51 protein-coding genes, 2 tRNA genes, 1 pseudogene and 1 riboswitch (1 of these 55 only partly in view) are annotated in these 55,812 nt (G+C 71.0%); of the genes and pseudogenes, 28 read left to right on the top strand and 26 right to left on the bottom strand.

All coding sequences use genetic code 11. The features are described from left to right. From M8I34_RS31720 to M8I34_RS31710, 3 genes are all read right to left on the bottom strand, one after another. Positions 1-36, bottom strand: partial view of a hypothetical protein gene (locus tag M8I34_RS31720; RefSeq protein WP_244418767.1) — the start only. It extends 198 nt beyond the left edge of the window; only the first 36 of its 234 coding nucleotides appear in the window; its start codon is at positions 34-36; the stop codon falls past the left edge of the window. A 97-nt stretch (positions 37-133) separates the two neighbouring features. Further along, complete coding sequence (locus M8I34_RS31715; protein WP_250055333.1) at positions 134-1,054, bottom strand: glutaminase; 921 nt, start codon at positions 1,052-1,054, stop codon at positions 134-136. 10 nt (positions 1,055-1,064) lie between these two features. Beyond that, positions 1,065-1,883, bottom strand: a complete 819-nt coding sequence (locus tag M8I34_RS31710) for a helix-turn-helix domain-containing protein (protein WP_374211017.1) — start codon at positions 1,881-1,883, stop codon at positions 1,065-1,067. Between the two features lie 71 nt (positions 1,884-1,954). Between M8I34_RS31710 and M8I34_RS31705 the strand changes: the two genes are divergently transcribed. The 3 genes and pseudogenes from M8I34_RS31705 (at position 1,955) to M8I34_RS31695 (ending at position 3,469) form a co-directional block, all read left to right on the top strand. Then, a complete protein-coding gene (locus M8I34_RS31705; protein WP_030981729.1) occupies positions 1,955-2,194 on the top strand; it encodes a hypothetical protein in 240 nt (79 codons plus the stop codon). 10 nt (positions 2,195-2,204) lie between these two features. Further along, positions 2,205-2,462: pseudogene (locus M8I34_RS31700) on the top strand (N-acetylmuramoyl-L-alanine amidase); the annotation flags it as partial. Between the two features lie 74 nt (positions 2,463-2,536). Next, positions 2,537-3,469, top strand: coding sequence for a 1-aminocyclopropane-1-carboxylate deaminase/D-cysteine desulfhydrase (locus M8I34_RS31695; protein WP_250055328.1), 933 nt, complete (start codon positions 2,537-2,539; stop codon positions 3,467-3,469). A gap of 96 nt (positions 3,470-3,565) precedes the next feature. Here the strand turns inward: M8I34_RS31695 and M8I34_RS31690 are convergent, their stop codons facing one another. Then, positions 3,566-5,167, bottom strand: a complete 1,602-nt coding sequence (locus M8I34_RS31690) for a Na+/H+ antiporter (RefSeq protein WP_250055326.1) — start codon at positions 5,165-5,167, stop codon at positions 3,566-3,568. A 59-nt stretch (positions 5,168-5,226) separates the two neighbouring features. Between M8I34_RS31690 and M8I34_RS31685 the strand changes: the two genes are divergently transcribed. From M8I34_RS31685 to M8I34_RS31670, 4 genes are all read left to right on the top strand, one after another. After that, positions 5,227-5,487: a UBP-type zinc finger domain-containing protein gene (locus M8I34_RS31685; protein ID WP_250055324.1), complete on the top strand. Its 261-nt coding sequence runs from the start codon at positions 5,227-5,229 to the stop codon at positions 5,485-5,487. A 32-nt stretch (positions 5,488-5,519) separates the two neighbouring features. Next, complete coding sequence (locus M8I34_RS31680; RefSeq protein WP_250055322.1) at positions 5,520-6,008, top strand: GNAT family N-acetyltransferase; 489 nt, start codon at positions 5,520-5,522, stop codon at positions 6,006-6,008. A 292-nt stretch (positions 6,009-6,300) separates the two neighbouring features. Then, positions 6,301-6,714, top strand: a complete 414-nt coding sequence (locus M8I34_RS31675; protein ID WP_003985353.1) for an anti-sigma factor — start codon at positions 6,301-6,303, stop codon at positions 6,712-6,714. 43 nt (positions 6,715-6,757) lie between these two features. Next, positions 6,758-7,720, top strand: coding sequence for an RNA polymerase sigma factor SigF (locus M8I34_RS31670; protein WP_244420218.1), 963 nt, complete (start codon positions 6,758-6,760; stop codon positions 7,718-7,720). A gap of 113 nt (positions 7,721-7,833) precedes the next feature. Here the strand turns inward: M8I34_RS31670 and M8I34_RS31665 are convergent, their stop codons facing one another. Continuing rightward, positions 7,834-8,295, bottom strand: a complete 462-nt coding sequence (locus tag M8I34_RS31665) for a hypothetical protein (protein ID WP_053209418.1) — start codon at positions 8,293-8,295, stop codon at positions 7,834-7,836. Between the two features lie 95 nt (positions 8,296-8,390). On the opposite strand from M8I34_RS31665, the gene M8I34_RS31660 reads away from it, so the two are divergent. Together M8I34_RS31660 and M8I34_RS31655 are read left to right on the top strand one after the other, a co-directional pair. Beyond that, on the top strand, positions 8,391-9,374 hold the full coding sequence (locus M8I34_RS31660; protein ID WP_250055320.1) for a diacylglycerol kinase family protein: 984 nt from the start codon (positions 8,391-8,393) through the stop codon (positions 9,372-9,374). Between the two features lie 320 nt (positions 9,375-9,694). Then, entirely contained in the window at positions 9,695-9,952 is a 258-nt protein-coding gene (locus M8I34_RS31655; protein ID WP_003983230.1) for a WhiB family transcriptional regulator, read from the top strand. A 175-nt stretch (positions 9,953-10,127) separates the two neighbouring features. Here M8I34_RS31655 and M8I34_RS31650 read toward each other — a convergent pair whose 3' ends face one another. Together M8I34_RS31650 and M8I34_RS31645 are read right to left on the bottom strand one after the other, a co-directional pair. Further along, complete coding sequence (locus M8I34_RS31650) at positions 10,128-11,600, bottom strand: sensor histidine kinase (RefSeq protein ID WP_250055381.1); 1,473 nt, start codon at positions 11,598-11,600, stop codon at positions 10,128-10,130. Positions 11,601-12,041: 441 nt separating this feature from the next. Then, entirely contained in the window at positions 12,042-12,671 is a 630-nt protein-coding gene (locus M8I34_RS31645) for a TetR/AcrR family transcriptional regulator (protein WP_250055318.1), read from the bottom strand. A 136-nt stretch (positions 12,672-12,807) separates the two neighbouring features. Between M8I34_RS31645 and M8I34_RS31640 the strand changes: the two genes are divergently transcribed. Further along, positions 12,808-13,581 (top strand): SDR family oxidoreductase, encoded by a 774-nt coding sequence (locus M8I34_RS31640; RefSeq protein ID WP_250055316.1) that lies wholly within the window; start codon positions 12,808-12,810, stop codon positions 13,579-13,581. Between the two features lie 159 nt (positions 13,582-13,740). Then, positions 13,741-14,523, top strand: coding sequence for a glucosamine-6-phosphate deaminase (nagB, locus tag M8I34_RS31635; RefSeq protein WP_244418775.1), 783 nt, complete (start codon positions 13,741-13,743; stop codon positions 14,521-14,523). 641 nt (positions 14,524-15,164) lie between these two features. On the opposite strand, the gene M8I34_RS31625 is transcribed toward nagB, so the two are convergent. The 4 genes from M8I34_RS31625 to M8I34_RS31610 form a co-directional block, all read right to left on the bottom strand. Next, positions 15,165-16,733 carry a glycoside hydrolase family 3 protein gene (locus tag M8I34_RS31625; protein ID WP_250055314.1) on the bottom strand — a complete coding sequence of 523 codons (1,569 nt, stop codon included), beginning with the start codon at positions 16,731-16,733 and terminating at the stop codon, positions 15,165-15,167. An 8-nt stretch (positions 16,734-16,741) separates the two neighbouring features. After that, positions 16,742-17,572, bottom strand: coding sequence for a carbohydrate ABC transporter permease (locus M8I34_RS31620; RefSeq protein ID WP_250055311.1), 831 nt, complete (start codon positions 17,570-17,572; stop codon positions 16,742-16,744). Next, complete coding sequence (locus tag M8I34_RS31615; protein WP_250055309.1) at positions 17,569-18,594, bottom strand: carbohydrate ABC transporter permease; 1,026 nt, start codon at positions 18,592-18,594, stop codon at positions 17,569-17,571. The genes M8I34_RS31620 and M8I34_RS31615 overlap by 4 nt, the downstream gene beginning before the upstream one ends. 101 nt (positions 18,595-18,695) lie before the next feature. Further along, a complete protein-coding gene (locus tag M8I34_RS31610; RefSeq protein ID WP_250055307.1) occupies positions 18,696-19,964 on the bottom strand; it encodes an extracellular solute-binding protein in 1,269 nt (422 codons plus the stop codon). A 241-nt stretch (positions 19,965-20,205) separates the two neighbouring features. Between M8I34_RS31610 and M8I34_RS31605 the strand changes: the two genes are divergently transcribed. The 3 genes from M8I34_RS31605 to mctP all read left to right on the top strand — a co-directional run bounded on the left by M8I34_RS31605 (position 20,206) and on the right by mctP (position 23,152). Continuing rightward, positions 20,206-20,973, top strand: a complete 768-nt coding sequence (locus M8I34_RS31605) for a GntR family transcriptional regulator (RefSeq protein WP_030981700.1) — start codon at positions 20,206-20,208, stop codon at positions 20,971-20,973. Between the two features lie 230 nt (positions 20,974-21,203). Then, positions 21,204-21,464 carry a DUF3311 domain-containing protein gene (locus tag M8I34_RS31600; RefSeq protein ID WP_030981698.1) on the top strand — a complete coding sequence of 87 codons (261 nt, stop codon included), beginning with the start codon at positions 21,204-21,206 and terminating at the stop codon, positions 21,462-21,464. Continuing rightward, positions 21,461-23,152 (top strand): monocarboxylate uptake permease MctP, encoded by a 1,692-nt coding sequence (gene mctP / locus M8I34_RS31595; RefSeq protein ID WP_374211015.1) that lies wholly within the window; start codon positions 21,461-21,463, stop codon positions 23,150-23,152. Before M8I34_RS31600 ends, mctP begins: the two co-directional genes overlap by 4 nt. A gap of 72 nt (positions 23,153-23,224) precedes the next feature. On the opposite strand, the gene M8I34_RS31590 is transcribed toward mctP, so the two are convergent. After that, a complete protein-coding gene (locus M8I34_RS31590; protein ID WP_250055305.1) occupies positions 23,225-23,812 on the bottom strand; it encodes a Uma2 family endonuclease in 588 nt (195 codons plus the stop codon). 158 nt (positions 23,813-23,970) lie between these two features. After that, positions 23,971-24,074, top strand: a riboswitch (cobalamin riboswitch). Between the two features lie 182 nt (positions 24,075-24,256). Here M8I34_RS31590 and M8I34_RS31585 point away from each other — a divergent pair. The 3 genes from M8I34_RS31585 to M8I34_RS31575 all read left to right on the top strand — a co-directional run bounded on the left by M8I34_RS31585 (position 24,257) and on the right by M8I34_RS31575 (position 29,792). Continuing rightward, positions 24,257-26,692 carry a ribonucleoside-diphosphate reductase subunit alpha gene (locus M8I34_RS31585; protein ID WP_250055296.1) on the top strand — a complete coding sequence of 812 codons (2,436 nt, stop codon included), beginning with the start codon at positions 24,257-24,259 and terminating at the stop codon, positions 26,690-26,692. After that, positions 26,692-27,747, top strand: coding sequence for a ribonucleotide-diphosphate reductase subunit beta (locus tag M8I34_RS31580; RefSeq protein WP_250055294.1), 1,056 nt, complete (start codon positions 26,692-26,694; stop codon positions 27,745-27,747). The genes M8I34_RS31585 and M8I34_RS31580 overlap by 1 nt, the downstream gene beginning before the upstream one ends. A gap of 98 nt (positions 27,748-27,845) precedes the next feature. Next, positions 27,846-29,792 carry a transglycosylase domain-containing protein gene (locus M8I34_RS31575; protein WP_250055292.1) on the top strand — a complete coding sequence of 649 codons (1,947 nt, stop codon included), beginning with the start codon at positions 27,846-27,848 and terminating at the stop codon, positions 29,790-29,792. A 48-nt stretch (positions 29,793-29,840) separates the two neighbouring features. Here the strand turns inward: M8I34_RS31575 and def are convergent, their stop codons facing one another. The 8 genes from def to M8I34_RS31535 all read right to left on the bottom strand — a co-directional run bounded on the left by def (position 29,841) and on the right by M8I34_RS31535 (position 38,033). Beyond that, positions 29,841-30,485 carry a peptide deformylase gene (gene def, locus M8I34_RS31570; protein ID WP_250055290.1) on the bottom strand — a complete coding sequence of 215 codons (645 nt, stop codon included), beginning with the start codon at positions 30,483-30,485 and terminating at the stop codon, positions 29,841-29,843. 68 nt (positions 30,486-30,553) lie between these two features. Continuing rightward, complete coding sequence (locus M8I34_RS31565) at positions 30,554-31,555, bottom strand: tetratricopeptide repeat protein (protein ID WP_250055288.1); 1,002 nt, start codon at positions 31,553-31,555, stop codon at positions 30,554-30,556. 448 nt (positions 31,556-32,003) lie between these two features. After that, positions 32,004-33,275 (bottom strand): HD-GYP domain-containing protein, encoded by a 1,272-nt coding sequence (locus M8I34_RS31560; protein WP_250055286.1) that lies wholly within the window; start codon positions 33,273-33,275, stop codon positions 32,004-32,006. An 86-nt stretch (positions 33,276-33,361) separates the two neighbouring features. Beyond that, positions 33,362-34,828, bottom strand: a complete 1,467-nt coding sequence (locus tag M8I34_RS31555; RefSeq protein ID WP_250055284.1) for an HD-GYP domain-containing protein — start codon at positions 34,826-34,828, stop codon at positions 33,362-33,364. Positions 34,829-35,016: 188 nt separating this feature from the next. Further along, positions 35,017-35,418, bottom strand: coding sequence for a mycothiol system anti-sigma-R factor (gene rsrA, locus M8I34_RS31550; protein ID WP_030981681.1), 402 nt, complete (start codon positions 35,416-35,418; stop codon positions 35,017-35,019). Continuing rightward, positions 35,415-36,110, bottom strand: coding sequence for a sigma-70 family RNA polymerase sigma factor (locus M8I34_RS31545; protein WP_244418787.1), 696 nt, complete (start codon positions 36,108-36,110; stop codon positions 35,415-35,417). The genes rsrA and M8I34_RS31545 overlap by 4 nt, the downstream gene beginning before the upstream one ends. A gap of 327 nt (positions 36,111-36,437) precedes the next feature. Beyond that, positions 36,438-37,085, bottom strand: coding sequence for an alpha/beta family hydrolase (locus M8I34_RS31540; RefSeq protein ID WP_250055282.1), 648 nt, complete (start codon positions 37,083-37,085; stop codon positions 36,438-36,440). Positions 37,086-37,199: 114 nt separating this feature from the next. Then, positions 37,200-38,033: an SOS response-associated peptidase gene (locus tag M8I34_RS31535; RefSeq protein ID WP_250055280.1), complete on the bottom strand. Its 834-nt coding sequence runs from the start codon at positions 38,031-38,033 to the stop codon at positions 37,200-37,202. 35 nt (positions 38,034-38,068) lie between these two features. Here M8I34_RS31535 and M8I34_RS31530 point away from each other — a divergent pair, with 35 nt between their 5' ends. From M8I34_RS31530 to M8I34_RS31515, 4 genes are all read left to right on the top strand, one after another. Beyond that, positions 38,069-38,782 (top strand): M50 family metallopeptidase, encoded by a 714-nt coding sequence (locus M8I34_RS31530; protein ID WP_250055278.1) that lies wholly within the window; start codon positions 38,069-38,071, stop codon positions 38,780-38,782. A 166-nt stretch (positions 38,783-38,948) separates the two neighbouring features. Next, positions 38,949-40,322 (top strand): 3-phosphoshikimate 1-carboxyvinyltransferase, encoded by a 1,374-nt coding sequence (gene aroA, locus M8I34_RS31525; protein ID WP_250055276.1) that lies wholly within the window; start codon positions 38,949-38,951, stop codon positions 40,320-40,322. Positions 40,323-40,336: 14 nt separating this feature from the next. Beyond that, entirely contained in the window at positions 40,337-41,344 is a 1,008-nt protein-coding gene (gene rsgA / locus M8I34_RS31520) for a ribosome small subunit-dependent GTPase A (protein WP_244418790.1), read from the top strand. Between the two features lie 165 nt (positions 41,345-41,509). Next, positions 41,510-41,833, top strand: coding sequence for a multidrug efflux SMR transporter (locus tag M8I34_RS31515; protein WP_030081785.1), 324 nt, complete (start codon positions 41,510-41,512; stop codon positions 41,831-41,833). Positions 41,834-41,943: 110 nt separating this feature from the next. Here the strand turns inward: M8I34_RS31515 and M8I34_RS31510 are convergent, their stop codons facing one another. Beyond that, on the bottom strand, positions 41,944-42,678 hold the full coding sequence (locus tag M8I34_RS31510; protein WP_250055274.1) for a TetR/AcrR family transcriptional regulator: 735 nt from the start codon (positions 42,676-42,678) through the stop codon (positions 41,944-41,946). Positions 42,679-42,855: 177 nt separating this feature from the next. On the opposite strand from M8I34_RS31510, the gene hisN reads away from it, so the two are divergent. After that, entirely contained in the window at positions 42,856-43,659 is an 804-nt protein-coding gene (gene hisN / locus M8I34_RS31505) for a histidinol-phosphatase (protein ID WP_250055273.1), read from the top strand. A 151-nt stretch (positions 43,660-43,810) separates the two neighbouring features. Beyond that, complete coding sequence (locus M8I34_RS31500; RefSeq protein WP_030981669.1) at positions 43,811-44,212, top strand: cyclic nucleotide-binding/CBS domain-containing protein; 402 nt, start codon at positions 43,811-43,813, stop codon at positions 44,210-44,212. Positions 44,213-44,394: 182 nt separating this feature from the next. On the opposite strand, the gene M8I34_RS31495 is transcribed toward M8I34_RS31500, so the two are convergent. Further along, on the bottom strand, positions 44,395-45,858 hold the full coding sequence (locus M8I34_RS31495) for a catalase (protein WP_250055271.1): 1,464 nt from the start codon (positions 45,856-45,858) through the stop codon (positions 44,395-44,397). Positions 45,859-46,018: 160 nt separating this feature from the next. Here M8I34_RS31495 and M8I34_RS31490 point away from each other — a divergent pair, with 160 nt between their 5' ends. The 4 genes from M8I34_RS31490 (at position 46,019) to M8I34_RS31475 (ending at position 49,665) form a co-directional block, all read left to right on the top strand. Further along, on the top strand, positions 46,019-46,438 hold the full coding sequence (locus tag M8I34_RS31490) for a Fur family transcriptional regulator (protein ID WP_250055269.1): 420 nt from the start codon (positions 46,019-46,021) through the stop codon (positions 46,436-46,438). A 296-nt stretch (positions 46,439-46,734) separates the two neighbouring features. Beyond that, positions 46,735-47,592 (top strand): ABC transporter ATP-binding protein, encoded by an 858-nt coding sequence (locus M8I34_RS31485; RefSeq protein ID WP_374211014.1) that lies wholly within the window; start codon positions 46,735-46,737, stop codon positions 47,590-47,592. Next, positions 47,589-48,479, top strand: coding sequence for an ABC transporter permease (locus M8I34_RS31480; protein WP_250055267.1), 891 nt, complete (start codon positions 47,589-47,591; stop codon positions 48,477-48,479). Before M8I34_RS31485 ends, M8I34_RS31480 begins: the two co-directional genes overlap by 4 nt. A gap of 49 nt (positions 48,480-48,528) precedes the next feature. Then, on the top strand, positions 48,529-49,665 hold the full coding sequence (locus M8I34_RS31475) for an ABC transporter substrate-binding protein (protein ID WP_250055265.1): 1,137 nt from the start codon (positions 48,529-48,531) through the stop codon (positions 49,663-49,665). Positions 49,666-49,723: 58 nt separating this feature from the next. Here M8I34_RS31475 and M8I34_RS31470 read toward each other — a convergent pair. The 4 genes from M8I34_RS31470 to M8I34_RS31455 all read right to left on the bottom strand — a co-directional run bounded on the left by M8I34_RS31470 (position 49,724) and on the right by M8I34_RS31455 (position 54,961). Beyond that, positions 49,724-49,797: transfer RNA gene (locus M8I34_RS31470), tRNA-Met, on the bottom strand. A gap of 118 nt (positions 49,798-49,915) precedes the next feature. Beyond that, positions 49,916-51,766 carry a tetratricopeptide repeat protein gene (locus M8I34_RS31465; RefSeq protein WP_250055263.1) on the bottom strand — a complete coding sequence of 617 codons (1,851 nt, stop codon included), beginning with the start codon at positions 51,764-51,766 and terminating at the stop codon, positions 49,916-49,918. A 206-nt stretch (positions 51,767-51,972) separates the two neighbouring features. Further along, a tRNA-Met gene (locus M8I34_RS31460) sits at positions 51,973-52,046 on the bottom strand. 107 nt (positions 52,047-52,153) lie between these two features. Continuing rightward, the gene (locus tag M8I34_RS31455; protein WP_250055261.1) at positions 52,154-54,961 is read right to left on the bottom strand and encodes a UPF0182 family protein; all 2,808 of its coding nucleotides are present in this window, start codon (positions 54,959-54,961) and stop codon (positions 52,154-52,156) included. A gap of 214 nt (positions 54,962-55,175) precedes the next feature. On the opposite strand from M8I34_RS31455, the gene M8I34_RS31450 reads away from it, so the two are divergent. Continuing rightward, positions 55,176-55,730, top strand: coding sequence for a PPA1309 family protein (locus tag M8I34_RS31450; RefSeq protein WP_030981653.1), 555 nt, complete (start codon positions 55,176-55,178; stop codon positions 55,728-55,730). Positions 55,731-55,812: the final 82 nt, after the last annotated feature.

Genomic DNA, 55,812 nt, shown 5'->3' with positions numbered 1-55,812 from the left:
GCCTTCCTCGTACTCGGCGCGCATCTCGTGCTCCATGGGCGGTGCACCTCCTACGCCCACGATGCGCCAGCCGGTCGGCGCCCACAACGGCAGCCGGGGCCCGTCCCCGGGCCGGTGAACCCGCGCGGGCGCGTCAGAACACCGACCATCCGGTCAGCGTCGTGAAGTGGTCCAGGGCCGCGGCGCCCGCCACGGAGTTGCCGCGGGCATCGAGTCCGGGGCTCCATACGCACAGCGTGCAGCGGCCGGGGATCACGGCGATGATGCCGCCGCCGACACCGCTCTTCGCGGGCAGCCCGACCCGGTAGGCGAACTCCCCGGCCGCGTCATACGTCCCGCAGGTCAGCATCACCGCGTTGATCCGCTTGGCCTCGCGGGCCTCCAGCAGGCGGCTGCCGTCGGCACGCAGCCCGTGGCGGGCCAGGAATCCGCCGGCGACGGCCAGATCCCGGCAGCTCATCTCGATCGAGCACTGCCAGAAGTAGTGCTCGATGACGCTGGGGACGGGGTTCTCCAGATTGCCGAAGGACGCCATGAAATGCGCCAGCGCGGCATTGCGGTCGCCGTGTTCGGCCTCGGAGTCGGCCACCGCCTGGTCGAAGGCGAGGTCCTCGTTGCCGCTCTCCTCGCGCAGGAAGTGCAGCATCGAGGTGCTGGCGTCGCCGGTGAGGGTCTGGAGCCGGTCGGTGACCACCAGGGCGCCCGCGTTGATGAACGGGTTACGGGGGATGCCGTTCTCCGCCTCCAGCTGGACGAGCGAGTTGAACGGCGTACCGGACGGCTCGCGGCCCACCCGCTGCCAGATGCTGTCGTGGCCGCCGTGGCTCTGGGCCATCACCAGCGCCAGCGAGAACGTCTTGGAGATGGACTGCACGGAGAACGGGGTCTCCCAGTCGCCGACCCCGTACACGTCGCCGTTGATATCGGCCACCGCGATCCCGAAACGGTCCGCGGACACCTGCTCGAGCGCCGGTATGTAGTCGGCGACGCGGCCCTGTCGCACGTACGGCCTGGCGTGGGCCGCTACCTCCTCGAGAACGGCCTGGTAGTCCATGACGGACACGCTAACCCGGGGCGAGCAGCACCCCCATCGGGGCCCCCGCCAGCGACTTCACCTCGCGGGCGAGGTGCGCCTGGTCCGCGTATCCGGCGCGCGCCGCTACCTGTGCGTACGGCATCCCGGAGCGCGCCAGGTCGAGCGCGCGGACGAGCCGGAGCACCCGGGTCAGCGTCTTGGGGCCGTAGCCGAACGCGTCCAGGCTCAGCCGGTGCAGCTGGCGTTCGCTGAGGGCCACGGCGCGGGCCACCTCGGCGACGGGGCGGCCGCGGGCGAGCGCCGCGGCGACGGCGGAGGTACGGCCCCCTGTCGTGGTGGCATCCCGGAGGCGGGCTGTCGTGGTGGCATCCCGGAGGCGGGCCGCGGCGGTCTCCTCCAGAAGGCGGCCCACACCGCTCCCGCTGTCCGCCGCCCCCGCCTCCGCGAGCCGTTCGGCCAGCTCCCGTACCCGGCCGGCGGGCCACAGGTCCGCCAACGGCACCCGTTGATCGCGCAGTTCGTGGGCCGGTACGCCGAAGACGGCCGGGCCCTGGCCCGGTGCGAAGCGCAGCCCCACGATGGGGGTGCCTCCCCTGCCCTCGGGGACACCGGGGAGGGCGCCGGGCACGACGTCCCCCGGGAGGTGCGGCCCGGTGTCGGGTCCCGCCACCAGCAGCCGGCCCCCGCTCCAGATCAGATCCGTACAGCCGTCGGGCAGCACCGGCCGGGCCGGCAGGGTGGTGCGGGTCCACAGCACCGCGCCGGCCGGCCGGGACGCCCGCTCCCGGTATCCGCCCGATACGCCGAATGGCTCGTCCGTGTCGCGCTCTTCGCCCACATCCCCCAGCCTGGCACGGGAACCCCACGGCCGTCCGCGCCGTTGATCCCTTACGACACGGACCGCACCGGAGGTGGCACATGGCAGGGTTTCTCGACCGCGCCAAGGAGCAGGCACGGCACGGACTGGAGCAGGGCAAGCAGAAGGTCGACGAGGTGCAGCAGAACCGCGCCGGCAACGAGCTGCTGAGAAAGCTGGGCGCCGCGTACTTCGCCGAGCGGCGCGGCAGCGGCTCGCCCGAGGCGACCCGGGACGCGCTCAACACCCTTGAGGCGCATGTCAACGCGCACGGGGACGCGTTCCTGCACTCGAACGGGTAGCGCAGGGCCCGGCGCCGCGAGCACCGTCCGGCGCTGCCACGAGAGCCGCCCGGATCTGCCGGGGCCGCGTGCCACGGCGTGATCACCAAGGACGGCACGGTGCATCCGGTCGGCCACGGCCGCGCCGACCACGCGGGCCTCGGCGACGGTGACGTCCCGCGCGCGGTGATCGTCAGAAGCGGCTGCCGCCGGACGACGAGGCCGACACCGACGGGAACGCCGCCTTCTACGGCTTCGCGTGCGAGAACCTGGCGACGGCAGGGATCCCTGAGCGGTTCGGCGCCCGGCTGAAGTGAGCGGCCGGCGGTACGGGCCGCGCCCGCCCCGCCGCCGCCCGCGACAATGGGCAGCGTGACCAGCACCGCCCCCGGCCCGCTGCCGGATCCGCACGCCCTGCGCCCCCGGCTGCCCTCGCCCGTCCAGGAGATCGAGGACGCGCCGTTCGCGCGCCGCGGCGTACGGCTGCTGTTCAAGCGGGACGATCTGATCCACCCGGATCTGCCGGGCAACAAATGGCGCAAGCTGGCACCGAACCTGCGGGCCGCGGCCGCGGCGGGCGACCGCGCGCTGCTGACCTTCGGCGGCGCCTACTCCAACCATCTGCGGGCCACCGCGGCGGCCGGCCGGCTGCTCGGCTTCACCACCATCGGTGTGGTCCGCGGCGACGAACTGGCCGACGCACCGCTCAATCCGTCGCTGGCCCGCTGCGCCGCCGACGGTATGCGGCTGTACTTCCTCGACCGCGCCCGCTACCGCCGCACCGGCGACCCGGACGTGCTCGCCACCCTGCACGACCGCTTCGGCGACTTCCGGGTCATACCGGAGGGCGGCAGCAACTCCCTTGCCGCACAAGGCTGTACGGAGCTGGGCCGGGAGCTGCGCGGGGTCGCGGACACGGTGGCGGTGGCCTGCGGAACGGGCGGCACACTGGCCGGGCTCGCCGCGGGGCTGGGGCCGGGGCAGCGCGCGCTGGGGCTTCCCGTACTCAAGGGCGGCCGCCCGCACTTCCTCCAGGAGACGGTCGAGGAGCTACAGCGCGCGGCGTTCGGCGGGCCGCGCGGCGACTGGCGGCTGGACGACCGCTTCCACTGCGGCGGCTACGCCCGCCGCACCCCGGAACTGGACGCCTTCGCGGCCGCCTTCGAGGACCGGCACGGGCTGCCCGTGGAGCGGGTCTATGTCGCCAAGCTGCTGTACGGGCTGACGACGCTGGCCGAGGAGGGCGCCTTCGCTCCCGGCAGCACGGTGGCCGCCGTGATCACCGGCACGCCCTGAACCGAAGCTCCCGGCCGGGGCCGCGCCCGGTCCGCGCCCGGCCCACGGACTGCCGGCGGCCTGTCCACGGCGTCCCGTCCCGGCCGTCCGCCACGGCTACGAGGCGCCCTCCCGGTAGGCCGTCGCCTCCTCCAGATCCAGCCTGCGCAGCAGCGTCCGCAGCATCTCGTCATCGATCCGGCGGGCGTCCCGCAGCTGGACGAACACCCGCCGCTCGGTGTCGATGATCTCCCGGGCCAGCCGTCGGTAGGTCTCGTCGGCGGACTCCCCGGTCACCTCGTTGACCGCGCCGAGCCGCTCCCACACGGAGTTGCGGCGCCGCTCCATGATCGTGCGCAACCGGTCCGCGAGCGGTCCCGGCAGCGCGTTGCGCTCGTCCCGGAGGAGCTCCTCCAGGCGCTCCTCGGCGGCGCGCGAGGCCTCGTTCTGCGCCTGCGCCTCGGCGAGCGTCTCGGCCTTGAGGTCCGGGCCGGGCAGCTTCAGCACGCGGATCAGCGGCGGCAGCGTCAGTCCCTGGATGACGAGGGTGGCGATGACGGTGGTGAAGGCCAGGAAGAGCACGAGGTTGCGGGCCGGGAAGGAACCGTCGCCGGGCACGGTCGGCGGGATGGAGAACGCGATGGCCAGCGACACCACACCACGCATCCCCGCCCAGGCGACGATGACCGGCCCCTTCCAGGTCGTGTCCGGCTCGCGGGCACGGATCCGGGCCGACAGGACGCGGGGCAGATACGTCGTGGGAAGGACCCACACGAAGCGCGACACGACCACGACGACGAACACCACGACCGCGTACCAGACGGCCTGCGCCGCGCCGAACTCCCCCAGCCCGCGCAGCACCACCCGCAGCTGGAGCCCGATCAGCGCGAAGACCGCGGACTCCAGGACGAAGGAGACCACCTTCCAGACGGCGTCCTCCTGGAGCCGGGTCTCGAAGTCGACCTGCCAGGAGCGGTGCCCCAGGTAGAGGCCGACCACGACGACAGCGAGCACCCCGGAGGCGTGGAGCTGCTCGGCCGCCGCATAGGCGAAGAACGGGATGAGCAGCGAGAGGGTGTTCTCCAGCAGCGCCGACTCGCGCAGCCGGACGCGCAGCCAGTGCAGCGGCACCATCAGGACGACACCGATGCCGATGCCGCCCAGCGAGGCGACGGCGAACTCCTTGATCCCCTCGCCCCAGCCGGCGCCGGCCCCGAGGGCCGCCGCCAGCAGGACCTTGTACACGGTGATCGCGGTGGCGTCGTTGAACAGCGATTCGCCCTGGAGGATCGTGGTGACCCGGTGCGGCAGCCCGAGCCTGCGGGCGATGGCGGTGGCCGCGACGGCGTCCGGCGGGGCGACGACGGCTCCCAGGACCAGGGCGGCGGCCAGCGGCAGACCGGGGATGACGAGGTAGGCGACATAGCCGACCAGGAACGTCGCGACCAGGACATAGCCGACCGACAGCAGCGCCACCGGCCGCAGATTGGCCCGCAGATCCAGATACGAGGCGTCCAGCGCCGCACTGTGCAGCAACGGGGGCAGCACCAGCGGCAGCACGATGTGCGGATCGAGGGTGTAGTCCGGGATGCCCGGGATGAAGGACGCCACGAGCCCCGCGGTGACCAGGACCAGCGGCGCCGGGACGGGTGTGCGGCGCGCCAGCCCGGCGATCGCCGTGCTCCCCGCGACCAGAAAAAACAGCGGCATCACAGCCATCGGCCCCGTCCCGTCCCCATACTCTCCGCCACCCGTCCCGGCGATCTAACCTGGCCATCATGAGCGAGTGCACCCATGTTGCCGAGCTGCCGCGCCCCGAACCGGGCCCCCTGAGCGCCACCTGCCTGGAGTGCCTGGCCGTCGGCAGCCACCCCGTACAGCTGCGGAAGTGCCTGGTCTGCGGCCATGTCGGCTGCTGCGATTCGTCGCCGTACCGTCATGCGACCCGGCATTTCGAGGAGACCGGCCATCCCGTGATGCGGACGCACGAACCGGGCGAGTCCTGGTGCTGGTGCTTCACCGACCAGAAACTGGTGTGAAGCATCTCCGGGCACCCGTTTAGCCTGCATCTATGATCCGCGAAGCGACCCCCGACGACGTCCCCGTCATCCTGGCCATGATCGGCGAGCTGGCGGCGTACGAGCACGCCTCCGAGGCCGCGCGGGCCACCGAGCCGCAGCTCGCCGAAGCCCTCTTCGGACCGCAGCCGGCCGCCTTCGCACTGATCGCGGAGGCCGACGGCGCCCCGGTGGGCTTTGCCCTGTGGTTCCGGAACTTCTCGACGTGGACCGGCACGCACGGTGTCTATCTGGAGGACCTGTACGTCCGTCCCGAGGCACGCGGCGGCGGCCACGGCAAGGCGCTGCTCGCGGCCCTCGCGGAGATCTGCGTGGCCCGCGGATACGAGCGTTTCGAGTGGCCAGTCCTGGATTGGAATGAACCGTCCATCGGTTTTTACCGGTCCGTCGGTGCTCAGCCCATGGACGAATGGACGGTCTTCCGGCTCACTGGAGAGGCACTGCACAACCTTGCGGGCGGCTCGCGTGTCAACGGAGCGTAATCGGCATCGATTTGACAGTGCACACCCCTAGCCACTGTCCGTACCCGTGGCTTTACAATCAGTGACAGTGACGGCGCCGGGCGACCCGGGGCCGGATCGCCGCCGGACGGCAGCCGTGCGCCTTCCGGGCGACACCGGCCCGCAGATCGCGATAGCGTCTCAGCCGAACCATGTGCCGCGCCGGATCGTTCTCCTTTCATCCGAGGGGAGAGAAGACCGGCGCGAAATATCCCGAACAACGCGAAAATCGCGCATTCCAGCTCAACCAGCTTGTGCCACCTTGGAGGTGAGGGTGTCCCAGATCGCAGGCGAGCCCGGGACTCAGGACTTCGTGGAAGTCCGTCTGCCCGCTGCGGGTGCCTACCTGTCCGTGCTGCGAACGGCCACGGCCGGCCTCGCAGCCCGCTTGGACTTCACCCTCGACGAGATCGAGGATCTGCGCATCGCGGTCGACGAGGCCTGCGCGATCCTGCTGCAACAGGCCGTCCCCGGCAGTGTGCTGAGCTGCGTCTTCCGCCTCATCGACGACGCACTGCAAGTGACCGTGTCCGCCCCGACGACCGACGGCCGTGCCCCGGAGCGCGACACCTTCGCCTGGACGGTGCTCTCCGCACTGGCCGGCAAGGTCGACTCCACGGTCGCCGAGGACCGTACGGTCACCATCAGTCTGTACAAGGAGCGCGGCGCCGGTCCCGGACCGTCATGACCGAACAGGGGGCCCCGTGAAAGATCTCGAACGCGGCGGGCGGATGGCGTCCAGTGCGACCATCCCCGAGCAGCAGGCCCGGCCGCATCCGGTGGGAGTGGACGACCACGGCGGCCGGTTGGACGCGGCGGAGCAGGCAGAGCGGGCGGACCACATGGAGCAGAGCGAGCAGCCGGGACAGCAGGCGCATCAGCACGATGCGCCGGCCCCCGAACACCAGCTGCAAGAACCACAGCATTCCCAGGCGCAGCCGCACGACCGCAGCGGCGCCCGGGCGATGTTCTACGAGCTGCGCAAGCTCCCCGACGGCTCCCCGGAGCGCGCGGAGCTGCGCAACACCCTCGTCCGTATGCACCTCCCGCTCGTCGAGCATCTGGCCCGGCGGTTCCGCAACCGTGGTGAGCCGCTGGACGATCTGACCCAGGTCGCCACCATCGGCCTGATCAAGTCCGTGGACCGCTTCGACCCGGACCGCGGCGTGGAGTTCTCCACCTACGCCACCCCCACCGTCGTCGGCGAGATCAAGCGGCACTTCCGCGACAAGGGCTGGGCGGTCCGTGTCCCGCGCCGCCTCCAGGAACTGCGGCTGTCACTGACCACCGCGACCGCCGAGCTGTCCCAGCGGCACGGGCGGGCGCCCACGGTCCATGAACTGGCCGAGCATCTGGCGATCTCCGAGGAGGAGGTCCTGGAGGGGCTGGAGTCCGCCAACGCCTACAGCACCCTCTCCCTGGACGTTCCGGACACCGACGACGAGTCCCCGGCCGTCGCCGACACCCTCGGCGCCGAGGACGAGGCGCTGGAGGGCGTGGAGTACCGCGAGTCCCTCAAACCGTTGCTGGAGGACCTCCCGCCGCGCGAGAAGAAGATCCTGCTGCTGCGCTTCTTCGGCAACATGACCCAGTCGCAGATCGCCCAGGAGGTCGGCATCTCCCAGATGCACGTCTCCCGCCTGCTGGCGCGCACCCTCGCCCAGCTGCGCGACAAGCTCCTCGTCGAGGAGTGAGCGACGAATGAACGGGGCGGGCGGGGTCTTACGGACTCCGCCCCTCGTACGTTGCGGGCCCGGTCCTTCCCGTCAGGCCCGGCCCTACGGACGGGCAGCACACGGGACGGCCCTCAGGGCGTCTCCCGCGGCCCGATGCCCAGCGCCTCGGTGGCCGTCGGATTGACCAACAGGACGAGCACGACCAGCGCGGCCACGGCCAGCCCGACGCCGGCCGCGATCAGCGCGCCGCCGCCGTTGACGAGCGTCCAGGCCACCGGCAGCGCCACGATCTGGGTGATCAGCGAGGGGCCCCGGCTCCAGCGGCGGCGCAGCCACAGCCCCCGCGCGGCCACCAGCGGCAGCACCGCGAGCGCCAGAACGGTCAGCCCGCCCATCTCCGCCTGCTGCGGACTGTCCGGCGAACCGGCGAGCCCCATGATCAGCATGTACGCGCCGAGGGCGGCCAGCGCGAGCCCTTCGACCGCGGTGAGCGCCGCTGCGGCGCTCAGCCGGGCGGGCCGCGGGCCGGTCGGCTCGGGCGCGGTGGGGGCGCCGGCGGCTCGGGAAGCGGACTGTTTCTGCTGACTGCTCACCCCAGCAGGGTAGCGCCGGCGCTCCGGCCTGCGGGGCCGCCCCGGACCCGGACGGGACGTAGGGCCGGTACCAGCAGGTAGGTACGCTGCTCCATATGCGCGCACTTCTTGTGGTCAATCCCGCAGCAACCACCACCAGTGCCCGCACCCGTGAGGTACTCACCCACGCGCTCGCCAGTGACCTCAAGCTGGAGGTCGCACAGACGCAGTACCGCGGACATGCCCGTGATCTTGCCCGGCAGGCCACGGAGGGCGGGGAGACCGACCTGGTGGTGGCGCTCGGCGGCGACGGCACGGTCAACGAGGTCGTCAACGGTCTGCTGGCGAACGGCCCCGATCCGGAGTCGCATCCCCGGCTCGCCGTCGTCCCCGGCGGGTCCACCAATGTCTTCGCCCGCGCGCTCGGACTCCCCAACGATGTGGTGGAGGCGACCGGCGCCCTGCTGGACGCGCTGCGCGACGGCAGCGAGCGCACGATCGGCCTGGGGCTCGCCGCGGGCACACCGGGCAGCGAGGACGAGGGCGTACCGGAGCGCTGGTTCACCTTCTGCGCGGGCTTCGGTTTTGACGCCGGCGTGGTCGGCCGGGTCGAGCAGCAGCGCGAACGCGGCAAGCGTTCGACCCACGCCCTGTACGTGCGACAGGTCGTACGGCAGTTCCTGGCCGAGGCGAACCGCCGGCGGAACGTCATCACCCTCGAACGCCCTGGCGGGGCCGAGGGTGCGGCGGAGCGTGTCGAGGACCTCGCGCTGGCCATAATCTGCAACACCGCTCCGTGGTCCTACCTGGGCAACCGGCCGATCTACCCGTCCCCGGACGCCTCGTTCGACACGGCCCTGGATCTGTTCGCACTGAGCAAGCTCTCCCCGCCCGCGGTGACCCGGTACGCCACCCAGCTGCTGACGTCAACACCACAGCGCGGGCCCCGCGGCAAGCACGCACTCTCACTTCACGACCTCACGAACTTCACCTTGCATTCGCAGGTCCCACTCCCCTTCCAGATGGACGGTGACCACCTGGGGCTGCGTACGAGTGTGACGTTCACAGGCGTTCGCCGTGCACTGCGTGTGATTGTGTGAGCAGTAGGGCCTAAAGTCCTTTCACTCGAACGTTTAGACTGGTTTCCACCCCCTGGAATGACGGCTGTGAGCTAGGCGACACCAAGGAATCAAAAAAAAGTTTCCGGAAGGGGTTGTATCCGCCGCCGAGGTTTGCGAGTCTCTTCATGGCGATCGGGACGGCCGCTTTACCGGCCCCCTTGAGAGCCCGAATCCTCCTCCTCATTCCACAGGACCGCACCAGTTCTCAACTGGAGTTCGGCCCTTCCCTTGTGGAGGGATTCGTGAAAGCGTTCACATTCACAAGCAACGATCCCGTCACACGAGGAGATGGAGCAGCCATGGACTGGCGTCACCGCGCCGTTTGCCGCGAGGAAGACCCCGAGCTCTTCTTCCCTATCGGCAACACCGGTCCTGCGCTGCTGCAGATCGAGGAAGCCAAGGCCGTCTGCCGCCGCTGCCCCGTCATGGAGCAGTGCCTGCAGTGGGCGCTCGAGTCCGGCCAGGACTCCGGCGTCTGGGGTGGTCTGAGCGAGGACGAGCGCCGCGCGATGAAGCGCCGTGCAGCTCGCAACCGGGCGCGCAACGCCAGCGCCTGAGCCAGTAGCCCCGTGGCCCCCGAGCCGCAGCGCGCAGTACACCCGATGCACCCCCGGAGCTGACAGGCCCGGTCGTTATCGCATCGCAACAGCTTTGAGCCCCGGACCAGATGGGTCCGGGGCTTCCTGCTGTTCAGGGCCGGTCCGCGGGCGGTACCCGTGGCCGGCCCGGTTGTCAGTGCGGCTTCTCGGCGCGCACGGGCACGTCGAAGATGACCTGCGTACCGCGCTCGGGCGCGGGCACCATGTCGAACTTCCCGCCCAACTCCCCCTCCACCAGGGTCCGTACGATCTGGAGCCCCAGGTTGCCGGCGCGATGCGGATCGAATCCCTCGGGCAGGCCGCGGCCGTTGTCCTGGACGGTGACCAGCAGCCGCGGCTCGGTACGGCTGCCGCCACGCACCGCGGCGACCTCGACCGTGCCCTGCTCCGCCTGGTCGAAGGCGTGCTCCAGGGCGTTCTGGAGCACCTCGGTGAGCACCATCGACAGCGGGGTGGCCACCTCCGCGTCCAGGATCCCGAAACGGCCGGTGCGCCGGGCGGTCACCTTGCCCGGGGAGATCTCCGCGACCATGGCCAGCACCCGGTCCGCGATCTCGTCGAACTCGACCCGTTCATCGAGGGTCTGGGACAGCGTCTCGTGCACGATCGCGATCGAACCGACCCTGCGTACGGCCTCGTTGAGCGCGTCGCGGCCCTGTTCGGAATCCATTCGGCGGGACTGCAACCGCAGCAGCGCGGCAACCGTCTGCAAATTGTTCTTCACCCGGTGGTGGATTTCCCGGATGGTGGCGTCCTTGGTGATCAGTTCCCGCTCACGACGTCTCAGTTCGGTCACATCACGCAGCAGAACCAGTGAACCGCTGTGCGTCCCCTTCGGTTTGAGCGGAATGGCGCGCAATTGAATGACGCCTTCTTCGCCCTCGACCTCGAATTCCCGGGGAGCCCAGCCGCTGGCCAGCTTGACCAGTGCCTCGTCCACCGGGCCGCGGGCGGGCGCCAGTTCGGCGGTGGTCTGGCCGAGGTGATGGCCCACGAGGTCGGCGGCGAGGCCGAGCCGGTGGTAGGCGGAGAGCGCATTGGGACTGGCGTACTGGACGACACCGTCCGCGTCGAGCCGGATCAGTCCGTCGCCGGCCCGCGGCGAGGCGTCCATGTCGACCTGCTGGCCGGGGAAGGGAAACGTTCCGGCAGCGATCATCTGGGCAAGGTCGGACGCGCTCTGGAGGTAGGTGAGCTCCAGCCGGCTGGGGGTGCGCACGGTCAGCAGATTGGTGTTGCGGGCGATCACACCGAGCACCCGGCCCTCGCGGCGCACCGGGATGGACTCGACGCGTACCGGCACCTCCTCCCGCCACTCCGGGTCGCCCTCCCGCACGATGCGGCCCTCGTCCAGGGCGGAGTCCAGCATCGGGCGGCGGCCGCGGGGAACGAGATGGCCGACCATGTCGTCCTGATAGGAGGTGGGGCCCGTATTGGGCCGCATCTGGGCGACCGATACATAGCGGGTCCCGTCGAGGGTGGGGACCCACAGCACGAGGTCGGCGAAGGAGAGGTCGGAGAGCAGCTGCCACTCCGAGACCAGCAGATGGAGCCACTCGAGGTCGGTGTCGCTCAGAGCGGTGTGCTGGCGTACGAGATCGTTCATGGAGGGCACGTCTTGGAGCCTACCGGCGTACGGTGTATCTGTTGTGTCTGCACGGGCATGGACAAGTGAGAATGGTCTAGTCCAGAATTCAGCACAGACCTCCGCTCTCCCCGCACAGGAGAGCGGAACGAGGCCGAAAGCGCTCTCTGCCCTGACTGCGCCGAGGCCTCCGATCGACCGGTCCCTGGACGGGACCGCACCCCTACCGCACACAGGGGTGCCTTCCGCCCGCAAGGCGGGGCCGGCCGATGTCAGCTCCGGGCTGCGGTGCCGGACAGGTTGAGGGTCCTGTCCCGGCGCCGCGGCCCGCGGGTGCTTCCGGGGTCTTCGGCGGGCCTTCTCGTCTGCCCCTCACACGCCAGGCCTTCCGCGGCCTTCCGGCTCACCCTTTCCGGCCAGGCCTTCAGCTAGCCTTCCCGCCCGCCCTCGCACGCCAGGCCTTCAGCGGGCCGGCTCGCTCACACTCTCCGGCCAGGCCTTCAACGCCAGCTCGGCGATCGACTCCAGTTCCGTGCGCTCCGCGCCGTCCCGTGCCCCCTGGGACATGCCCTGGATGACGGCACCGACGAAGGCGGCCAGCGCGCCCGCGTCCGTGTCGGGAGGAAGCTCGCCGGAGGCGATGTCCGCCCGGATGGCATCGGCGATCTCCCGGACGTTCGACAGCCTCTTCTCCCGCAGGAAAGCGGCGACTTCGGATGACGCGGGCGAGATGTTCAGAGCGGCGCTGATGACGAGGCAGCCGCGGGGGCGGCCGGGGAGGGTGTATTCGACCGCGGCCTCGCGCAGCCCCCGTTCGACACCCCGGCGGGCGGTCGGCTCCTCGGCGACGGCGCGGGAGAGAAAGCCTCCGTAGTGCCGTCCGTACTCGGCCACGACCTCGTCGAACAGTGCCCGCTTGTCGCCGAAGGCGGCGTAGAGGCTGGGGGCGCCGATGCCCATGGCGCGGGTGAGGTCGGAGATCGAGGTGGCCTCGTAGCCCCGCTCCCAGAAGGACCGGACCGCCTGTTCCAGCGCCGTCTCCCGGTCGAAGGACCGGGGCCGGCCGCGCTGCTTGCTCTCCTTGGTCGCCATGACGGAATTCTATAGCGGTCGGTACGGAAGGCGTGCTACGGTTTTTTGTAGTGAGCGATACACAAAGCGCTCGGCGCAAGGACCTGCGTGTTCCCGTGGGGGGCGCGTTCACATTCGGACCAGGGAGGGGCATGCCATGGGTGCGCTCAGCGGCAGGACGGCATTGGTGACCGGCGGCGGCAGGGGGATCGGCCGGGCGATCTCGGAGCGGCTGGGGAGGGACGGCGCGCGGGTGGCCGTGCATTACGGGCGCGACGAGGCGGCGGCCAAGGACACGGTCTCGGCGATCGAGGCCGCGGGGGGCCAGGCCTTCACGATCCAGGCCGAACTGGGGGCGGCAGGAGACGCCGGGGCACTGTGGACCGCGTTCGACGCCCAGGCCGAGGGCGTGGACATCCTGGTCAACAACGCCGGGATCAACAAGGCCGTCGACGGAACACTCAAGGGCATCGGCGAGCTGACGGCCGACGATTTCGACCACCTCTTCGCGGTCAACACCAAGGCGCCGTTCTTCATCGTCCAGGAGGGGCTGACCCGCCTGCGGGACGGCGGGCGGATCATCAACCTCTCGACGGGGCAAACGCATGGCGCGGCCAAGCCCGAGCTGATCGGCTACGCCATGTCCAAGGCAGCGGTCAATGTGTTCACCTCGACCCTCGCCAAGATCTTGGGCCCGCGCGGGATCACGGTCAACGCGGTGGCGCCGGGGGCGGTGAACACCGATATGAACGCGGCCTGGCTGCGCGGCGAGGCCAATGCCGAGGCGCAGGAGCGGGTCAAGGGGATATCCCCGCTGGGCCGGATCGCCGGCCCCACCGAGATCGGTGACGTCGTCGCCTTTCTGGCCTCGGACGACAGCCGCTGGGTGACGGGCCAGTGGATCGACGCGACGGGCGGTGCGCTGCTCTGACGGGTCGCCGTCCGGCCGCACGGCCAGGTGGCCGGACGGCCACCGGAGCGACGGGAAAACGCGCCCGGCCGTTCGGATGCGCCAACGGGTTCCGGGGCCCGCCCTCTGCTAGATTGGTCTATACCACATGAGACCATTCTCCAGAACGGCAGGCCAAGCGTGGAAGTTGTCATCGTTCCGGACGCCACGGCAGGCGGCGAGCTGATCGCGGGGGCCCTCGCCACCCTGCTGCGCCGTAAGCCCGACGCGCTGCTCGGTGTGGCCACCGGCTCTACCCCGTTGCCCATCTACGAGGCCCTGGCGGCGAAGGTCCGGGCCGGTGCGGTGGACGCCTCACGGGCGCGCATCTGCCAGCTCGACGAGTACGTCGGCCTGCCTGCCGGGCACCCCGAGTCCTACCGTTCGGTGGTGCTGCGCGAGGTGGTCGAGCCGCTCGGCCTCGGCGAGGACTCGTTCATGGGGCCCGACGGTTCGGCCGAGGACGTCCAGGCCGCCTGCGAGGCGTACGACCGTGCGCTGAGCGAGGCCGGCGGGGTGGACCTCCAGCTGCTCGGCATCGGCACGGACGGCCACATCGGTTTCAACGAACCCTGCTCGTCGCTCGCTTCGCGTACCCGTATCAAGACGCTGACCCGGCAGACCAGGGAGGACAACGCCCGGTTCTTCGACAGCCTCGACGAGGTCCCGCACCACGTCATCACCCAGGGCATCGGCACCATCCTGGAGGCCCGCCACCTGGTACTGCTCGCCACCGGCGAGGGCAAGGCCGATGCCGTGGCCCACGCCGTCGAGGGCCCGGTCGCCGCGCTGGTCCCGGCGTCGGCACTGCAACTCCATCCGCATGCCACGGTCGTCGTGGACGAGGCCGCGGCCGCCAAGCTGAAGCTCGCCGACTACTTCCGCGCCACCTACGCCGCGAAGCCGGACTGGCAGGGCATCTAGGGCGGGGAGGCGGGTCTTTCGGCGCGTCCTGGGGCGGGGGATCCCGCCGGGGCGCGGCGGGTACGCGGCCGGAGTGCAGCGGGGACACGGGGCCGGGGTGCGGACGGGACACGGCCCGGGGCGCGGCCGAGACACGACCCGGGTGCAGTCGGGACACGACCCGGGGCGCGGCCGAGACACGACCCGGGTGCAGTCGGGACACGACCCGGGGCGCGGCCGAGACACGACCCGGGTGCAGTCGGGACACGACCCGGGGTGCGGCCGAGACGCGACCCGGGTGCAGTCGGGACACGACCCGGGGTGCGGCCGAGACGCGACCCAGGGTGGTCCGGTGGAACGCCCCTGCCGCGTCATCTGCGTCGTCTACGGGTACCGGTTGTGGGCCCTGAGCGAGCGGCAGTTTCCGCAGGGACGAGCGAAAGACGCCGCAGGGACGAGCGGCGGGTCCCGCAAGCACGAACAACAGGTCCGCAGAGACGAGCAGCAGGTCCGCAGGCACGAACGGCAGGTCCGCAGAGACGAGCAGCAGGTCCCGCAGGGACGAGCGGCGGGTGCCGCAGGCACGAGGGGCCCGCAGGCACGAACGGCAGGTCCCGCCAGGTGGCTGTCCCTGCCGGGGCGTTGGCGTTCCGCGTCGGGTTCTACGGAGTGTGGTGGTGCTCGCCCCCGTTCGTGGGGGTGAGGCCCGTGAGGGCTTCGGCGGCGGCTCGGCCGCAGACCCGGGCGGCGCCATGGGTGGCGATATGGGGTGCGCCCCGGGGCGGGGACTGGGGGACGCCCATTTCGACGACCGCGGTGTCGGGGCGGGCGGCGAGGAGGGTGTGCAGCGCGTCGGCCATCCAGGGGTGGCGGTGGACATCGCGGACCACGGCGACGACGCGGCGGTCACCGGCCGCCGTGAGCAGGTCGTCGATCAGCGCGGCGGGGCCGGCCGCGGCGGCGGACGCGGCGGTGCAGGTGGCGGTCTCGGTGCCCGGGAGAAGGCGGGCCAGTTCGGCGGCGACGCCCCAGGGGGTGTCGTCCCCCACGGCGATGTTGGCAAGGGGGGTGAAGGCGGCGACGTATGCGGGCGCGGTCAGGGGCTCGTACGGGCCGTCGGCGGTGAGGCGCAGGGCACGCCGGGCCGCGGTGAGGCCGATACCGGGCGCGGGCGCGGCCCCCTCCCCCGCGCTCGCGCTCCGGGTCCAGCGGGCCAGGGCGTGCACCCGTGCCGCGGCGTCGGCGAGCCGGCTCTCCGGCAGCTCGCCGTCGTGCACCGCCCTCACCAACGCGTCACGCAACCGCAGCACGGTGTCCTCGTCCGCCAGTCCGCCGCCCACACAGATGGCGTCGGCACCGGCCGCGATGGCCAGCACGCTGCCGCGTTCGATGCCGTAGGTGGCGGAGATGGCCTGCATCTCCATCCCGTCGGTGACGATCAGCCCGTCGAAGCCGAGGCCGCCCTCGGCGGCGGGGGCGCGCAGCAGACCGTGCAGCGCGGCCGGGCTGAGCGTGGCGGGGCGCTCGCCGTCCAGGGCGGGCAGCAGGATGTGTGCGCTCATCACGGCCCGGGTGCCGGCGGCGACGGCGGCGCGGAACGGCACCAGTTCCCGTTCCTGGAGGGTGGCCAGATCGGCGGCGATGTGCGGCAGATCGTGGTGGGAGTCGACGGCGGTGTCACCGTGGCCGGGGAAGTGCTTGGTGCAGGCGGCGACGCCGCCGGACTGGAGGCCGTCGACGTAGGCGGCGGTGTGCCGGGCGACCAGCCGCGGATCGGCGCCGAAGGAGCGGACGCCGATGACCGGGTTGGCGGGGTTGGAGTTGACGTCGGCGGAGGGTGCCCAGTTGAGGTTGATGCCGCACGCGGCCAGCCGGCGGCCGAGCTCACGGGCGACCTTGCGAGTCAGTGCGGTGTCGTCGACGGCGCCGAGCGCATGGTTGCCGGGGAAGGAGGAGCCGCCGCGCACTTCGAGCCGGGTGACATCGCCGCCTTCCTCGTCGATGGCAACGAGGACGTCCTCCCGTTCGGCACGCAACTGTGCGGTCAGGGAAGAGAGTTGGGCGGGGTCGGCGACATTGCGTCCGAAGAGGCCGACCGAGGCCAGTCCTTCGCCGAGCCGGCGCAGCAGCCAGTCGGGGGCGGTGGTGCCGGTGAAGCCGGGCTGGAGGACGGCCAGCGCGTCGCGGGTGAGGGTGTCGGCGGAGCGTACGGAGCGTACGAGAGGCGTCATGGACTGCGTTATCCCTTCACTGCGCCGGAGGTGAGACCGCCGACCGCCTTGCGTTGCAGGAACAGGAAGAGGACCAGGATCGGGACGGCGAAGATCGAAGCGGCAGCCATGGTGGCACCCCAGTCGTCGCCGAACTGGCTCTGGAACTGTGAGAGCCACAACGGCAGGGTGCCCATGGCCGGCTCCTTGTTGAGGACCAGTACGAGCGGGAATTCGTTCCAGGCGGTGATGAAACCGAAGAGCGACGTGGCCATCAGGCCGGGGGCCAGCAGCGGGAAGACCACCTTGAGGAACGCCTGCCGGCGCGAGCAGCCGTCGACCATCGCGGACTCCTCCAGTTCCTTGGGCACCGCGGCGACATAGCCACGCAGCGTCAGAAGGGTGAAGGGCAGCACCATCAGCATGTAGAAGCAGGTGAGCGGCAGGAGGCTGTTGAGCAGGTCCGCGTCCCGGACGATCAGGTAGATCGAGATCACCATGACCTCCCAGGGGGCCATCTGGGCGATCATGAAGGTCAGCAGGATGCCCTTGCGGCCCCTGAAGCGCATCCGGGTCAGGGCGAAGGCCCCGCAGAGCGCGATGACCAGCGACAGACCGACGGCGAGCACGGTCACCAGGACCGAGTTCCCGGCCAGCGTCCAGAAGTGCGGAGCGTTCACGGCCGTCACGAAGTGCTCGGCGGTGCCGTGGAAGGGGAACCACACGGGGTCCTCGGTGATGATGTCCCGGGTCGGCTTGAAGGCCGTGCTGAACATCCAGTAGACGGGGAAGGCGAAACCGAGGGCGAGCACGATCGCCGTGGCGTTGGGCCAGATGCGGCCGGCGAGCGAGCGCTTCACAGCTCCTCCTCCTGCTTGAGGGTCAGACGCAGGTAGTACGCGGTCATCACCAGCAGCACCGCGATCGTCAGCAGCGAGATGGCGGCCCCCATGCCGAAGTGGAGGTTGCCGACGCCCTCGGTGAAGGCGTAGATGGGCAGCGTCTCGGTGAGCCGGTCGGGGCCGCCCTCGTTGATCGCAAAGATCTGCGGGAACGCCTTGAAGACCCAGATGATCTCCAGGAACGTCGTGGCCAGGAAGAAGGGCTTGAGGAACGGGAAGGTGACGGAGGTGAAGACCTGCCAGGTGCCGGCGCCGTCCATCCGGGCCGCTTCGTAGAGCTCCCTGGGGATGGTCGTGGTGGCGGCGTAGAGGTTCAGGGCCACGAAGGGCAGCGACTGCCACACGATCAGTACGGTGATGACGAAGAAGGTGGACAGCTGGGTGCCGACCCAGTCGTAGTGGGCCATGGCGTGCCAGCCGGCCTGGTCCAGCAGCCAGTTGACGACGCCGTAGCGGGAGTCGAAGAGCCACTGGAAGACGGTGGTGGCGGCGATCACCGGCATGGCCCAGGCCAGCACCAGCGCCAGGGACAACGTGAGGCGCATCTTCTTGCCGAGCCGGGCCAGCAGCAGTCCGATCAGCACGCCGAGGACCATGATCAGGACGACATTGACCGCGGTGAAGACGAGGGTGCGTGCGGTGACCCGCCAGAACTGCTCGCTGCCCAGGATCTCTTGGTAGTTCCCCGTCCCGCGCCAGTCGGTGAGGTGCTGGATCAGCTCCTTCATATTGAGGTTCTGGAAGGAGAGCAGGAGGTTGCGGACCATGGGCCAGCCCAGGAAGACCGCGGTCGCGAGCAGTGCCGGCAGCAGCAGGAGGTACGGGGCGCGGCGGGCGGACGGATGAGGGGTGTGACGGGCGGGAGGACGAGGAGCACCCCGCCTGCCCAGCCGGCCGCCTCCGCGCCGCGTGGGCGGTGCGCCTCCCTTGCCGGCCTGCGGCGCGGTCTTGTCCACCGCGTCGTCGAGCTGCACTGCCATGGGCCCTGCTCCCCCTTGCTGCCGTGAATCCTCGGTGCTCCTGCGGGAACGCCACACGCCTGCGGGGCCGGGAAACGGCCGGCCCCGCAGGCAGCCGCCGGTTACTGCTTGGCGAGCCGTGCGTTGATCTCGGATTCGACGTCCTTGGCGGCATCGGCCGGGGACTTACCGCCGAGAACGGCCGTCATATAGCTCTTGATCGGGTTCGGCAGGTTCTCCACCGCGGCCCACTGCGGAATCAGCGGAGTGGTGCCGCCGGACTTCTCCGCGGCGGGCGCGGCGGCCGCGGCGGCCGGATTCTGCTGAGCGGCACCGGCCAGATCGGCGGACTTCGGGGTCCAGCCGGACTCCTTGACCATCTGTCCGTCGTTCTGCTTCGAGAGGGCGACCTTCAGGAATTCCTTGGCGAGTTCCTGGTTCTTGCCCATACCGGCGACGGCCAAGTTCGAGCCGCCGAGGAAAACGCCCTCGGGCTTGGCCGCGGTCTCACCGGGGATGGTGAAGAAGCCGATGTCCTTCTTGATTTCCGGGTTGGCCTTGACGGCGGTGGCGGCCTCGTAGCCCATGGCGATGAGGGCGCCGGTCCTACCCTTGGCGAAGACCTCACCCTGCTGCGGGGTGGCCTCGTCCTTGTTCTTGGGAGCGGTGCTGAAGGCCTGGTACTGCTGGTAGATGTCCATGGCCTTGGAGACCTTGGGGTCGCCGAGGTTGGAGACCCACTTGCCGCCCTGCTTCTTCACCAGGTCGGCGCCGGTGCCGATGGTCAGGCCGTCGAGGAAGTACCAGTTCTGGCCGGGGAGATACAGGGGCTCGGCGTCGGTCTTCTTCTTGATGGTGTCAAAGGCCTTGAAGAGCTCATTGCGCGTCTTGGGGGTGCCCTTGAGGCCGGCTTCGGCCCAGATCTTCTTGTTGTACATCACCACGCGGTTTCCGGCGAACCACGGCAGTGCGTACTGCTTTCCGTCGACGAGCGAGGCCTTGTTGAAGGCGTCGTTCCAGTCGGAGCCGATCTCCTTCTTCAGATCACCGAGTTCGGCGAGGGCGCCCGCGTTCGCGTAGGCGGCGGTCTGGGTGTTGCCGATTTCGACGACGTCCGGCGGGGTGTCCTCGGAAAGGGCGGTGCTCAGCTTCTGCTGAATGCCGTTCCACTGCTGAACCTTGAATTCGACACTGGCGCCGGTCTTCTTCTTGAACTGCTCGGAGACCTGTTTGGTCCACTGCGCCGGATTCGAACCACTCATCACCCAAACGGTCAGCTTCTGGCCCTTGAAGCCATCCGCGCCCGCCTTGTTGCCGTCGCTGGACCCACAGGCAGCGACACTCACCAGCATTCCCGCGACCGCCGTCGCTGCTATGAGCCCACGCTTCATTGCGCTCTCCCCCAAAGGCCGGGTGTGGTCTTTAATGGTTTAGACCAGTGCCCGCAGCTTGGCCTAGACCTTTTGGGGTGTCAAGGGTGTATAAGAGTCGCTGTCAGGTCCGTTACCGGACCGACACCTGGCAAGCCGGGACCTGCAAGGAAGCGCGGGAAACCCACCCGTGCCACGATGTGAGCCGCTACATACGGAGGAGCCGGTGACGGCAGCACGACAGGAGTCGGAGAGGCGGGTCATGGAGACGGACGGGGGCAACGGTGCCGAGAGCGGCGGTGGCACCGGCACGCGGACCGCGCGGGTACCCAAGTACTACCGCCTCAAGCGGCACTTGCTGGAGATCACCGAGACCTTGCCGCCCGGCACCCCGGTCCCGCCCGAGCGCACCCTCGCCGCGGAGTTCGACACCTCGCGCACGACGGTGCGTCAGGCCCTCCAGGAGCTGGTCGTCGAGGGCCGGCTGGAGCGCATCCAGGGCAAGGGCACCTTTGTCGCCAAGCCCAAGGTCTCCCAGGCGCTGCAACTGACGTCCTATACGGAGGACATGCGGGCCCAGGGCCTGGAGCCGGCCTCCCAGCTGCTGGACATCGGCTATGTCACCGCCGACGACCGGCTGGCCGGCCTGCTGGACATCTCCACCGGCGGCCGGGTGCTGCGCATCGAGCGGCTGCGGCTGGCCAGCGGCGAGCCGATGGCCATCGAGATCACCCATCTGTCGGCCAAACGCTTCCCCGCGCTCCGCCGGAACCTCGTCAAGTACACCTCCCTCTACACCGCACTGGCCGAGGTGTACGACGTCCGGCTGGCGGAGGCCGAGGAGACCATCGAGACCTCGCTGGCCACCCCGCGCGAGGCCGGTCTGCTGGGCACCGATGTCGGCCTGCCGATGCTGATGCTCTCCCGGCACTCGCTCGACGCCCAGGGGCAGCCGGTGGAGTGGGTGCGCTCGGTCTACCGGGGCGACCGCTACAAGTTCGTCGCCCGACTGCGCCGCCCCACGGACTGACCTGCCGCCCCGGGGTCCGCCCCGGGGCCCGGCGCACCCCTCAGCGCCCCTGAACATTTCCACCACAGCCGCCCCAAACGGGATGAATCAGGCAGCTGGTGGTACCGCGGAGGTGTCCCTCGTGTGGATTCTCCATACCGATATGCGGACAGCTAGTGACGCGCGCCACGCCCCTGCCATAGATTTCCAGCCGATTACACAGGAGACAGCCAGGGGACGGAGCCGCGGTCATGACACAGTCAGCCGAATCACCGGGTCGCAGACAGGTCGTCACACCCTCGCGTGTGGTGACCGGGATCTGCCTGATCGTCCCCTTCGTGGCGATGCTGTGGGTGAGTTCCTACGCCAGGGTCGAGCCGAGATTCATCGGGATCCCGTTCTTCTACTGGTACCAGATGGCGTGGGTGCCGATCTCGACCGTGCTCACGATGATCGCGTACAAGCTGGTGCAGCGTGAGCTGCGCGCCCGCAAGGGAGGTGCGGCCCAGTGACGCTCACCACGACCGCGGCGAGCACCTCCGAGGCGCTCGCCGCTTCCTCGACCAAGGGCGTCAACGGCGTGGCCCTCGCCGTCTTCGTCTTCTTCTTCCTGGCCGTGACGGTCATGGGCTTCCTGGCGGCCCGCTGGCGCAAGGCCGAGCAGTCCGCCAACCTCGACGAATGGGGGCTGGGCGGCCGCAGCTTCGGCACCTGGGTGACGTGGTTCCTGCTGGGCGGTGACCTCTACACCGCGTACACCTTCGTGGCCGTACCGGCGGCGATCTACGCGGCGGGCGCGTCCGGCTTCTTCGCCGTGCCGTACACGATCCTGGTCTACCCGCTCATCTTCACCTTCCTCCCCCGCCTCTGGTCGGTCTCGCACAAGCACGGCTACGTCACCACCTCCGACTTCGTCCGCGGCCGCTTCGGCTCCAAGGGACTGTCGCTGGCCGTGGCGCTCACCGGCATCCTCGCCACGATGCCGTACATCGCCCTCCAACTGGTCGGCATCCAGGCCGTCCTGGACGTGATGGGCATCGGCGGCGGCGAGCACACCAACTGGTTCGTCAAGGACCTGCCGCTGCTGATCGCGTTCGCCGTGCTGGCCGCGTACACCTACTCCTCGGGGCTGCGCGCCCCGGCGCTGATCGCGTTCGTCAAGGACGGCCTGATCTATCTCGTCATCGCCGTGGCGATCATCTACATCCCGATCAAGCTGGGCGGCTTCGGCGAGATCTTCGACACGGCCGGCAAGGCGCTCTCCCAGCCCGGCGCCGTCCCCGGCAAGCCGCGCGGCGAGCTGGTCAGCGGCCCGAACGCCCAGTGGGGGTACGCGACCTTGGCGCTCGGCTCGGCGCTGGCGCTCTTCATGTACCCGCACTCGATCACCGCGACGCTGTCCTCGCGCAGCCGCAACGTGATCCGCCGCAACACGACCATCCTGCCGCTGTACTCCCTCATGCTGGGCCTGCTGGCGCTGCTGGGCTTCATGGCGATCAAGGCCGGTACGGACATCCAGGGCAACCCGCAGCTGGCCATCCCGCAGCTGTTCGAGGACATGTTCCCGAGCTGGTTCTCCGGCGTGGCGTTCGCCGCGATCGGCATCGGCGCGCTGGTGCCCGCGGCCATCATGTCGATCGCCGCGGCCAACCTCTTCACCCGCAACGTCTACAAGGACTTCCTCAAGCCGGGCGCCACGCCCGAGCAGGAACACAAGGTCGCCAAGCTCGTCTCGCTGCTGGTGAAGGTCGGCGCGCTGGTCTTCGTCCTCACCATGGACAAGACGATCGCGATCAACTTCCAGCTGCTGGGCGGCATCTGGATCCTTCAGACCATGCCGTCCCTGGTCGGCGGCCTTTTCACCCGCTGGTTCCACCGCTGGGCACTGCTGGGCGGCTGGGCGGTCGGCATGCTCTACGGCACGCTCGCGGCGTACGGCGTCGCCAGCCCGACCCAGGCCCACTTCGGCGGCTCCAGCAAGGAGATCCCCGGCATCGGCGAAATCGGCTACATCGGCCTGACCGCCTTCGTCCTGAACGTCGTGGTGACGGTGGTCCTGACCATCGTCCTGAAGGCCGTAGGGGCCCCCGAGGGAACCGACGAGACCAGCCCCGCCGACTACACGGCGGACGCCGGCGACAAGGGCGTCTCCGTCGAACTCCCGCCGGCAACGCCGGAGGAGGCACCGGCGGGGCGCTGAACCGCCCCCTGCCGCACCTTCACGGGCCGCCGCGTTCCCCCGGGAACACGGCGGCCCGTTGGCGTGGGCCGTTCAGTTCACCCAGTTCTTCAGCTGCTCGGTTTCGAGGGTGATGCCCACCGGATCCGGCAGGTGAAGCGTCTTGCCGAACGGCACGGTGTGAACGGTCTCGTAGCTGCCGTCATCGGGTTCGCTGTAGACCACGATCCGGCAAGCTTGGCGGTCGATCAATAGGTAGAGCGGGATGCCGGTCCTCGCGTACGCACGGGGCTTCTCCACCCGGTCGCGCTGGTCGGTGTCCGAGTCATGCGAGGTGACTTCGACGACCATGAGCACCGGGTCGGGGTCTGCCCATTCACCCTGGCCCACGAAGGCATCGCACGGCACGAGCGAGGCGTCCGGACGAAGGCGGCCCTTTTGGTAGGTCTCCGCCTTCAGACCCTGGTTCGGATCGAGGAAGAGCTCCGGCCTGTGTTGCATGCAGATGCGAAGCAACCACTGGATGATCCGTCCGTGATCCCCGTCCGGCATCGCCTTGCTCCTGACCTTCCCGTCGATGAGTTCCAACCGCGCACCTTCTTCCAGGCGGGCGAGTATCCGGGAGGCCTCTTCGAAATGCTCGGTCTCCATGATGTGCGGACGGTCGGCGAGCGCGGTCATGAGGCCTTCTCCTTCTTCCACGGGACGGAGCAGAAAACGTAAAACCGACCATAGCCGAGGCCACTGACAGGCACTGCGTGATCACTCACGACACACTAGATATGGGGGTGCACGCGAAGGGCCACCCCCACATGTATGCTCGTCCTCGCTGTCGCCGCAGGGGAATCCGGTGGGAATCCGGAACTGTCCCGCAACGGTGTTGGAGCGGGCTCGGCCGGCCGGACAACGGCCCCGGCACGCCGCCCGTGAAGTCCGAAGACCTGCCGACGGTACGCCCGCACCGCCATGGGTGCGGACGTCGATACGTCCGGGCCCCGAGGGTTGGGCCGGTGGACGCCGCGCGGTGTGCCCGCGCACCCCTGACCGTCACGGGGTGCCGCATGCCCGCGTGCGCCCGTCGCGTCCCTCCCCTCCCGGCCCCCGCCGAGTGAGGGAGAGCAGCACGTGACCATCGCGCCAACGGAGCCCGCGTCAGACGCCGAGGTCGTGCCCCCCGCGGTAGCCACGCCTGCCGGCACCGCCGACGGCGGGCCCGGCCAGGACGGTCCGGGTGTCGCCCTGCTGCGCACCCTGACCGAGCTGACCGAGGATCTGACCGCGACCGACCCCGGCAAGGTGGCCGCCGCCGCCCTGCGCGGCCGGCATGCGGGCTCCGACGAGGCCGAACTGCGGTCGCTGGCCACCGATGCCGCGGCCGGTCTGATCGGTGACGAGCCGCAGTACTCCAAGCTCGCCGCGCGTCTGCTCACGCTCGCCATCGCGGAGGAGGCGGCCGGACAGGGGGCGGTCGCCTTCTCCGCCTCCGTCGAGGTCGGTCACCGCGAGGGGCTGATCGCCGACGAGACCGCGGAGTTCGTGCGCACCCACGCGGCCCGTCTGGACGCGCTGGTCGACAAGGCGCTGGCCGATGGCGCCGACGACCGGTTCGGCTACTTCGGCCTGCGCACCCTGCACTCGCGCTACCTCCTGCGGCACCCCACCACCCGTCAGGTCGTCGAGACCCCGCAGCACTTCCTGCTGCGGGTGGCCTGCGGCCTCGCCGAGGACCACAGCGACCGCGCCCTGGACGACGTCGCCGAGCTCTACCGCCTGACCAGCTCGCTGTCCTACCTGCCCTCCTCCCCCACCCTGTTCAACTCCGGTACCCGCCACCCGCAGATGTCGTCCTGCTACCTGCTGGACTCGCCGCTGGACGAGCTGGACTCGATCTACGACCGGTACCACCAGGTCGCGCGGCTCTCCAAGCACGCGGGCGGCATCGGCCTCTCGTACTCCCGTATCCGCGCCCGCGGTTCGCTGATCCGCGGCACCAACGGGCACTCCAACGGCATCGTGCCGTTCCTGCGCACCCTGGACGCCTCGGTCGCGGCCGTGAACCAGGGCGGCCGGCGCAAGGGCGCCGCCTGTGTCTACCTGGAGACCTGGCACGCGGACATCGAGGAGTTCCTGGAGCTGCGCGACAACACCGGTGAGGAGGCCCGCCGTACGCACAACCTGAACATCGCGCACTGGATCCCGGACGAGTTCATGCGTCGCGTGGAGGCGGACGCCGACTGGTCGCTGTTCTCGCCCTCGGACGCCCCGGAGCTGGTGGACCTGTGGGGCGACGAGTTCGACGCCGCCTACCGCAAGCTGGAGGCCGACGGCCGGGCGCTCAAGCAGATCCCGGCGCGGGTGCTGTACTCCCGCATGATGCGCACCCTGGCGCAGACCGGCAACGGCTGGATGACGTTCAAGGACGCCGCCAACCGCACCGCCAACCAGACCGCCGAGCCCGGCCAGGTCGTGCACTCCTCCAACCTGTGCACCGAGATCCTGGAGGTGACGAACGACGGGGAGACCGCGGTCTGCAACCTGGGGTCGGTCAACCTCGCGTCGCACCTGGGTGACAACGGTGAGATGGACTGGGAGCGGCTGGACGCCACGGTCCGCACCGCCGTCACCTTCCTCGACCGCGTGGTGGACATCAACTTCTACCCGACCGAGCAGGCCGGTGCCTCCAACTCCCGCTGGCGCCCGGTGGGTCTGGGCCTGATGGGCCTTCAGGACGTCTTCTTCCGGCTGCGGCTGCCCTTCGACTCGCCCGAGGCGCGGGAGCTGTCGACCCGGATCTCCGAGCGCATCATGCTCGCCGCCTACGAGGCGTCCGCCGACCTCGCCGAGCGGCACGGCCCGCACGAGGCGTGGTCCGCGACCCGCACCGCCCGCGGTGTGCTGCACCCGGACCACTACCCGAACGCGGAGCCGCGCTGGGCCGACCGCTGGGCCGCGCTGCGCACCCGTATCGCCGCGACCGGGATGCGCAACTCCCTGCTGCTGGCGATCGCGCCGACCGCGACCATCGCCTCCATCGCGGGCGTGTACGAGTGCATCGAGCCGCAGGTCTCCAACCTCTTCAAGCGCGAGACGCTGTCCGGCGAGTTCCTCCAGGTCAACGCCTATCTGATCGAGGAGCTCAAGGCCCTGGGGATGTGGGACGGACGGACCCGTGACGCGCTGCGCGAGGCCAACGGCTCGGTGCAGGACGTCGAGTGGATCCCCGAGGAGATCCGGGCGCTGTACCGCACCGCCTGGGAGATCCCGCAGCGCGCCCTGATCGACATGGCCGCGGCCCGTACGCCCTACCTCGACCAGAGCCAGTCGCTGAACCTCTTCATGGCGTCGCCGACCATCGGCAAGCTCAGCTCGATGTACGCCTACGCCTGGAAGCGCGGCATCAAGACGACGTACTACCTGCGCTCCCGTCCGGCGACCCGGATCGCGCAGTCGGCGCGCGGCGGAGCCGCCGCCACCCCCGCGCCCGTACCGCAGCAGGCCACCGACCCCGAGGCGGTCGCCTGCTCCCTGGAAAACCCCGAGTCCTGCGAGGCCTGCCAGTAATGACCACCGCACCCGAGACGAACGCGGCCGCCGCCCACACGGCCACCACCGGCACGAAGAACCTCCTGGACCCGGGCTTCGAACTCACGCTGCGCCCCATGCGGTACCCGGAGTTCTACGACCGCTACCGCGACGCGATCAAGAACACCTGGACCGTGGAGGAGGTCGACCTCCACTCCGACGTCGCCGACCTCGCCAAGCTCTCGCCGGGCGAGCAGCACATGATCGGCCGGCTGGTCGCGTTCTTCGCGACCGGTGACTCGATCGTCTCCAACAACCTCGTGCTGACGCTCTACAAGCACATCAACTCCCCCGAGGCGCGGCTGTACCTGAGCCGTCAGCTCTTCGAGGAGGCCGTGCACGTCCAGTTCTACTTGACGCTGCTGGACACCTACCTCCCCGACCCGGACGACCGCGCCGCCGCCTTCGCGGCCGTGGAGAACATCCCGTCCATCCGGGAGAAGGCCCAGTTCTGCTTCAAGTGGATGGACTCGGTCGAGAAGATCGACCGGCTGGAGTCCAAGGCCGACCGGCGCCGCTTCCTGCTGAACCTGATCTGCTTCGCGGCCTGTATCGAGGGGCTGTTCTTCTACGGCGCCTTCGCCTACGTGTACTGGTTCCGCTCGCGGGGCCTGCTGCACGGTCTGGCCACCGGCACCAACTGGGTCTTCCGCGACGAGTCCATGCACATGGAGTTCGCGTTCTCCGTGGTGGACACCGTGCGCGAGGAGGAGCCCGAGCTCTTCGACGACAAGCTGGAGCAGCAGGTCACCGACATGCTCAAGGAGGCCGTCGAGGCGGAGCTCCAGTTCGGCCGTGACCTGTGCGGTGAGGGCCTGCCGGGCATGAACACCGACTCGATGCGCGAGTACCTCCAGTGCGTCGCCGACCAGCGGTTGCAGCGGCTCGGCTTCGCGCCGGTCTACGGCTCGGAGAACCCGTTCTCCTTCATGGAGCTCCAGAACGTCCAGGAGCTGACCAACTTCTTCGAGCGCCGGGCATCCGCCTACCAGGTGGCCGTCGAGGGTTCGGTCTCCTTCGACGACGACTTCTAGAAGACGTACCGCGACGCCCCTTCGTCCCCGCCGCCCGCCGTTTGTGAGCGTTCTGTTACCTCGGCAACCGGAACCGGGGCCGTCACCTCTACCTGGGCATGAAGGGCACGAAGGAGCGTCGCCGGTTCATCGACTACCCACGCCGGGGACGGGAGGGTCCGCGCCGATGGCTGCCATCATGGCGCCAGTGGCTCGGCACCCTCTCGCTCGGCATCATCGGCCTGGCCGGCCTGTTCGCCGTGGTCTACGCGAACGTCGACATCCCGAACGAGAATGAGCTGGCGGGCAAGGAGGCCACCGTCTATTACTGGGCGGACGGCAGCCAGATGGTGAGCGTGGGCGCCGTCAACCGGCAGAACGTCACCCTCGACAAGGTTCCCGACTCTGTCGAGAATTCCGTGATCGCGGCGGAGAACGCCACGTTCTACACCGACGCCGGCGTCTCCCTCCAGGGCATCGGCCGTGCCCTGGTCAACATGGTCTCCGGCGAGGAGACCCAGGGCGGCTCCACCATCACCCAGCAGTATGTGAAGAACACCTATCTCTCGCAGGACCAGACGGTCACCCGCAAGATGAAGGAATTCATCATCTCGCTGAAGGTGAGCAACCAGAAGCCCAAGCAGGAGATTCTGCGCGGCTACCTCAACACCAGCTGGTTCGGCCGTGGTTCGTACGGCATCCAGGCCGCCGCCCACGCCTATTACGGCATTGACGCCAAGGACCTGGATCCCAGCCAGGGCGCCATGCTGGCGGCCTTGTTGAAGGGTTCGGAGCAGTACGACCCCGCACTGAGCAAGGCCAATCACGCGCGGGCCGTGGCACGGTGGAAGTGGATCCTCGACCGGCAGGTCATCACCGGGAAGATGAGCGAGCAGGAGCGGGCGAAGTACGACACCTTCCCCGAGCCCCGGGGGCTGTCGAAGCCCACCAGCCAGGCCGGCCAGACCGGCTATCTCGTCGATGTCGCCAACAAGTTCATCAAGTCCGACACCGGTCTGACCGACAAGGACCTGGCGCGCGGCGGCTATCGCATTCACACGACGTTCGACAAAAAGCGTACCCACCGGCTGGAAAAGGCCGTGCAGGACGTCCGCCGGGAGAACATCGATCCGCAGCAGCGCGCGGCCGACAACTATGTGGAGTTCGGCGCGGCCTCCGTGCGCCCCAAGGACGGGGCGATCGTCGCGCTCTACGGCGGCGCGGACGCCACCCGGCACTTCAGCAACAACGCGGACACCAGCGCGGTCCCGGCCGGCTCCGCCTTCAAACCGTTCGTGCTGGCGGCCGCGCTCCAGCGGCCGGACGGCGAGCCGGCGGACGCCACGGCGCAGCCGGTGGTGGACCAGAAGACCGCGGTGCCGGATCTGAGCGGCGCGCTGATGAAGGGCCAGAGCCCGCCGTTCGTGCAGGCCGGACAGCGCATCGGGCTGGAGCGGATCCGGGACCTCGCGGTGGCCGCGGGGCTGCGCAAGGAGAGCATGGCCCGCCTGGAGCAGACCTTCCCGCTGGGCACCTCGGCCCCCAGCGCGATACGGATGGCGAGCGCGTACACCACCTTCGCCAACGGCGGGCTGCACACCGACCCGTACGCGGTGTCCGAGATGACCCACGACGGCAAGAAGGTACCCGGCATCGACCGCCGCGAGCCCGAGCAGGTCCTCGACGCCGGGGTCGCCCAGCAGGTGTCCAGCGCCCTGGAGGGGGTGGGCTGGCGGAGCCTGGTGCAGGACAGCGGGACGGCCCAGCAGCCGGTCGCGGCCGGCCGCACGGAGCAGGGCGACCGGATGAAGTCGGCCTGGTTCATCGGCAGCCCGTCGGGCGTCGGCCCCGACCTCGGTCCCGGACCGGACAAGTGGGGCGGTGCCCGCCCCGGCCGGGTGCCCGGTGCCGTCGACGACAACCAGCCGACCACCGCCGTCACCATGTTCCGCAACAAGCCGGGAGCGCCCGAGCTGCTGCCGATGCAGGGCGTCGGCGGGGAGGGCACCGGGCTGGGGACGAGCATCCCGCCGAAGATCTGGCGCGCCTACCAGCAAGCGCCCTGAGCGAGCGGGGTGTCCGGCCACCAGGCCGGGCGCCCCGCTCCGCCCGCGTCAGTCGTTGGCGACGACGGGGTAGCGCGGCTCCAGCTCGGCCATCTGCTTCAGCGCGTCCTTGCGGTCCCGCTTGCTGAGCCGGTCGATGTAGAGGTAGCCGTAGAGGTGATCGGTCTCGTGCTGGAGGCAGCGCGCGAAGTAGCCGGTGCCCTCGACCGCGACCGGCTCGCCCTTGGCGTCCTGGCCGCGGACCACGGCGTAGTCGGGGCGGGCCAGCGAGGCGTAGGCGCCGGGCACGGACAGACAGCCCTCGTTGGAGTCGTCCAGGATCCGGCGCTCGGCCGGCAGCTCGTCCAGCACCGGGTTGCAGATCGCGCCGACGTGCCGGACGCCCTGGTCGTCCAGGCAGTCGTAGACGAAGACCTTCAGGTCCACACCGATCTGGTTCGCGGCCAGGCCCACGCCCTCGGCGGTCCGCTGGCTGGCGAACATGTCGTCGATGAGCTGGGCGAGCTGCTCGTCGAACTCCGTGACGTCCTTGCACTCCTTGTGGAGCACGGGGTTGCCGACGACCGTGATCGGCCGCGAGGTGCCGCGCTCACGGTGGGCGGTCTCCCGCTCCTCGGCGTCCGTGACGTCGTCGCTGAATGCTTCGTCCACGCGCTGGTCACCGTCTTGATCAAACACAGGCTGCTGGGCCATCTCCGCCGTACGCCTTCCTGAAAACCCTGAGTAGTCGCCCTACAGCCTACGGGGGCGCGGTCGGACTCTCAGCAGACCTCTTCCAGATCCCGCCATTCCCGGGTGTCCGGGCTGTCCGCGACCCAGCCGTCCAGCAGGCCCCGCACCAGGGCGGCGGGCGCCGCGATACCGCACTCGCGCTCCGGCACCCACAGCGAGCCCGAGCCCGCCGTGCGGTGTCCCAGCGGCCCGGGGTGACCGGGCTCACTGTGGTCGTGCGGGTCCAGATGCTCGCCGTCGCCCTCGTCGCTGGGCATCCGGCTCTCCGAGCACGTACGGCACAGCAGCCGGACCGAGGACGACCAGTCCTCGGCCGCGAAGCCCGCATCGGCCGCCAGCCGCTCCAGGGCGTCCCGGTCGGCCTCCGTGGCGGCCTCCAGGAGCACCACCCAGGTGGGGACCGGGGAGGGCGCCCACAGCTCGATCTCGTCGAAGACGGGATAGGCCCTCGTGGCACCGTCGGCGCCCGTGGCGGTGGTCCGCTCGCCGTGCGGGACGCCGTCGTGCAGCACCACCTCGCCCCAGCGCCGCCCGGAGGACGGCAGCGGGATCGACAGCACCTCGATACGGGCCGGGTCCAGCCGGCGGCCCCAGACCACCTCGGCCTCGCCCTCCGGGGAGAGCCGGACGGCGGCGCTGCCCAGGGCCATACCGAGCGGTTCGCCGGACGGCGAGCCCGTGCCGGGGACCTTGAGGCCGTAGGCCTGCCAGGAGCGGCGGGCCAGCGGCCAGTCCTGTAGGGCGGTGGCGGCGATTCCGACGTTCCACCAGTCGGGCGCCCCGCTCTCGCGGTCCAGCAGCGCGACCGCGCGCAGCCCGGCGGCCCTGGCCTGCTCCCAGTCGTGCCGGAACTTGTGCAGCAGGGCGAGGTTGAACCAGGACTCCGACAGCCACGGCTCCATGTCCGCGGCACGGGTCAGCAGCGCCCCCGCGTCCTCGTAACGGCCGTCGCCGATCAGCGTGAAAGCGCGGTCGGTCGCCTGCCGCCACGAGGCGGAGGGCCGGTGCCGTACCTTGCCGAAGATCCTCACGATTCCCGCCTGCTGGTTGCTCTTGATGCCGCTGAGGAGGGGTCCCGAGCGGCGTCCGGGGCCTTCTGAGGGGCCCACTCGACAACCTGCCACAGATTGCCGTCGGGCTCAGCCTGGTTTGCTGGTCCCCCTGCGGCTCCTTGCCCTTCGCCGACCCCCTGAACCCCCTGAAAGGGGCTTCCTTCGCATCCAACCATGCCCATCTCGGAGGCCGCTCATTACCCATGGGTTCCACGACCTCGGGCACTCTGTGAAGACGCAACGACGGGGCGGCGGCCCGCGCGAGCGGAAGACGGCCCCCGCAGGCCGCCGATGACCGCCGATGACCGCCCACTGCCCGTTTCCGGCCACACCGGGGCACTACGCATACGGGAGGGCGTCGCACAGGCCGGAGGACCGGACGCGGCCCGCCCGGCGGCGCCGGAACCCGCCGCGACAGTCGGGCATCTCACACCGCCCGGCCGCCGCACGAAAGGACCCTGGCCAGCGCCTCGACGACCCGGGGCTCGTGGTCCTGGGCGGTGGCCAGCCGCAGCCGCTCCAGGGCGCGCAGCGAGCCGCCCGGTCCCGCGGACTCCCCGGACAGATCGTCGTAGGCGTTGACCGTGCGGACGATACGCGCCGTGACCGGCTGGTCCCGGTACGGGTCGGCCTGCCGCTCGACGATCACCGCGACCTCCGCGGGGACCCCGGTCTGCCGGACCACGGCGCCGCCCAGCAGCGCGATCCGGCGCTGTTCGGCGGGCGGCAGCGGCGAGGTGGCGCCGTCCGGCACCGGGTCCAGGAGCGAGAGCTGGCCGATGTCGTGCATCAGGGCGGCGTATTCGAGAACGTCCAGATCCGGTTCGTTCAGCCCGAGTTCGCGGCCCACGGCGCGGCTGAGCGCGGCCACCCGGCGGGCGTGGCCGTGCGGCGTGTAGCCGGCGATCTCGGTGGAGCGGGCCAGCGAGGCGATGGTCTGGCGGTAGGTGGTGCGGACGGCCGCGAAGCGCCGGAAGGCGAACTGGGTCAGCAGCAGGGGCAGACAGAAGACCGGCAGCGCCCACAGCCCGGCGACCGCGGTGGCCAGCGAGATCACCACCCCGGTGGCACAGATCGCCGAGCCGATCCCGGGCAGCGCCCGCAACTCGTCGCGCAGCAGCGGCCCGTACGGCCAGCCGGTACGGGCGCGGGCGAGCGCCGCCGCCAGCACCGCGTCGCACAGCGCGGTCAGCGCCATCAGGCCGGTCATGAAGAGCGGATAGACCGGCCCGGAGGCCACCCAGGTGCCCAGCGTCCCGGTGTTGTAGAGCGGCTGGAAGCAGGTGGCGGCGAAGCCGATGGTCAGTATCCGGCGGGCGAGATGGTCCAGCGCCGGCCCCCGGCCGCGGGCGATCTGCGGGACGAGTCCGACCAGACCGGCCGCCAGGACCACGGCGACGGTCTGCGGTACGCCATGGGTCGTCGGCCGCCCGCCGGCCTCACCGAGCAGGGCGTACGCGAGCGCGCCGGCCGCACCGAGCGGGGCGCCCTCCCGTTCTCCCGGCGCCCGCCCGCCCCCGGCCGCCGGCGCGGGGCCCCAGCCCGCCAGCTCGCCCACCGCGATCAGCACCCCGAAGGCCAGCGCGATCCCGGGCTCGGCCAGGCCCTCCCAGAGCGTGTGGCCGAGCGACCAGCACGCCAGCGCACCGGCCGGGGCGTAGACCGCGGCGATCACGGCGCCGCCCCGTGCGGCCGGCATACCGGCGCGCGGGGGACGGGCGGCGCGGCTGTCCCCCGTCCGGCTCCCGGGCGGCCGGACCGGCCGGGGCCCCTCCGGGACGCCGCTCACCGCGCACCGTCCCGCCCGGCTCCTTCGGGCCGCAACGCGGGCCGCGGCGCCCGGTGCTGCCCGCCGGCGGCCGCCTCCCCGGCCCCCTGCGCCGCGACGGCGCCCTGCTCCGCGACGGCGCCCTGCCCCTCGCGCACCGCACCGGCCTCCCCGTCCGCCGCCGTCACCAGGTCCGGTTGCCAGCCGTACCGGTCGAGCGACGCCGCCAGCGCCCGGACCATCCGCGCGTCGAACTGCTCCCCCGCACATTTGCGCAGCTCCGCCACGGCCGCCGGCACCGGCCGGGCCCGGCGGTAGGAGCGGGTCGAGGTCATCGCGTCGAAGGCGTCGGCAACCGCCACCACCCGTGCGCACTCCGGGATGTGATGGCCCCTCAGGCCGTACGGGTAGCCGCGGCCGTCCAGCCGCTCGTGGTGGTGCAGGATCGCCGCCCGCGCCTCCTCCAGGAAGCCGATACCGCGCACGATCTCGTGCCCGTACTCGGGATGCAGCTCGATGACCCGGCGCTCCTCGGGCGTCAGCGGCCCGTCCTTGCGCAACAGCCGGGTGGGGACGCCGAGTTTGCCGACGTCGTGCAGGATGCCGGCGAACCGCAGCACCTCCACCCGGTCCTCCGCCATGCCCAGCTCCCGGGCGATCATCACCGACGCGCGCCCGACCCGCTCGCTGTGCCCGCGGGTGTAGCGGTCCTTGATGTCCACGGCCTGCACCAGGGCACGGATGGTGGCCTGATGGGCGGTGCGTTCACGGTGGTACTGGGCGAAGACCCAGCACGAGAGGCACATCGGCAGCAGCACCAGCAGCGCCGCCACGGGCCCGTACGAGCTGCGCCACAGGACCGCCATCATCAGCCCGGCCAGGCCGTGCACCAGATGCGGCCCCAGCGAACGGGTCAGCGCCCCGCGCCAGGCGGTGCGCGGCGGGTGCCGCTCGGCGGCGACCAGCACACCGCCGTCGAGCACCGCGAGCACCGCGCAGAAGGTCGCGGCGGCGGCCGCGGCCGGCAGCAGCAGAACGGGGAACTGCGGTGCGGACAGCGGATGGTGGCCGATGGCCCGGAAGACCTGGGCGGCCGCGCAGCAGGCCAGCGCCAGCTCGGCGGCGTGCCAGAGCCGGCGGGCGGCGGCCGAGCGCGCCTCGGCCGGCCCGGTCAGCGCGCCGGGGACGGCGGCCAGCGCGGCCAGCGGCGGCGGCAGCAGAAAGACCCCGGCGAGCAGGACGGGGCTGGCCCAGCCGGCGACGGAGCCGCCGGACGTGCCGGCGGAACCCGGGCCGTACGGCACCCGGCCGCCCAGCAGCGGGCAGCGGGGCAGCTGTTCGCACAGTACGTACAAGGTGGCCAGGGCCAGAGTGCTGCTCCAGGGGGCGCCGGCTCCGAGCCGTGACGCCGGGGCGGCACACAGCGCCGCGGCCAGTGTGGCGCAGCCGATATATCCTCGCGCGGCCGCCGGAAGTCCCCGCATCGCGCCCTCCTCACCATGCCCACCGCTCTCCCCCACGCCCTTGAGGAGCAGAGAGACCCCGTCGCCCTGCCTCCGCAGTGCGCTGGGGTCCGGTGAGAATAGAGGGGCTGGGGCACCGGGGAAGGTGCATCAGCGGATCGGGCGGGACGAATCGCCCCGCCCCTCACCCCTTAGGGTGATGTGCCGCCTTATTCGGCCCGCGCGGTTTTGGTCCGTGCATCGGCGGAACCGGTCGCTTCGGCCGGACCGGTCCCCTCCTCGGATGCGGCCGCCCGCTCGCGCTGTGCCTGTTCCTTCTTGGCCTGTTCGAGCACGCTCACCTCGGGCACGGTCTCCCCGGCCCGGATGAGGTCGATCCGGCCCATGACCTTGGAGCGCAGATCGCTGGGGACGTCGTCATGGCCGCAGCAGCGCTTGACGAGCTTCTTGACCGCCTGCTCCAGGCCGTACTTCTCCAGGCACGGCGAGCACTCGTCGAGATGCACCTGGAAATCTGCGCACTCCCCCTCGGGCATCTCCCGGTCGAGATACTCGTAGAGGTGATCAAGGACCTCTGAGCAGTCCTTCTCATGCGGGTCTCCGCAGCTCATGATCCCGAGCCTTTCCGGTCGTGCGACTCCGACGTGCGCGCGGACTGCGGGTCCGCGGCCGCCGCCCCCGCCGGAACCAGCCCGCGCTCACGGGCGTAATCCTCCAGCATGCCGCGCAGTTGGCGCCGGCCGCGATGCAGACGGGACATCACCGTGCCGATGGGTGTCCCCATGATGTCCGCGATCTCCTTGTACGCAAAGCCCTCGACATCCGCGAGGTAGACCGCGATACGGAATTCCTCGGGGATCTCCTGGAGCGCGGCCTTCACGTCCGAGTCGGGGAGATGGTCGAGCGCCTGGGACTCGGCGGAGCGCAGCCCGGTCGACATATGCGACTCGGCGCGCGCCAGCTGCCAGTCCTCGATCTCCTCGGCGGCACTGCGCTGGGGCTCGCGCTGCTTCTTGCGGTAGGAGTTGATGAAGGTGTTCGTGAGGATGCGGTACAGCCACGCCTTGAGGTTGGTGCCCTCCCGGAACTGGTGGAAGGACGCATACGCCTTGGCGTACGTCTCCTGCACCAGGTCCTCCGCGTCCGCCGGGTTGCGCGTCATGCGCAGCGCGGCGGAGTACATCTGGTCCAGGAACATCAGCGCGTCCCGCTCGAAGCGCGCATTGCGCTCGGCGGCGCTCTCCTGAGCCTTCTCCTCGGCCGTGCCGTCGGTCCCTGCGTCGGTACCGGTGACCGGACCCACCTCCTCCAACCCCGTCGTGGATCCGGATGCGGACCCACCCGATTCGGAGAATAGACGACGATCCGGTGCCGCCGCCGCTCCAGCCAGGGCGGGCTGCGTCACCTGCATCTGCGACCACGGCAGGTCAGCGGCCGGGCGGGCCGGGCAAGCGATTCCCATGCGGCGGACTCCCATTCCTCGTGCTTCACCGGACGTACTCGAGTACTACGCCTGGCACAACAGCCACGTCCGCCGGGGCATTCCCGGGATCCGCGCCAAGATCGGAGTCCCGGACCCGCACCCGGAGCGGCAAACGCGCTTGCCGCTCCGGCAAGGCGGGCGCAACGGTCAGCCGAACATCCCGTCCAGCCAGGCCGCCACCGCGTCCGTGATCACCGCCATCGACTCCGCCTCGCCCACGCCCGCCTTCTTCGGCACCGCGAAGCCGTGGTCACCGTGCGCCACCTCGGTGATCTCCGTCCCCGGCGGGAACTCCTCCGGCCGGCCGAACGGATCCCGGCCGCCCTGGACGACCAGCGTCGGCACCCCGGCGCCGGTCAGCTCGTCGGCCCGGGACTTCTCCGGCCGGCCCGGCGGATGCAGCGGAAAGCTGAGCGCGAGTACCGCGTGTGCGCCCAGTTCCCGCGCCGTACGGCAGGCCACCCGGGCACCGGCACTGCGGCCGCCGGCGACCACCGGCAGCCCCGGCTTCTCCAGCGCCGGCCACAGCGCGGTCCAGCCGGTGTCCAGGGTCTTCGGCGCGGGCGCCAGCTTCTTGCCCGCCACCCGCCACGGCTGCTCGACCAGCGCCACCGTGTACCCACGGGCCGGCAGCGCGGCGGCCAGGGCCCGCAGATCGCGTGCCTCGATGCCCCCGCCGGCGCCATGGCTCACGGCCACCACGGCCCGCGCCGGGGTGGCGTCGCGGTGCCAGGTGATCCGGGCGTCGCCCGCCGGTGTCGTGACGGTCTCGGTCTCCTTCGCCCCTGTGCTCATACCGCCCATCCTGCCCGTGCCGCGGCCGGAAGGTCACCGCAGCACGCCAGGGCGGCGTCCGAGGACCGGCGGGCGGGGACCGGCGGGCGGCCGGCACCACCCGCCCGTCGCGGGTTAGAACAGCGTGCCCACCTCGGGGCCGTCGAGCTCGGCGACCAGCTCGGGCCCGTTGTTGCGGACGTTGCTGACACCGGTCGGGACGGGATGGGCGCGCATCAGCCCGGCCGGCGGCGGCGTCAGCAGCTCACGCACCTCGTCGGGGTCGGTACGGGCCGGGTCGAGCCAGGCGTCCCAGCGGTCCGGCGTCAGGACCAGCGGCATCCGGGGGTGGATCTCGGCCAGGGACTGCGGCCCCGGGCCGCCGCCCGCCCCGGCCAGCGGGGTGGTCTCGGCCTCCGTGGTGACGACCGTGCAGGTCACCCACCAGGCCAGCGGATGGTCGCCCGGCAGCGTCCGGTCCCGCCAGAATTCGTACAGCCCGGCCATCGCCATCACCGTGCCGTCGGCGGGCGTGACGAAGTACGGCTGCTTACGGGGCCGCTTCTTCTTGCCCTGCTCCTCCAGCTGCCGCTCCGCGGCGTCGGTGACCCACTCGAAATACCCGTCACCGGGGAGCAGGCACCGACGGGTCGCGAAGGCCTGCCGGAAGGACGGCTTCTCGTGCACCGTCTCGGCCCGCGCATTGATCATCTTTGCCGCGGCCTCGGGTGATTTCGACCACGACGGGACCAGGCCCCACTTCAGCGTCCGCAGTTGCCGCGCCGGTCCGCCCGGCGGGAGGCCGTCCGCCGCCGCGCCCTTGAGGGGGCGTTCGAGCACCGCGTGCACCGGGGCCGTCGGAGCAACGTTCCAACTGGGTGCCAGGGTCTCCGTCGGCTCCCACTGCTGGACCCCGAAGATTCCCACCAGTTCCTCGGGCCGTCGACTCGCCGCATACCTACCGCACATGCATGCCACACTGCCATGCCACACGAAGGGGAGACATGGACACCGACCACCTCACCGACATATGGAGCCGGGTCTTCGGGACCCAGCCCGCCCCGTCGCTCTGGCTGGTGATCGTCACGGCGGTGCTCGCGCTGGGCGCCGTCGTCCCGCACACCGCCTGGCGGCTGGCACGCAACGCCATCACCATCGCCCACGAGGGCGGGCACGGCCTGATCGCCCTGCTCACCGGCCGCCGCCTGGACGGCATCCGGCTGCACTCGGACACCTCGGGTCTGACCGTTTCGCGGGGCAAGCCGACCGGTCTGGGCATGGTGCTGACCGCCGCGGCCGGCTACATCGCCCCGTCCCTGCTGGGCCTCGCGGGTGCCGCGCTGCTCGCCGCGGGGCACATCACGGCGCTGCTGTGGGGCGCGACCGCGCTGCTGCTGGCGCTGCTGGTCATGATCCGTAACGCCTACGGCGTGCTCACCGTCGTACTGACCGGCGCCGCGTTCGTGCTGGTCTCCTGGCTGACGACGGCGGATGTGCAGGCGGCGTTCGCCTATGCCGTGGTGTGGTTCCTGCTGCTGGGCGGGGTGCGGCCGCCGTTCGAGCTGATGGGCAAGCGGCACCGCGGGGGAGCCGTGGACTCCGATCCGGATCAGCTGGCGCGCCTGACCCATGTTCCGGCGGCCCTCTGGCTCGGCCTGTTCCACGTGGTGACGCTGTGCTCCCTGATCGGCGGCGGGCGCTGGCTGCTCGGCCTCTGACGCCAACCGCCCCGGGCCGGCGGCCGGTTCCCCTGCCGCCACGCCCAGGGGCGCCCACCGCATCCCCGCCCCCGGCACGCGAGCGCACTGCCCGTGCCATGTTCCGGAGGGGTTGCGCCGCTTTTGATCAAGATCGGCACCCTTGGCCAGCCATTAAAGTAAGGGCATGACCGAGAGCCCCGCACACCCCGCCCCATGGCCCGCCCCCCTCGCCGCCGGGGCCGTCGATGCCACCGTCACCGTGCCCGGCTCCAAATCGGTCACCAACCGCGGCCTGGTCCTGGCCGCCCTCTCCTCCGAGCCCGGCTGGCTGCGCCGCCCGCTGCGCTCCCGTGACACGCTCCTGATGGCCGAGGCGCTGCGCACCCTGGGCGTCGGCATCGAGGAGACGGCGTCCTCCAGCTCCGCCGGCTCCGCCGGCTCCGCCGGGCAGCCCGGCGGCGGCGAGGCCTGGCGGATCATCCCGGCAGGGCTGCACGGCCCGGCCACCATCGACGTCGGCAACGCCGGCACGGTCATGCGCTTCCTCCCCCCGGTCGCCGCGCTCGCCGACGGCCCGATCCGCTTCGACGGCGACCCGCGCTCCTACGAGCGTCCGCTCGGCGGCGTGATCGACGCGCTGCGCGCCCTGGGGGCCCGGATCGACGACGACAACCGCGGCGCGCTGCCGATGACGGTCTTCGGCAGCGGCGCGCTGGACGGCGGCCCGGTCGAGATCGACGCGTCCTCGTCCTCCCAGTTCGTCAGCGCCCTCCTGCTGTCCGCGCCGCGCTTCAACCAGGGCGTCGAGGTCCGGCACGTGGGCGCGGCGCTGCCCTCCATGCCGCACATCCGGATGACCGTCGACATGCTGCGCAGCGTCGGCGCGCAGGTGGACACCCCGGAGGCGGGCGGCGAGCCGAACGTCTGGCGGGTCACCCCGGGCGCGCTGCTCGGCCGCGATCTGGTCGTCGAGCCGGACCTGTCCAACGCCCAGCCGTTCCTGGCCGCGGCACTGGTCACCGGCGGCCGGGTCACCATCCCCGACTGGCCCGAGCACACCACCCAGCCCGGCGACGCGCTGCGCGAGATCTTCACCGCCATGGGCGGTTCCTGTGAGCTGACCGACCGCGGGCTGACCTTCACCGGCAGCGGCCGCATCCACGGCATCGACGTCGACCTGAGCGAGGTCGGCGAGCTGACCCCGGGCATCGCCGCGGTCGCCGCCCTGGCCGACTCGCCCTCCACACTGCGCGGGGTGGCGCATCTGCGGCTGCACGAGACCGACCGGCTGGCCGCGCTCACCAAGGAGCTCAACGAGCTCGGCGGCGATGTCACCGAGACCGCGGACGGGCTGCACATCCGGCCGCGCCCGCTGCACGGCGGGATCTTCCACACCTACGAGGACCACCGGCTGGCCACCGCCGCCGCGGTCATCGGCCTGGCGGTCGACGGTGTGGAGGTGGAGAACGTCGCCACCACCGCCAAGACCCTGCCCGACTTCCCCGCGATGTGGACGGACATGCTCGATCCGGCGGCCGTCCCCGCCCGGAGAGTCTGAGGGGTACCGCCGCCATGCGCCGCTACGGCAAGAACCCCGACGAGGACGACATCCGCGTCCGTCCCAACCCCAAGGGCAACCGCCCCCGGACGAACATCCGGCCCAAGCACGAGGACGCCGGTGAGGGTCTGGTGCTGACCGTCGACCGCGGCCGTCTGACCTGCCTCATCGAGGGCCGTACGGTCACCGCGATGAAGGCGCGCGAACTGGGCCGCAAGAGCGCGGTGGTCGGCGACCGGGTCGCCGTCGTCGGCGATCTGACCGGCACCAAGGACACCCTCGCCCGGATCGTCCGGGTCGAGCGGCGTTCCTCGACGCTGCGCCGTACGGCCGACGATGACGACCCGTTCGAGCGGGTCGTGGTCGCCAACGCCGACCAGCTCGCGATCGTCACCGCGCTCGCCGACCCGGAGCCGCGCCCCCGGCTCATCGACCGCTGTCTGGTCGCCGCCTTCGACGCGGGCCTCGATCCGCTGCTGGTGCTCACCAAGTCCGACCTGGCCTCCGCGGACACCCTGTTGGAGTCCTACGGCGATCTCGGTGTCCCCTACCTCGTCACCAACCGCGACGAACTCGCCGACGGCAGCGCCGCCGACCGGGTCAGGGCCGCGCTGACGGGCCGTATGACGGCGTTCGTCGGACACTCCGGGGTGGGCAAGACCACCCTGGTCAACTCCCTTGTCCCGGAGCGCCGTCGGGCCATCGGCCACGTCAACGCGGTCACCGGCCGCGGGCGGCACACCACCACCTCCGCGCTGGCGCTCCCGCTGCCCGACGACTCGGGCTGGGTCATCGACACCCCGGGCGTACGGTCCTTCGGGCTGCACCATGTCGACCCGTCCCGGGTCATCCACGCCTTCCCGGATCTGGAGCCCGGCACCGCCGGCTGCCCGCGTGCCTGTAGCCACGACGAACCGGACTGCGCGCTGGACGCATGGGTCGCCGACGGGCACGCCGATCCGGCCCGTCTCTACTCCCTGCGCCGTCTCCTGGCCACCCGCGAGCGACGCGAGGGCGACTGACCGCCGAAGTTTGCTGACGCCCGTCCGAGGTAAAGGCATAATCACACCGAGCCCGGCGTAGTGGTCCACCAGGCCCCGAGCGCCAGGACGGGGCCGGAACGAGTGATGTCGACGTCCCGTCGATGCTCACGCAGGACCGGCCCCAGCTGACGGAGGCAATGGCACATGGCGTGGCTGCTCGTCGTGGTGGCGGGGATCCTGGAGACCGGCTTCGCGGTCTGCCTCAAGCTTTCGCACGGCTTCACCCGCCTCTTCCCCACCATCGCCTTCGCGGCCTTCGCCCTCGGCAGCTTCGGTCTGCTGACGCTGGCGCTGCGCAAGCTCGACGTCGGGCCGGCGTACGCGGTGTGGACCGGCATCGGCGCGGCCGGTACGGCGATCTACGGCATGGTCTTCCTCGGCGATGTGGTCTCCACCCTGAAGATCGTCTCCATCACCATGGTCATCGTCGGCGTGGTCGGGCTCCAGCTGTCGGGGTCTGCGCACTGATCCCGGGGCCGCGCGCCCGCACAGCGACCGGTACCGGCCCCCGGTGCTCGTGACGCCGTCAACCCCTGCGGGCGCGTCACCCGCAGGACCCACGACCGTGTGACACCCCGTCATCCCCGGTCGCCCGGCGGCACACCGACCGGCATCCGGGCGAAGGCCCCCCGTACTAGCCGGGACACCGCCTCCGTCTCCAGCTCCCGCCTCGCACGCTGCGCCGGTATGCGGCCCGGCGCCGGCGCCGTGCCGGGAGCCGGCGGGGCGACCACACAGGCCAGGGTCAGCCGCGCCGCGGTCTCGCAGGCGGCACCCAGGGCGGGCAGCTCCTCCGCGGGCCAGTCGGGCTCCAGCGCCGCGACCGCCTGGTCGCAGAACCTGCCGACGAGCTCCGCGGGGCCCGGCAGCGGCACCTCCACGGGCGCCGGGGCCCGCTGCGCGGGGACGCCGGGCCGGACGGCCGGTAGCTGCACGGCGTCGGCGGGCGCCGGCGCAGGGGTCGGCAGCCGGTCGCCCCAGCAGCCGGTCAAAGCGGCCCTGACCAGGGGATTGGCGCGGGCGGTGCGCAGCGTCCAGGCGGCCGCGGCCACCACCCGGCCCGCCGCGTCGCCCCGTGTTCCGGCGGCCGAGGCGCCCCGGGCCAGCGCCCGTGCGACTCCGGCGAGGTAGCTCTCGGTCTCCCGGCGGACCAGGGCGCGGGCCAGCCCTTCCTTGCTGCCGAACTCGTTGTAGAGGGTCTGCCGGGAGACCCCGGCGGCGGCCGCGACATCGACCATCCGTACGGCCGGCCAGGGCCGGTTCATCAGTGCCGTGTAGGCGGCATCGAGCAGGGATTCACGCGCTGCGGGCATCCGTCGCCTCCCACGGCCGCCGGCCCAGGCGGCCGGTGTGCGCACAGAATTGACGCGGCGCCAGATGCTGTCAAGGGTCGTCGCAGCACCCGCTCACCGGCGGGGCCCGGGGTCGTCACACGCCCGGCGGCGCATGGTCGTGTGGCTCCTGCGTATACCAATCGATACTGTTCGCCCATGCCCGACTATCACGATGATCTTCGCCTCGGCCATGTCCTCGCGGACGCCGCGGACGCCGCCACCATGGAGCGCTTCAAGGCCCTCGACCTCAAGGTCGAGACCAAACCGGACATGACACCGGTGAGCGAGGCGGACAAGGCCGCCGAGGAACTCATCCGCGGCCAGCTCCAGCGGGCCCGGCCACGCGACGCGGTGCTCGGCGAGGAGTTCGGCAGCGAGGGCGCGGGGCCGCGTCGCTGGATCATCGACCCGATCGACGGCACGAAGAACTACGTCCGCGGGGTGCCGGTCTGGGCCACGCTGATCGCGCTGATGGAGCGCGGCGAGGGCGGTGACCGCCCGGTGGTCGGCATCGTCTCCGCACCGGCGCTCAACCGCCGCTGGTGGGCCGCCGGCGGCCTGGGCGCCTTCACCGGCCGCAGCCTGACCTCCGCGAGCCGGCTCCAGGTCTCGAAGGTCGGCCGCATCCAGGACGCCTCGTTCGCCTACTCCTCGCTGACCGGCTGGGAGGAGCGCGGCAAGCTGCCCAGCTTCCTCGATCTGAGCCGGGACTGCTGGCGCACCCGGGCCTACGGCGACTTCTGGCCGTACATGATGATCGCCGAGGGTTCGGTGGACATCTGCGCGGAGCCGGAGCTGTCGCTGTGGGACATGGCGGCCTGTGCGGTGGTCGTGAAGGAGGCCGGCGGACAGTTCACCGGTCTGGACGGAAAGCCGGGCCCGCACAGCGGCAACGCCGCGGCCTCGAACGGTCTGCTGCACGAGGATCTGCTGAGTTACCTCGGCGACTCCGCCCGCTGACCTGCGGCGGGGCGGGTCATTCGGACACCCGTCCCGCACTTGCCCCTTGTTGCATCGGCAGAGGCATGTGAACATGAGAATCCCCCACTTTGTGAACTTGTGAATCCCTTCGCAAGCACATTCACCAAGGAGGTGGCTCCACTCCATGCCCATGCACGTCAAAGACGCCATGAGCACGGTGGTCCTCACCATCGGGCCCGCTCACACCCTCCGTCAGGCGGCGCAGCTGATGGCGGCCCGCCGCATCGGCGCGGCCGTGGTCCTCGACAACGACAACAGCGGCATCGGCATCCTCACCGAGCGCGACATCCTCAATTCCCTCGGCGCGGGCGAGAACCCCGACCGGGAGACCGCCCAGACCCACACCACCTCGGACGTGGTCTTCGCCGCTCCGGACTGGACCCTGGACGAGGCCGCGGACGCCATGGTGCGCGGCGGCTTCCGTCATCTGATCGTGCTCGACGACCACGAGCCGGTCGGGGTGGTATCCGTACGCGACATCATCCGCTGCCGGTCGGCCGCCACGGAGCGGGCCCGCGCCGTACCCGCCTGAACCGCGAACGGCCCCGCGGCCGGACGCCCGAAGAGGCCGGAGCCCACTGGCGTCCGGCCTCTTCGGTTATTACGGCAAGCGACAATTGAGCAACCCCCACGGCGCGCAACCACTTCCGCGAGAGCGGCTGGGGGCACCTCCCGGCGTTAGCTGGGGGAGGCTTAGCCGCAAAGGGCTACCACTCAGCCGCGCAGGGCCTGGACCGCGGCTTCCAGCCGCTTGCCGTAGTCCGCGTCCGCCTTGCGGAAGTTCTCGATCGCCCGCTGGGCGATGTCGTCGCGGGAGACCTGGGAGATGAAGCCCGCCAGGTTGTCGATCAGGCGCTCCTTCTCGTCCTCCGCCATCAGGCGGTAGAGGGTGCCGGCCTGGACGAAGTCGTCGTCCTCGGCGTGCGAGGGCGCGGCCTGCTCGCCGGTGGGGCCGGTCACGGCGGCCGGCTGCCACAGGGGCCGGCCGGTCTCGACGGGGCCGCCGAAGCTGTTGGGCTCGTAGTTCTTCCGTCCGGCGTGACGGCCGTCGTAGAGGACACCGTCCCGGCCGTGGGTGCGCGCCTCGGTGGCGTGCGGGCGGTTCACCGGGAGGTGGTCGGCGTTGATGCCGACCCGGTAGCGGTGCGCGTCGCCGTACGCGAAGAGACGGCCCTGGAGCATCTTGTCGGGGGACGGGCCGATGCCCGGCACGAAGTGGTGCGGGGAGAAGACCGACTGCTCGACCTCGGCGAAGATGTTCTCCGGGTTGCGGTTGAGCTCCAGCTTGCCGATCTCGATCGGCGGGTAGTCCTCGTGCGGCCAGACCTTGGTCAGGTCGAACGGGTTGAAGCGGTAGCCGGCCGCGTCCGCTGCGGGCATGATCTGCACCTGGACGGTCCAGCTCGGGAAGTCGCCCCGCTCGATGGACTCGCGCAGATCGCGCTGGTGGCTGTCCGGGTCGAGGCCGGAGGTCTCGGCGGCCTCGGAGGTCGTGAGGTTCTTGATGCCCTGGTCGGTCTTGAAGTGGTACTTGACCCAGAAGGCCTCACCGGCGGCGTTGTTCCACTGGAAGGTGTGCGAGCCGTAGCCGTTCAAGTGGCGGTAGGAGGCGGGGATGCCGCGGTCGCCGAACAGCCACGTGACCTGGTGGGTGGACTCGGGCGAGAGGCCCCAGAAGTCCCAGACGTTGTCCGCCTCCTGCGAGCCGGTGTACGGGTCGCGCTTCTGGGTGTGGATGAAGTCGGGGAACTTGATGGCGTCCTTGATGAAGAACACCGGGGTGTTGTTGCCGACGAGGTCGTAATTGCCCTCTTCGGTGTAGAACTTCAGCGCGAAGCCGCGCGGGTCGCGCACCGCGTCGGCGGAGCCGAGGTTGCCCGCGACGGTCGAGAAGCGCAGGAAGGTCTCGGTCTGCTTGCCGACCTCGGAGAGGAACGCGGCGCGGGTGTACTCGGTCACATCCGCGGTCACCGTGAAGGTGCCGTACGCACCGGCGCCACGGGCGTGCACGATGCGCTCCGGGATGCGCTCACGGTTGAAGTGCGCGAGCTTCTCGATCAGGAGCTGGTCCTGGATGAGACCGGGCCCGCCGATGCCGGCCGTCTCGCTGTTCTGGTTGTCCCCGACCGGAGCCCCGGACTCCGTGGTCAGCGGTCCGGTGGTGCTCTCTACCGACACGTGCGCCTCCTGAAAAGTCTTCTCCACCTGCCCTTGGCTTGCGCCGGTCACGATCCTACATTGGACATTGTCTAAGTCAAGAAGAAGCCGAAACTCGTACTCGATCCGGCGATGGACCTGCGCTGCTACCCTGGCTGTATCTGACTGATAGGTGATTGGCATGAGTGACCTGCTGGAACGGCTCCGAGGACGCGGCTGGCGGCTGACCGCGCAGCGACGCGTCGTCGCCGAGGTCCTCGACGGGGACCACGTCCACTACACCGCCGACGAGGTGCACGCGCTGGCATCCGACCGGCTTCCCGAGATCTCGCGCGCCACGGTCTACAACACCCTCGGCGAACTGGTCTCGCTCGGTGAGGTGATCGAGGTGAGCACGGACGGCCGGGCCAAGCGCTACGACCCCAACGCCCACCACGACCACCAGCACCTCATCTGCTCGCAGTGCGGCACGATCCGTGACGTCCACGTCCAGGGCGACCCGCTCTCCGCGCTGCCCGAGCCGGAGCGCTACGGCTTCCAGGTCTCCGAGGTCACCGTGACCTACCGGGGCATCTGCCCCAACTGCCACGCCGCGCCCTGACACCAACGGGAGCCGGCCCCCGTCCGGGCCCTCCCCGCACCGCGTCACGCCGCACACCCCCCGAGCCCGCGTCCCTCCGGCCGCGGGCCGCTTCGCGTGCCCGTCCCGCCCACCGATCCCCGCTGCCACCCCGCACCCCACCTCCCCCACCGCACAGCCATGCCCGCACGCCCCTTGCCCGAATCTGACGCCCCGTCATATCGTCGGCCGCGCCGCGCTTTCCGGCCACCGGGCCCGACCGGGCCCGCGCCCCGCACCACGGCGGCACCCTGTCCGCACTCCGCAAGGAGCACCCCGTGGGAGAGCCGCACCCTTCCCCCGCAGCGCACCGCCCACCCGCCGAGCCGTCCGCCGCCCGCCCACCGGCCCTGCGCGCCCGCGCCCTGACCCGCTCGTTCGGCCGCGGCAGCGCGGCGCTGGCCGCCCTCGGCCCCGTCGACACCGAGATCGCACCGGGTGAATTCGTCTGTCTCGTCGGCCCGTCCGGCTGCGGCAAGTCGACCCTGCTGCGGATCGCCGCCGGGCTAATGCGCCCCAGCGAGGGCGAGCTGGAGATCCGCGCGAGCACCGACCGGCCGGCCGCAATGATCTTCCAGGACTACGGCATCCATGACTGGAAGACCGTGCTGGCCAATGTCCGCTTCGGCCTCGACATCCAGCGCGTGCCCCGTAAGGAGGCCGACGCACGGGCCCGCTCCTGGCTCGCGCGGATGGGTCTCGCCGACTTCGCCGGCGCCTATCCGGCCGCGCTCTCCGGCGGGATGCGCCAGCGCGTCGCCCTCGCCCGCGCGCTCGCCGTGGAGCCGGAGATGCTGCTGATGGACGAGCCGTTCGCGGCCCTCGACGCCCAGCTGCGCACCCTCCTCCAGGACGAGCTGCTCGACCTCACCCAGACCACCCGCACCACCACCCTCCTCATCACCCACAGCCTCGAAGAGGCCCTGGTCCTCGGTGACCGGGTCCTGGTGATGTCCGCCCGGCCCGGCCGGATCATCGCCGAACGCCGCCCGCCGTTCGGCCGTCCACGCACCGGCGCGGTCCGGGACACCCCCGAATTCACCGCCCTGAAGGCCGAGTTGTGGCAGCTGCTGCGCAACGAGGTCGACGGGTCCGCCACGGCACAGCCGACCGCCGAGGGGGCCGTCCCCGCATGACCGCCGCCCTGCACCCGCCCGGCCACGAGGACGGCCGGCCCGCCCCGGCCGGCCGTCTTCTCGTCCGCCGCCCCGGCCCCCAGGAGCTGCGCCCCCGGCGCACCCACCGCCGCCGGCGCACCCTGGAGATCTCCCTCGCCGTCGCCGTCCCGCTGCTGCTCGTCCTGCTGTGGCAGCTGGCCGCCGACCGGGCCTGGATCGACGCCCGCATCTACCCCGCGCCGTCCACGATCCTGGCCGACGGCCGGCAGCGCGCCCTGGCCGGCGACCTGTGGCCGGACGTGTGGGCCACGCTCCGGCGCGTGCTGGCCGGGTACGCCGTCGGCACCGTCTCCGGCTACCTCCTGGGCCTGCTGATGGGCTCGCTGCCGCTGGTACGGGCCGCCCTGGAACCCCTCCTGGACGCCCTGTACGTCGTGCCCAAACTCGCCCTGCTGCCGGTCTTCCTCAACATGTTCGGACTCGGCGAGGGACCGCAGGTCGCCCTCGTCGCCGCCACCGTCTTCTTCTTCGTCTGGATCTCCACCATGGCGGCGGTGCTGGCCATCCCCTCCGGGCACCGCGACGCCGGCCAGGTGTTCGGCGCGAGCGCCTGGCAGATGTTCCGGCACGTCCTGCTGCCGGCCTCCCTGCCCGCCGTCCTGGTGGGCGCCCGGATCGCCGCGGGCGTGGCCGTCCTCGTCATCGTCGCCTCCGAGCAGATCGCCGCCACCGACGGCCTCGGCCATCTGATCTTCGACTCCCGTGCCCTGTTCCAGAACGACGTGATGTGCGTCGGCATCGTCTGTGTGGCCGTCCTCGGGGTGCTCTTCTCCGAGCTGGTGCGGCTGGCCGGGCGCTTCCTCACCCCCTGGGCACCCCGCGACCGCGGCCGGTCCCAGAGCTGACCCACCGCACCGCCCCGTCCGACCCGACGCCGCCCCGCACGGAGGTCCCATGCGCACCCGCACCACCACCGTCGCCGTGCTCCTCACCGCCCTCGCCCTCGGCGCGGGCTGCGCCGCCCACAAGGACGACGGCGCCCCTGTTGCCGCTCCCCGCACCATCAAGCCCGTACAGGGCTGCGGCAAGGCCTCCTGGACCGACCCCGCCGACCTCGCCCCGGGCCGCACCCCCGCGCGCTGCGACCAGGGCGCCCCGGCCCCGCGCCCCCTCGCCGGGCGCCGCACGCTCACGGTCGCCACCGGCACCCTCAACGCCGAGTACGTGGCCCCGCTGCGGCTGGCCCTCGCCAGGGGTGAGTTCCGGAAGGAGGGCCTGGACGTCCGGCTGAAGGTCCTGCCCACCCCGGAGGCGCTGCCGCTGCTGGCCAAGGGCGACCTGGACGCCCTGTGGGCGGCCCCCGAGGCCGCCGTCGTCAACGGCATCAACGGCGGTTTCGACATCCGCTGGGTGGCCGGCAACTTCTCCCCCGCCCCGCGGTCCAAGAGCGGTCTGTGGGTGCGCCTGAAGAACGGGGAGAGCGCCTCCTCGGTCTCCCTCAAGGGGTCGAGGATGGGCACCATGATCGGGAAGGGCTCCGTGATCATGTACCCGATGGCCGCGTCCTTCGCCCGGCACGGCGCCGACCTGCGCTCCGTCGCCTTCCAGCAGCTCGGCTCCGCCGACGTACTGACCGCCCTGACCGGCGGCGGCGTGGACTCCGCCTGGCTCCTCGACCCGGTCTGGCGGCGGGTCGACGGCGACCGGAAATACACCTTCCTCGGCGGCCAGCCCCAGGGCGAACCGCTCGGCGGCGCCCTGTACGGGCCGAACCTGCTCCAGCGGGACCCGGACGCCGGGGTCGCCTTCCTGCGGGCCTACATCCGCACGGTCAACACGTACTTCGCCGGCGACTACAAGGCCGACCGGTCATTCGTCACCGGGCTCGCGGACCTCCTGGACCTCGACCGGACGATCCTCACCTCGGTGCCGTCGCTCCGGATGGACTGGGAGATCAGAAAGGGCACCGCGGACCGGCTCCAGAAGGCCTACCGGGACGCCGGCGTCACCAGGGGCGCACCGCTGCCGGAGCGCAGGCTGGTCGACCGCAGCCTGTACGCGGAGGCGGTCGGCCACCGGCTGCGGCGGTAGAACGGCGGACATGACGAAGGCCCGGATCCGCAAGGAATCCGGGCCTTCGTCTTTTCAGTAGCGGGGACAGGATTTGAACCTGCGACCTCTGGGTTATGAGCCCAGCGAGCTACCGAGCTGCTCCACCCCGCGTCGTTGTTGCCGTAACTCTAACCCCAGGCCGACGACCAGCGCAAATCCCTTCCGTACGGTCCAGGACCCGGCCCCGTGGACCGGGTCCTGGAGCGCATATGCGCGTCCGTGGCACCCGCTACGCGCTGAGCTCCTCCTGGAGCGCCGTCCGCAACCGCGCCGCACGCTCCGCCACCTCCGGCGGCCCCAGCTCGACGGCGCGCGCACACCAGCTCTGCGCCTCCGCGAGCGCACCGCGCCGGGCGGCGAGCAGCGCCAGCCGCAGCGCGGCCCGGCCATGGCCGCTCTCGGCGGCACGCTGCCACCACAGGGCGGCCTCGGGAAGGCTGCCCTCGCGCGCCAGCAGCAGCCCGAGGTTGAAGGCACCGTTACGGCTGCCGGCCTCGGCCGCCGCGCGGTACCAGTCGGCGGCTTCGACGGCGTCCCCACGAGCCGCCGCGAACATGCCAACCCGCACCTGGGCACGGCGGTGGCCCTGCCGCGCGGCCCGCTCGTACCACTGCACGCTCTCGTCGTCCGCCGTGCGCTCGCCGTCGGCCAGCCCCTCGCCCGCGGCCGCCGCCCTGCGGTCGAGCAGATCCGCGAGCCGGAAGGCCGCCTCGGCGCTGCCGCCGCCGGCCGCACAGCGCAGGTTCCGCTCCGCGTCCTGAAGCTCACCGTCCCGCAGCTGCACGATGGCGACCTGGAGGGCCGCCTCCGTGTGCCCGGCCGCGGCCGCCCGCTCGTACCAGGTGTGCGCCGTACGCTCCGCACCGCGCCCGGCGAAGAGGATGCCGAGGTTGAACGCGGCATCCACGCTGCCCGCCTCGGCCGCCTTGGAGAACCACGGCTCGGCCCCCGCGGCGTCTCCGCGCTGGAGCAGCAGGATGGCCAGCGCGTTGGCGGCCTCACGGTGCCCGGCGTAGGCGGCCCGGCGGTACCACTGCTCACCGCGCCCCTCCCGGCCCTGCTCGGCGCAGAGCAGCCCGATGTTGTAGGCGCCGTTCACATCGCCGGCGTCCAGCGCGACGCGGTACCAGCGCTCGGCGCTCTGGAGTTCACCGCGGTCGGCGTGCAGCGCACCCAGCGCATTGGCAGCGTTGCCATCGCCGTCCTGGGCCGCCCGCCGCCACCACTCCGCGGCGCTCTCCTCGTCCCCCGCGTCACGCAGCAGGAAGCCCAGCGCACAGGCCGCACGCGCCTCGCCGTCCTTGGCGGCGGACAGATACCAGCGGCCCGCCTCCTGGACGTCACCGCGATCCTCCAGCAGCGCGCCCAGTTGCAGCGCCGCCCGCCGGTGGCCCCGCGCGGCGGCCTGGCGGTACCACTGCTCGGCCTCCTCCTGCTGGGTCAGCTCGCCGTATGCGGGCACCGCACGCCGTTCCGCGTCGCGGCCGTCCTCGATGAGCCGCGCGAGGCGGTAGGCGGCCTCGCGGTGGCCACGCTCCGCGGCCGTACGGAACCAGCGCTCGGCGCCGATGTCGCCGCGGTGCTCCAGGAGGTCGGCCAGGGCATAGGCGCCCAGGCAGTGGCCGGACTCCGCGGACTGGCGCAGCCAGTACTCGGCCGCCGGCTCGTCACCGCGTTCGCGGTAGTGGCGCCCGAGGGCGTGCGCGGCGGCGGCGGAACCGGCGACGGCCGCGATGCGCCACCAGCCGGCCGCCTCGTCCCCGTAGCCCCGCTGGTGCAGCAGGACGCCGAGGTTGTTGGCCGCGGCGCGGTCACCTGCGGCGGCCGCGGAGCGCAGATGCGACTCGGCGCCGTCGAGGTCACCGCGGCGCAGCAGCATCGCGCCGAGCGCGCTCATGGCGGCGGTGTCGCCCGCCTCGGCGGCCCGGCGGTACCCGGACTCGGTCACGGCATCGGACGCTTCGGCGGCCTCCGCGGCCTCCATCGCGTCCATGTGCAGCTCGGATTCGCGCCCGTCGTCGGGCGCATGCACAAACCGGTCCGTCTCCAACAACCTTGCCTTGTCCCCCATAAGACCCATCGTCGCATCACCTGTAACCCGCGTACACCTGGTATACCGCAGCCAGTGAGGTCACTTCAGCGGTTTGTCGACTTCCCGACACGACGACTTGTCAAACTCAAGCACACACCTTCCCCACATCGGCCGTGCGACCCGCTGGGACCGGTAACGACCTGAGCACATGCCGAAGGCCCGGATCCTTGAGGATCCGGGCCTTCGGTCTTCCGTAGCGGGGACAGGATTTGAACCTGCGACCTCTGGGTTATGAGCCCAGCGAGCTACCGAGCTGCTCCACCCCGCGTCGTTGTGACTTCAAGGTATCACGGTAACGGGATGCCCCAGGACCACCGCGCCCCTGTGGCCGCCGGTGCGGAACCGGCGGCCACAGGGTGAGGGCATACGGCCGGCTCAGCCGCCCGGCTTGCCGCCCTTCTCGGACGCCTTCGCCGCGCGGTCCAGCGCCGCCTTGAGCTTCTTCTGGGCCTCGCCGTAACCGGCCCAGTCGCCTGCGGCACGCGCCTTCTCGCCCTCTTCGTAGGCCTTCTGCGCGTCGCCCAGGGCCTGCTGCACCGTCTGGCCGGACGGGGGCTGCTTACCGGTGTCGCCGCCCGGCGGCTCCTCGGTGCCCGTACTGGGCGCCTTCTTGCCGAAGACCACATCCAGCGCGTCCTTGAGGGAGTCCTCCAGGACGGGCTTGTTGTCGCCGTAGCTGACCAGCACCTTCTTCAGGAGCGGGTAGTTGGTGTTGGCGCCCCGCAGATACACCGGTTCGACGTAGAGCAGTCCGCCGTCCAGTGGCACGGTCAGCAGATTGCCGTACTCGATCTCCGAGTCGCCGAACTTCTTGAGGATGTTGAGCTCGTTGGCGATGACCGGATCGGAGTTGAACTTCGACTGCACCAGCTGCGGACCGGGCACCGGTGTCTCCGACGGCAGCTTCAGCAATCTGATCTTGCCGTAGTCGCCGCTGGTCGCATTGGCGTCGACGGCCATGAACGCACCGAGGTTGTCGCGCTTGTTGGGCGTGAAGGTCGTCGTCAGCGAGAACTGGCGGTTCTTCTGGTCCGGCATCTTCATGCTCAGGTAGTACGGCGGCACGGCGTTGCCCGACTTGGTCGTCGGGTCGTTCGGGATCTGCCAGCGCTCGGAGCCGGTGTAGAAGGTGCCCGGATCGGTGACGTGGTACGTGGTCAGCAGCTGACGCTGCACCTTGAAGAGGTCCTGCGGGTAGCGCAGGTGCTCCTTGAGCGCCGGGCTGATGGCGCTCTTCTTCTCGACGGTGCCGGGGAAGGACTTCATCCAGGTCTTGAGGACCGGGTCCTTGTCGTCCCACTGGTAGAGCTTGACCGAACCGTCGTAGGCGTCCACCGTCGCCTTGACGGAGTTACGGATGTAGTTGACCTGGTTCTGCTGGGCCACCACCGCCCGCTGTCCGTCGGTGAGCGAATCGGCCGTGCTGTCCCCGAGCGTGGTGCGCGAGGCGTACGGATAGCCGTTGCTGGTGGTGTAGGCGTCCACTATCCACTTGATCCGGCCGTCGATGACCGCCGGATAGGCGTCGCCGTCGATGGTCAGCCAGGGGGCGACGGATTCGACGCGCTCCTTGGGCGTGCGGTTGTACAGGATCCGCGAGCCCTTGCCGATCGCGCCGGAGTAGAGGATCTGCGGCTCCCCGAACGCCACCGCGTACGCGGCACGGTTGACCGGGTTGGCGAGGTTGACGCCGCTGTTGCCCCGGTAGCTGTAGCTCTTCTCGCCGCTGTCGTCGGAGTAGTCCAGCTCCTTCTGCGGACCGCCGACGATGGAGTACTGCGAGGTCTTCTCGCCGTAGTACACCCGCTGCTGGTACGGGGGGAGCTGCCCCTTGGACGGCAGATCCGACTCGGTGTACTTCGGACCGCCGCCCTCGGAGGCCTCGGTCCCCTTGGCCGCGACCGCGCCGTAGCCGTGGGTGTACTTGAAGTGGTCGTTGATCCAGTTGCGCTCGGGGATACCGGCGATGTTCAGCTCGCGCAGACCGATGACGGTGTCCTGCTCGGCGCCGCCCTTGTCCTTGTAGCGGTCGACGTCGAGGGTGGAGGGGAACTGGTAGTACCCGCGCACCTGCTGCTGTTGCTGGAAGGCCGGCGAGACCACGTTCGGGTCGAGCAGCCGCATGCTGGCCGTGGTGTCGGCGTCATCGCGCAGCCGCTGGCTGTCCGCCTTGCCGGTGGGCTGGTAGTCGCCCTTGTACGGCGTGACCTCGGAGTCCTGGATGTCGTACGCATCCCGGGTCGCCTTGATGTTCTGCTTGATGTACGGCGCTTCCTTGGCCTGCTCGTTCGGCTGGACCTGGAACTTCTGCACGATCGCCGGGTAGAGCCCGCCGATGAGGACCGCCGAGAGCACCATCAGGCCGAAGCCGATCACCGGCAGCTGCCACGTCCGCCGCCAGAGGGTGGCGAAGAACAGCACCGCGCAGATCGCCGCGATGAAGAACAGGATCGTCTTCGCCGGCAGATAGGCGTTGGCGTCGACATACCGCAGGCCCGTCCAGTTGTCGGCCGACTTCAGGCCGCTGGACTTGACCGCCAGGCCGTACCGGTCGAGCCAGTACGCGATCGCCTTGAGCGAGACGAAAATGCCCAGCAGCACCGACAGATGGCCGGTGGCCGCCGCGGTCGCCCGCGAGCCGGGGCTGGTCAGCCGCAGCCCGCCGTAGAGGTAGTGCGTCAGCGCCGCGGCGACCAGGCACAGCACCGCGCAGGCGAAGCCGAAGCTCAACAGGAAGCGGTACCAGGGCAGGTCGAAGGTGTAGAAGGCGATGTCCTTGCCGAACTGCGGGTCCGTCTTGCCGAACGGCACGCCGTTGACCCACAGGAGCCAGGTACGCCACTCGCCGGAGGCGGAGGCCCCGGCGATCAGGCCGATCACCGCGGTGACCGCGATCAGCGCCCACTTCTTGAACGGGGCGATCCCCATCCGGTAGCGGTCCAGGCTCTGCTGCTCCACGGACATCGCGCTCAGCGGCGGCCGCAGCCGGTGCGCCAGCCAGACGTTGACGCCGACGGCCACGGCCATCAGGACGCCGAAGGAGAAGAACAGGCCGATCTTGGTCCACAGGGTGGTGGTGAAGACCGAGGAGAACTTGACCGAGCGGTACCAGAGCCAATCGGTCCAGAACCCCGCAAACATCACGAAGAGCATGGCCAAAACGGCCAGCACACCCAACGTCATGAGCAGGGTCCGGATCCGCCGCGATGGTCGGCCGACTCTGATCCGTGGCCCTGTCGGGCCTCCGCCGCGGTCCGGCATCTGGAAAGCCAAGGTGCGCACCTCGAAGTTCGCTGTCGTGTTGAGCAGGCCCGGCGATAGTAGGACCCACCGATGCAACTTACGAAGGCTTTACTCAGTTCCCGCTTTCCGGGGTACACAAGGCACGATGTTGAGCATGACCAACCTCCCCGTTGACGGCACCCCCCTCGCCGCCGACCCCCTGACCCGCGCGGTGCTCGAGATCGACGAGTACAGCGCCGGGCTCGGCTGGGATCAGCCCGCCCGACTGTTCGCCCTCGTCGACACCGCCAAGCTGCGCGAGCAGGAGCCCTCGCTCGCCGCCCAGCTCGGCATCGACGACTCCACCACCGCGTCCCTGACCCCCGTGGAACAGGACGAGATCCCGGCGGGCGTCCCGCTGGACGAGTTCCTCGCCACCATCGCCTGGCCGGATGCCGTGGCCGGCTGCGCGCTGACCGTGGAGCGGCTGATGCTGCCGCCGTCCGCGGAGGACTCCGAGCCCGCGGGCATGGACGAGGCGCAGCTCGCCAAGTGGGTCGCCCGGCACCCGGACCGCCAGGAAGTCCGGATGACGGTGGCCGTACTGCGCGACGGACGGCGTGAGTCGGCGCTGCGACTGCGCGAGAAGGACTCCACGTCCGAGGTGCTCACCGGCTCGGCGCTGGTGCCGGGCCTCGCGGAAGCACTGGCGGCGACGTTCGAGGGCTGACCGCGGCCCACCATGGCTGACGCCCGGGCCGGACGTGCGCGTCCGGCCCGGAGGGCTCCCCGGTACTCCGGGCCGCTAGGGC

Origin of the sequence: Streptomyces sp. MCA2, assembly GCF_023544705.1 — a bacterium.
GTDB classification, from domain to species: Bacteria; Actinomycetota; Actinomycetes; order Streptomycetales; family Streptomycetaceae; genus Streptomyces; species Streptomyces decoyicus.
Note: the sequence above shows the minus strand (reverse complement) of the source record. Positions and strands in the feature narration are given on the sequence as shown.

Coding starts and splice junctions, on each gene's coding strand:
- M8I34_RS31575 (WP_250055292.1), top strand. CDS start 27,846: ATGAAGGGCACGAAGGAGCGTCGCCGGTTCATCGACTACCCACGCCGG.
- M8I34_RS31535 (WP_250055280.1), bottom strand. CDS start 38,033: ATGTGCGGTAGGTATGCGGCGAGTCGACGGCCCGAGGAACTGGTGGGA.
- M8I34_RS31475 (WP_250055265.1), top strand. CDS start 48,529: ATGCGCACCCGCACCACCACCGTCGCCGTGCTCCTCACCGCCCTCGCC.
- M8I34_RS31450 (WP_030981653.1), top strand. CDS start 55,176: ATGACCAACCTCCCCGTTGACGGCACCCCCCTCGCCGCCGACCCCCTG.
- M8I34_RS31640 (WP_250055316.1), top strand. CDS start 12,808: ATGGGTGCGCTCAGCGGCAGGACGGCATTGGTGACCGGCGGCGGCAGG.
- M8I34_RS31645 (WP_250055318.1), bottom strand. CDS start 12,671: ATGGCGACCAAGGAGAGCAAGCAGCGCGGCCGGCCCCGGTCCTTCGAC.
- M8I34_RS31715 (WP_250055333.1), bottom strand. CDS start 1,054: ATGGACTACCAGGCCGTTCTCGAGGAGGTAGCGGCCCACGCCAGGCCG.
- M8I34_RS31610 (WP_250055307.1), bottom strand. CDS start 19,964: ATGAAGCGTGGGCTCATAGCAGCGACGGCGGTCGCGGGAATGCTGGTG.
- M8I34_RS31530 (WP_250055278.1), top strand. CDS start 38,069: ATGGACACCGACCACCTCACCGACATATGGAGCCGGGTCTTCGGGACC.
- M8I34_RS31515 (WP_030081785.1), top strand. CDS start 41,510: ATGGCGTGGCTGCTCGTCGTGGTGGCGGGGATCCTGGAGACCGGCTTC.
- def (WP_250055290.1), bottom strand. CDS start 30,485: ATGGCCCAGCAGCCTGTGTTTGATCAAGACGGTGACCAGCGCGTGGAC.
- M8I34_RS31540 (WP_250055282.1), bottom strand. CDS start 37,085: ATGAGCACAGGGGCGAAGGAGACCGAGACCGTCACGACACCGGCGGGC.
- M8I34_RS31680 (WP_250055322.1), top strand. CDS start 5,520: ATGATCCGCGAAGCGACCCCCGACGACGTCCCCGTCATCCTGGCCATG.
- M8I34_RS31510 (WP_250055274.1), bottom strand. CDS start 42,678: ATGCCCGCAGCGCGTGAATCCCTGCTCGATGCCGCCTACACGGCACTG.
- M8I34_RS31615 (WP_250055309.1), bottom strand. CDS start 18,594: ATGGCAGTGCAGCTCGACGACGCGGTGGACAAGACCGCGCCGCAGGCC.
- hisN (WP_250055273.1), top strand. CDS start 42,856: ATGCCCGACTATCACGATGATCTTCGCCTCGGCCATGTCCTCGCGGAC.
- M8I34_RS31555 (WP_250055284.1), bottom strand. CDS start 34,828: ATGCGGGGACTTCCGGCGGCCGCGCGAGGATATATCGGCTGCGCCACA.
- rsrA (WP_030981681.1), bottom strand. CDS start 35,418: ATGAGCTGCGGAGACCCGCATGAGAAGGACTGCTCAGAGGTCCTTGAT.
- M8I34_RS31480 (WP_250055267.1), top strand. CDS start 47,589: ATGACCGCCGCCCTGCACCCGCCCGGCCACGAGGACGGCCGGCCCGCC.
- M8I34_RS31625 (WP_250055314.1), bottom strand. CDS start 16,733: ATGACGCCTCTCGTACGCTCCGTACGCTCCGCCGACACCCTCACCCGC.
- M8I34_RS31560 (WP_250055286.1), bottom strand. CDS start 33,275: ATGCCGGCCGCACGGGGCGGCGCCGTGATCGCCGCGGTCTACGCCCCG.
- M8I34_RS31455 (WP_250055261.1), bottom strand. CDS start 54,961: ATGACGTTGGGTGTGCTGGCCGTTTTGGCCATGCTCTTCGTGATGTTT.
- M8I34_RS31670 (WP_244420218.1), top strand. CDS start 6,758: ATGGCGTCCAGTGCGACCATCCCCGAGCAGCAGGCCCGGCCGCATCCG.
- M8I34_RS31605 (WP_030981700.1), top strand. CDS start 20,206: ATGGAGACGGACGGGGGCAACGGTGCCGAGAGCGGCGGTGGCACCGGC.
- aroA (WP_250055276.1), top strand. CDS start 38,949: ATGACCGAGAGCCCCGCACACCCCGCCCCATGGCCCGCCCCCCTCGCC.
- M8I34_RS31590 (WP_250055305.1), bottom strand. CDS start 23,812: ATGACCGCGCTCGCCGACCGTCCGCACATCATGGAGACCGAGCATTTC.
- M8I34_RS31690 (WP_250055326.1), bottom strand. CDS start 5,167: ATGGCTGTGATGCCGCTGTTTTTTCTGGTCGCGGGGAGCACGGCGATC.
- M8I34_RS31655 (WP_003983230.1), top strand. CDS start 9,695: ATGGACTGGCGTCACCGCGCCGTTTGCCGCGAGGAAGACCCCGAGCTC.
- M8I34_RS31705 (WP_030981729.1), top strand. CDS start 1,955: ATGGCAGGGTTTCTCGACCGCGCCAAGGAGCAGGCACGGCACGGACTG.
- M8I34_RS31695 (WP_250055328.1), top strand. CDS start 2,537: ATGGGCAGCGTGACCAGCACCGCCCCCGGCCCGCTGCCGGATCCGCAC.
- M8I34_RS31500 (WP_030981669.1), top strand. CDS start 43,811: ATGCACGTCAAAGACGCCATGAGCACGGTGGTCCTCACCATCGGGCCC.
- M8I34_RS31685 (WP_250055324.1), top strand. CDS start 5,227: ATGAGCGAGTGCACCCATGTTGCCGAGCTGCCGCGCCCCGAACCGGGC.
- M8I34_RS31490 (WP_250055269.1), top strand. CDS start 46,019: ATGAGTGACCTGCTGGAACGGCTCCGAGGACGCGGCTGGCGGCTGACC.
- M8I34_RS31660 (WP_250055320.1), top strand. CDS start 8,391: ATGCGCGCACTTCTTGTGGTCAATCCCGCAGCAACCACCACCAGTGCC.
- rsgA (WP_244418790.1), top strand. CDS start 40,337: ATGCGCCGCTACGGCAAGAACCCCGACGAGGACGACATCCGCGTCCGT.
- M8I34_RS31650 (WP_250055381.1), bottom strand. CDS start 11,600: ATGAACGATCTCGTACGCCAGCACACCGCTCTGAGCGACACCGACCTC.
- M8I34_RS31600 (WP_030981698.1), top strand. CDS start 21,204: ATGACACAGTCAGCCGAATCACCGGGTCGCAGACAGGTCGTCACACCC.
- M8I34_RS31580 (WP_250055294.1), top strand. CDS start 26,692: ATGACCACCGCACCCGAGACGAACGCGGCCGCCGCCCACACGGCCACC.
- M8I34_RS31465 (WP_250055263.1), bottom strand. CDS start 51,766: ATGGGTCTTATGGGGGACAAGGCAAGGTTGTTGGAGACGGACCGGTTT.